The sequence below is a fragment of the Moraxella sp. FZFQ2102 genome, assembly GCF_024137865.1.
In the GTDB taxonomy this organism is placed as follows: Bacteria; Pseudomonadota; Gammaproteobacteria; order Pseudomonadales; family Moraxellaceae; genus Moraxella.
In genome coordinates, this window is record NZ_CP099960.1 from 1787815 (window position 1) to 1845485 (window position 57671).

The following is a 57671-nucleotide window of genomic DNA, read 5'->3' on the forward strand; positions in this document are numbered from 1 at the left end:
GTAGCTGAGCAAGTTTGGCTTGGCTGCGTTCAATATCTGCTTGTAAGCGCAAAAGTTCTTGCTTTTTATCAAAAATTCGCTGATCTAACAGCTCTTCTTCAAAGGCATTGGTCGCAGGTTTTATCGGGCTGACTAGGCTTGTCACTGACTGCTTGATCGTCTGCATGATCGGTGCAAACACAGGCGATAGCTCGCGACCGACCATATACAGATGACTGGTCAAATCCGTGCCAATCACTTGCTCAAGCTGATACCAAATATCAGGCTCAAAGTGTTCAAATATCGTCTTGGCACGCATCAGTACTTGATAATCACCCGAGATGGGCAGATTGCCAACAGGATTTTGGATCAGTTCAAGCAGATGGCTTGGGTCATCGACCGTCACGGTGCAATCAGGTGGCGTGATGACTTGTCCGCCTTGTGGCTCAAAAATCGACTGCATCACAGGTTCAAAGCGCACACGATCATCACCAAGCAGCACATCCAGCGCGATCTTTGGGCGATGTATGACAATTCGCAAGCTTTTGCCCGACAGCTCGGTCAGCGCATCTTGGGTGAATGTGTCGGTGGCGATGGCGGTGTTCAGCACTTTTTCTGCCATCGCAAGGCTTAGGACGCCAAGCATACTCATGGAATGCACCGATCAGCGCGCTTTAAAGCCGCGATGCACCGCGACGATGCCGCCTGTTAGGTTGTGATAATCACAATTGACAAAGCCTGCGTTTTCCATCATGCCCTTAAGTGTCGCCTGATCTGGGTGCATACGGATTGATTCGGCTAGGTACTGATAGCTTTCGGCATCACCTGCGACGATTTTACCCATGATTGGCAGGGCGGTGAATGAGTACAAATCATAAGCTTTTGATAGTGGTTCAAAGACAGGCTTGCTAAATTCAAGCACCAACAAGCGACCACCCGGTTTTAGCACGCGGTGCATGGCGGCAAGGGCTTTGTCTTTGTCGGTGACATTGCGAAGACCAAAGCTGATGGTGACTAGGTCAAACGAATTATCGGCAAATGGCTCAAGCGTCTCAGCATTAGCAAGCACAAAATCGACATTATTACAGCCAGCATTAATCAAGCGTGTGCGACCGACTTCCAACATCGCTTCATTGATGTCTGATAGCACCACGCGACCTGAGCGACCGACTTCACGGCTAAATACCTTGGCAAGATCACCTGTACCGCCTGCGATGTCAAGCACGCGCTGACCGCTGCGCACTCCTGTTAGGCTGATGGCATAACGCTTCCATAGGCGATGAATACCGAAGCTCATCAAATCATTCATCACATCATATTTGCGTGCCACAGAAGTGAACACTTCGGCGACTTTGGCTTGCTTTTCAGATTTACGCACGGTCTGATAGCCAAAATGCGTAGTCTCTTCGCCAACCGTTTCGCTGCCTTGTGGTCGCTGCAGCTCGCTCTGTCCTTGCGGCGTGCCTGTTGGCAGGATATTTGGATTGGCAAATTGTGTGTCGTTATGATTTTGATTGCTCATGATAAGCCCTAAATTTTTGATAAATTTCAACCCTTAATGATACACTATTTTGCAGGTTAATTGGGAAAAATTAGGCAGGTTTTCAAAAATTTGTCTGTGGATGTGGCGCAAGTTTGCTGGTTTGGGTGTGATTATGATGAATTTGGCTTAAAATTTATCAATTGGCATATGCATTGTGATATTAAATTATCATTTAAAATCAAATAGCTATCAATATTTTTCAAAGATTTTAAGGGTTAAAATAAATCATATTAAAGCAATTTACTCAACCCTTAAAATCACCCAATCTGACTTAGTCAAAAATCGGCTTTCCTGCATGGATTTTTTCAATGATTTCAAGCTCTGTTGCAACAAAAGGCGTGGTAAATCGCTCAATCTTATCAATGGCATGAATCGCATCCAAGCCTTCACTAATAAAGTCATACAGCGGTTGATAACCATTGGCATAGGCGGTGGATTTGGCAAGTTTAAAGGCGTTTCTGAGCAGGAATGAATCAAATTCTTGATACGACACTTGGCAAACTTGCTCAATCTCACGAATCTGAGCGATGCGTGCGTCTTTGGCATTCGCCGCTTGATACAGCGCGCTCATGGTCGCATCATTGATGGGCTTGTCGCGAAAGTCTGCTAGATAACGCTGCGCCAATTGTAAATCAAGCTCAATGGCGGTGATGGTCGCCGATACGCCAAGCAGACCTGCGGTGAGTGTCTTAGTGGGGACGAGTTTTTCAAGCTTGCCTGAGCCATTAAGCGCGTTTTGTCCTGCGGTGAGTAGCTGTGCGGCAAGCACTTCGAAAGTCGCCGCACTGTAGATGCGATCGATCAGATAGGTGGCAAGTGGTGCGGTTTTCTTGTGAGTAAATAGCTCAGCGTTGGCGAGATGAATGCGCGCGCGTTGCCATGCTTGAATCTGTGCTAGGGCGTCGGCAAGTGCTGCATCGGTGTGGTGTGGCAAGGTGTGATAGCGCATGAGTGCGGCGACCATATCGGCGATTAATGACATCGGTACTCTCGATAAAATAGGAGCGGTTATCATAGCAAGTTGGGATAAAATAGGCAATGCATGGTGCGGTTACATTCTGATGACACAGCGTAACTGCCGAGATATTTTCCAAAACATCTTCTTACAATTTGGCAAATATGATAAAATTGTCATCATATTGTCATAATAGGATTCTATAATATGACAAGATTGGGGTGTGTTGTCATATTGCGCCTATAACTTTTCAGCCACTGCTAGGATGCACAGCGCACCCAAGTGGCTTTCTTTATGAATAATTTGGCTTAATTTATGGTAAATTCAGCAAAACAAACAACACCAATGGCAGGTAATTTGCTATTTGGTCTGATGATGGCAGCGGTCAGTATTTATTTTATTTGGTGGGGTCTTGACTACACCATGCATCAGCAGGTCGCGCTATTTATGGTGGCGAGCTTTTTTGGTATCTTTATGGCGTTCAACATCGGTGGTAACGATGTCGCCAACTCATTTGGTACTTCGGTTGGTGCAGGTACTTTGACCGTCACTCAAGCGTTGGCAGTTGCGGCGATTTTTGAAGTATCGGGCGCGGTCTTGGCAGGTGCAGCGGTGACTGATACCATCCGTAGCGGTATCGTAGATATCAATAAGCTGGGTGTATCGCCTGATCAGTTCATCTATTTGATGCTATCAGCATTGATCGCGGCGGCGTTTTGGCTGCTATTTGCCACCAAAAAAGGCTTGCCAGTCTCAACCACGCACGCCATCATCGGCGGTATTGTCGGTAGCTCGATCGTACTTGGTATCAATATGGGTGGCAGCGAGCTTGCGTTTTCTACTGTAAAATGGTCAAAAATCGGTGAAATCGCCATTTCGTGGGTTGCCTCACCGCTATTGGGTGGTTTGTTGTCATATTTTCTATACAGTATTATTAAGAAAAATATCTTGGCATACAACGAAGTGGCGGAAGCACGCGTCCGTGTGATTAAGACCAATAAAAAGACACTCAAGCGTGAGCAAAAAGAATACTTCGACAACCTAAGCGAAGAAGATAAGCTGCCATACACCAATGCGCTACTGCGCGACCAAGAAGTCTATAAAGATAGCGACTGCACGCGCGAAGATCTAGAGACGGATTATTATCGTTCGCTATTTGATCTTGAGCGTGAACGCGACAGCATTGACACTCTAAAAGCGCTGAAAACTTGGGTGCCGTTGATCGCGGCATTGGGCGCGGTGATCATGACGGCGATGGTTGTGTTCAAGGGTCTGTCAAACACGGGCTTAAACCTAAGTATGCTACAAGCATCATTGGTGATGGGTATGCTGGGTGCGATCGTATGGTTGGCGGCATTCATCTACACCAAGACCATTCGTGGTAAGCACAAAGAAGACCTTGGTAAGGCGACATTCATTCTGTTCAGTTGGATGCAAGTATTTACCGCGTGTGCGTTCGCGTTCAGTCATGGTTCGAACGACATTGCTAACGCTGTCGGTCCGTTCGTGGCTATCCTTGATGTGATCAAAAATAACGCCATCGAAGCCAAAGCGATGGTACCAGGTCCTGTGATGGTGACTTTCGGTATTGCGCTGATCGTCGGCTTGTGGTTCATCGGTAAAGAAGTTATCCAAACTGTCGGTACAAACCTAACCGAAATGCATCCAGCTTCAGGCTTTGCGGCGGAACTTGCAGCAGCGGCAGTTGTTATGGGTGCATCAAGCCTAGGTATCCCAGTATCAAGTACGCACATCCTAGTCGGTGCGGTATTGGGTATTGGTCTTGTGAATAAGAATACCAACTGGAAACTGATGCGTCCGATTGGTCTGGCTTGGGTGATCACGCTGCCTGCATCAGCTCTGATCAGTGCGATCGCGTTCGTTGTACTTAATGCAGTGCTGTAATTCGATTGATATTGATTAATAAAATCCCTTGAATGCTAAGTTCAAGGGATTTTTTTTATTGGAAATAGTATTTAAAAAAAGTGGTTTAATAATCAACAACTTATCACCCAAATCCTACCACTGATGTTTAAATTTATTCAGTTCTCGGCGTTGTTTTTTATCAGGCTTGGTGTCGGGGCGTGCAAGGTTCATCAGCTTTCGTTGTTCGGCGAAAAACTCGCGCTGCACTTGGCTTTCTTCGGTTTCGCGGTACAAGGTCGCTGCCATCGTCGCATTACCACGATTGTCTGATAGAGCGGTGATGATGATGGTTTTTTCTTCTAGGCGCGTGGCATGACCTTGGCGGACGGTGAGTGTATCGCCGACTTGCAGCTCTTTACTGACCTTGATTTTGGCACCGTTCATGTGTACTTTGCCAGACTCAATGGCTTCTTTGGCTAGGCTGCGAGTACGGAAAAACCGTGCCGCCCATAGCCATTTATCGGCGCGTACTTTGGTGAGTTCAGATGGGTTCATTGTTTGCCTTTTTTGCGGTTTGTACTGTCATCAACTATCGTCAAAAACTCGCTGGAGTGTGGATGTTTATTCCTTGGCTATGGACTGATTGTCGTTTGCCTGTTTGATTTTATCTTGTAGGCGATTGATATAATCGGTGGTAGCTTGGTTTTTTATCCGAAAGATTTGTGATTCTTGGTTATAATTGCACGCATCTTCCCAAGTTACAAAAAAGATTTTATCACCAAATTTATTGGGCTGTTTAAAATAAAATTCAACGATATAATTTTTGTTATCTATTAAATATCGGAATTTGTATTCAACTTTTTTGATATCACAAAAGCGAATTTCTTCATAGTCATTATCAATAATGATGATAAAGCCATCAGGCGTTTCCCAAACTTCATCAGCATGATGATTGTTCATTTTAAAATGCCAATGTAAATTACCAATGATGGCAATGATAACAACAATAACAAAGCCAATATCGCCATTATACCAACCAATCACCAAGAAAATACAAAAAATAATTGGCATCAGATAGATGGATAAGGATTTTGATAACGCAGTGGAGTCAACGGCGATATTTTTGGCACCACGCTGTCTTAACAGTTGGCGGTCTAGCATAAGTGTTTGACCGCCAATTTATCTGTGATGATAGTCATCATGTCACTTCAAAAACAGCTGATAACCCACATTATCGGTCAGGCTTTCGCATTCATAGCCGATTTCGGTGAGTGCATCTAGGATTTGGCGGCTGCTGCCTTTGGATGCTTGCAGTCCCACCAAAATTCGACCTTCCGCTGCACCGTGATTGCGGTAGTGGAATAGGGTGATGTTAAAATCTTGACCGAGTTTTTCAAGGAAGTTCAGCAGTGCACCAGGGCGCTCTGGGAAAATCACGCGGAACAGCTGCTCATCATCTAGGCGCGCGTGTCCACCGATCAGATAGCGGATGTGCGTCTTGGCGGCTTCATCATCGGTCAAGTCGCGTGCGGTATAGCCGCCATTGCTCAACAGCTGCATGATGGTGGCACGCTCTTTTTGACCTTCTTTTAGACCGATACCAACAAAGACATGGGCGATATCTGGATTGGTGGCATCGACGCGGTAGTTAAATTCGGTGATGTTGCGCCCTTGTAGTACGCGGCAGAAGTCCAAAAATGCACCTGTTTGTTCAGGCAGTCGCACCGCAAAAATCGCTTCTTTTTGCTCACCGATCTCGGTACGCTCAGCAATGTAGCGCAAGCGGTCAAAGTTCATGTTCGCGCCTGATAAGATGGCGACGCAGTTTTTACCCGTGATGCCGTGAGCTGCGATGAATTTTTTCATGCCAGCGACTGACAGCGCGCCTGCGGTTTCGACGATGGAGCGATTTTCTTCAAAGATATCTTTGATCGCCGCGCAGATTTCATCGTTGCTACAGGTGATGACTTCAGGCTCGATCACTGTGCCTGAATTGTCCGATTTCATCAGCTTAGCGACTTCAAATGGCTTTTCGCCGATTTGTGCGACCGCCACACCGTCGGCAAATAGCGAGACTTGCGGCAGACGGATGCGTTCGTTATTTTCTAGGGCGACTTTTAGGCAGGCTGCGCCTTCAGGCTCGACCGCCACCACTTTGATGTGCGGTGCAACTTCACCCAAAAAAGCTGCAATGCCAGCGACCAAGCCACCACCACCACACGCAGCAAATACATAATCAATCTCGCGCCACTGTTGAGTCAGCTCAAGTCCGATCGTGCCTTGACCTGCGATGACCAGTTCATCATCATAAGGGGCGATGTAGGTCATGCCATCTTGTTCGCTTTTGGCGATGGCGAAGCGATTGGCTTCATCGAAGCTGTCGCCGTGCAGATGTACCGTGCCGCCTAGCGATTTCACCGCTTGTACTTTGATGTCGGGCGTGGTAGTCGGCATGACGATTAGGTTATTGATACCTAAGCGCGCGGCAGAGTAGGCGACGCCCTGTGCGTGGTTGCCTGCTGATGCGCAGATGACACCGCGTGATTTTTCATCATCGGTCAATTGGCTGATTTTATTATAAGCACCGCGCAGCTTAAAGCTAAAGACAGGCTGCAGATCTTCGCGCTTGATGCGGATGTTGTTATTAAAGCGGTTTGATAATTTCACCGCAGGCTCAAGCGGTGTGCGCACGGCAACATCATAGACGGTGGCTTGTAATATGGCACGAACATAAGGGGTGAGCATGGAAAAATCCTTGATTAATTCTGTTGTTCTTTTTGATATTTTTTCATCAAGCCTTGATCAAGGCTTAATAGTTCAAGTTGGTAATTTAAAGCGGTGGCAAGCACAATCGCGTCAGGCAGTTTGATTTTATGGCGTTTGCGCAGTGCAATCACGGTATTTTCGGTTTGTTGATTGATAGGCAGGGCACTCATGTGGTCTAGTAGACGCTTAAGGTTTTGGCCGTCATGTTCTGATAAATTGCCAAAACCTAAGACTTCCATGCGATTGATGGGACTGATAGCGCAAGCGGACAACTCAATGCGCTGCTGTCTGATGGTATTAAGCACACCAGCATGATTATTATAAAGCTCGATGATAAAGCAAGTGTCAAGCAGGTATTTAATCCCATTCATCACGCAATGCCTTTTGAATTGCTACGCCATCGCCAAGATGCGTGCGATTGGGCAGTGTATTGATAAAATCGGTCAATAGCATCTCATCTTTCGGCTCGGCAAAAGACTGCAGGGCTTTTTCATAAGCACTGATGGTGATGAAATCATGCACGCTTTGCCCGTTTTTTTGGGCAACTTGTTCGATGATTTGCATGGTCTGTGGGGGTAGGTCTAATACAATCATGATTTGATACCAAACAAAATTGGGTATGACAAACGAATTTATCATACCCAATTATCCAATCAATGAGCAGATAAATCAAGCATCCAACTGCGCCATCACATCATCGCTGAAATTGACATTGGTATAAACTTCTTGGACATCGTCCAGATCTTCTAGCATATCGATCATTTTTAGCACTTTTTGCGCATCGTCGATGTTGTCAATGTCAGCCGTGGTTGATGGTGACATGGTCACTTCCATGTTGTCAGGCTTAAGCTCGGCAGACAGTAGAGCATCGACGACCGCGCCGAATGCTGCTGGACTTGTGATGACAAGTAGGCTCTCGCCGTCATTTTCGATGTCGTCAGCGCCTGCATCTAGGGCGACTTCCATCACGCTGTCTTCGAGCGATAGGTCGTTGAACATGATTTCACCGCGCTTGGTGAACAGATAAGCAACTGAGCCTGATGTGCCCAGATTGCCGCCATGCTTACTGAATGCGTGGCGCACTTCACCGACGGTACGATTGACATTGTCAGTCATGGTCTCAACGATGACCGCCACGCCGCCCACGCCATAGCCTTCATAGGTGATTTCTTGGACATTGTCGCCTTCACCACCGCCTTGACCGCGTTCGATGGCTCGCTTGATGACATCTTTGGTCATGTTCGCTGCGTTGGCTTTTTCTAGTACGGCGCGCAGGCGTGGGTTGTTGGCTGGATCAGGATCGCCGCCTTTTGATGCTGAGACGATTTCACGGATGATTTTGGTGAAAATTTTGCCTTTTGCGGCATCTTGTTTGGCTTTACGATGTTTGATGTTCGCCCATTTACTATGACCTGCCATAATGCACCTTTTTAACTAAAAATTTCCAAATCTAGGAAAGAAAATTAACAAAAATAACTTGATATTATACGCAAGTTCGGCTGATTTTTCTACTGGTTTTATGGGTCTTTGTTGGTATTTGTAGTATCAACTTTTGCGATCACAGACATTCCTGGGCGTAAGCGATGCAGTGCGTCTTGGTTGGGATTGATGCGAATGCGTACTGAGATGCGCTGCACGACTTTGGTAAAATTGCCTGTGGCATTGTCGGTCTTGATGACACTAAACTCAGAACCTGTTGCAGGCGAGATGCTGTCCACCACGCCTGTAAAAGTTGCGCCGCCCAAAGCATCGACGCTGAAAGTTGCAGGCTGACCGATGGCAATGTCTTTCATTTGTGTTTCTTTAAAGTTGGCAATCACCCAAGTGTCACTGGGCACGATATAAAGCAGCTGCGTACCTGTGCTGACATATTGTCCATTATGTACATTCACCTGTCCAAGCTGTCCTGAGATCGGTGCGGTAATGATGCTGTATTGCTCAAAAGTCTTGGCTTGCTTAGCGGCGGCGGCTGCGCTATCGACTTGTGCTTGTAAGCCTGTGCGCGCCACTTCAGCGGTCTTGAGTGCTTGCTCGGCTGCTTCGATGCCTGCTTGCGCTTGGCTGATGGCAGCTTGCGTATTATTGACATTGGCGCGTGCATTATCGATCTCAGCTTGCGAGACTGCACCAATGCTGACAAGGCTTTGGAGTCGATCAAGCTGTGATGTCGCCAAAGAATGCTGCGTCTGTGCTTGGGTCAGCTGGGCTTGAGCGACTTTGATATCGGCTTTACGCTGTGCGATCAGTTGGGTTTGGTTGTCCAAATTGGTCTTGGCAGCGGTGATGTTTGACTGAGCTTGGATAACTTGCTGCTCATAATTAGCAGTATTAATGCGCATCAAGGTCTGACCTTGGGTTACGGTATCAAAATCCTTAACCAAAACTTCATCAACATAGCCACTGATCTGTGATGATAGCACTGTAGAATTGCCGCGGATATAGGCATTATCCGTTTGTTCACTGCGGCTAACAAAAGGTGGAATTTGCCATACCCACAAGATCACCGCGACACCAATGGCGAATACGAGCAGCATGATGGCAATGGTGGATTTTTTTGCAGGGATCAGCTTGGGTGTCTCAGCGGTAGGCTTTGGGACATTGTTTGATGCTTGGGTGTTGTCGGTTTGGCTATCTGCCTGCGGTGTTTGTGATTGTTGATCCATAAGAGTATCCTAGTATTTTTTTATTTTTTGCCAATTGGTAAGGGATTTTTTTGTAAATATTTCTTAACAATGAACATTTGTATTATGCCCCAAAGTATGCCAAAAATTGCCAAATATAAATTCACTCGAATGACATCAGCAAAAGCAAGCGTGGTTGCTTCACGATTGATGGTTTGATTGAGTGTTGTGAGTGCCGATTGTGCATTTTGGACGGGGTCGCTCAGTACTGGGCGTGTGCTTGCTTGATACTGCGCCAAGCGATAACTGCTTGCGCTATCAGTTGATGGCATATCAGCAAGCAATACTTGGCGATGGGTGTTAAATTGCTGCTTTTCATAGGTGGAATAAAATGCCGTACCCAGCAGACCGCCGAAGTTTTGGCTAGCGGTAAATAATAGAATGAACATAGCGATGTGATTGGGGCTTTTGAGCATGGCTTTGACAAAACCAACCAGCAGCAGCGGACCAATGAACATACCGCCAGCGCAGCCGATGAGAAATTGACTGACATAGAAATTCTCAGGACGCACATCACTGGTCAAGTCAGCATCCAAGAAACTGGCAAGCGCAATCAGCACGCCTGCGCACAGCAGCTGTGGAAATACCATCTTGGGCGAAAAAGTCGCTGCACTGACCATGCCACCAATAAAAGTTCCTGCCGCGATGACGCCATATAAGCCAATGAATTGATCGCTACTCATGCCCATGCTGCGCAAAAAATTGACCGTCGCCCAAGACTGCTCTGCCATCAAAAATCGCAACAATACCGATGCTAACAAAAACCGCAATAAACCGATGGTGGTTAGCCATTTGGTATCAACCAATGGCAGTTTGCGGTGATGCTCGATGACAAATGCCAACATCAGCGTACCCATGCCAATGATCAGCCAATAGGCAATCTTTGGATCGTCCGTCCACCAGACGATCGGACCTTGTACCAGTACTGCTGCCAATGCGCCAAAGCCTGTGGTCAGTAGGATAAACGCAATGATATCACCTGTGTTGAATACTTGGATGCGTACGCCGCGCGGTAGTTTGAGCATCATGACCAGTGCAAAAGCACACAAGGTTAAGCCAAATTCAAAGCTGTACAATCGTGACCAACTCTCAGCTGAGAACAAGTAGGGCGAGATCACCCAAGCCAAAGGCACGCCCAGCTGACCAGCTGCCATGGCAAAATACAGCCCGTGTAGTTTGAGTTTTTTATCAAAGGCTTGCATGATATAAAATAAGCCCAAAGTGGACATCGTACCACCTGCAAAACCACTCAAGCCACGCACCAAAATAGCGAGTTCATAGCGGTGTGTGAGCAGATGCAGCCCTGTGATGACCAAAAAAGCAAATAATGACACCTCTGTAAACCAGCGAATGCCTTGCTGCTGACGCGCCTTATAAGTCAAAATACTGGCACTCATGCTGCCGATGACATAGGCAGCGGCAAACCACGCTGACTGCGTTGGCGTCAAGCCATATTCACCTTGGATATAGGGCAGGTTCGCTGTTGTGAAGCCATTACCCATGCCGCCTGCGATAGCGATTAGCATCCCAATCACAAAATACAATAAGGCAATCGGGCGCGAATGTTTGATATTAGCAGGTGAGCCAGGTAATGAAGGGCGCTCATCTGCCGTCCAGTTCGGCGGTTTTTCAAGGTATCTTGGTGTGTGCATTGTGCTTATTATGATTATTAAATTGTTATGATTATTAAGAAAAAACAGCAGAAATATACGCCTGTGCACCGAGTTGGTCAATGAAATTTTGCGAACTTATCAGTGTATTTTGATGTCAGTTGGGTACTTGGTGGTCTATTTGATCTTTTTAAAATACAAAAAATCAGTCATGTTCATCATCGTTGATTTTCGCTGAATAAATTTATCAAAAGCCAATCAATTTAAATTTAGCCTTGCCAAATACCATTCCACAAAGCTGCGCACCGCAGGTGTAGAGCCGCGATTTTTATAATAAATCATCGAGATTGGCTTGACATCCATTTCCCAGTCTTGGAGCACTTGCACCAAACCATGTTGGCGACCGTTTTCAAGTGCCATTTTGCCAATACCGATACCACGCACGATCATGCGATCAACCATGGTAAAATCATTGCAGCCGATATAAGGATTTGGCGAGATTTTCAGTTCTTTATTGCCTTGACAAAACCGCCACGGCAGGCTCATGGTCTGTGCGATGACTTGGTGGTGATATAGATCGTTCGGCGTATTTGGCACGCCGTTTTTGTCCAGATATTCTTGGGTGGCAAAGATGCCAAAATGCATCTGTATCCACGGTTTTGCCACGACATTTTCGTTCTCGATCGAGCCGACACGCAGGGCGATGTCGATGCCATCTTGGATCATATTGATCTTGTGTTGTGACAGATTGATGTCGATGGACACTTCAGGGAATTGCTCCAGATACTCTTCTAAATGCGGCAACAAATACCGATGTGCGACATCGACAGGCGCTGACACGCGCAGCAGCCCTGTGGGTTTTTCGAGCCCATGATGAATGCTTTGGATCGCTGAATCGGCTTCTTTGAGCATATTTTGGGCATGAACAAAAAAATGCTCGCCCAAATCGTTTAGGCTGACACCTTTTTTGCCACGGTTCAAAAGCTGCGTGCCAAGCGAACTTTCTAGCTGAGTCAAGCGACGCGACAGCCGTGAGACAGGCACACCTGTCAGATCCGATGCTGAGCTTAGGCTGCCTGCTTGTACGACCGATACAAACAAGCGAATGTCATCAAGGCTGATGTGGTTCATAAACGCGCCCATGTCAGAGAAGTTGGGATAAATAGATAATTTAAAAATAAAATATCAATATGCGAAAATTTTATAATTAACTTTCTATAATTGCAAATTAATTTTGTAAAAGTGTACCTTGTTAAGTGACTAAAATCAATTAAAATAAAGCAAGGGAAAAATTTGATACGGCGCAAAATTGACAACAATTGACAATGCCACAATGACCAACCAAGGTACAAACCTTAAGCTCACAGCTTGTATAAAATAATAATGGAGCATGTATTATGTATCATTCATTCGAAAAATTTTCATATAATCTAAAAGATTTGCTCTTGCTATTTACGCGTGTCATCATCGGTTATATGTATCTTTTGCATGGTACGACCAAACTATTTGCCATGCCTGCTGCGATGGCGGGCGATAAAGGTGCAGTTGAGCTGTTTTCGATGATGGGCGTTGGTGGTGTGCTTGAGCTTGTTGGTGGTGCGCTACTGATTATCGGTTTGTTCACGCGATTCAATGCCTTTATCCAAGCAGGAATGATGGCAGTGGCATACTTCTTTTATCACGCATTTCCTGCAGGGATTGACTTGCTGCTGTTGCCAAGTGCCAACCGCGGCGAAAATGCAGTGGTGTATTGTATGATTTTCCTACTATTTTGGGCATTGGGTGCAGGTAAGTATTCTTTGGATGCCAAATTTTCAAAATACTGATTATCACCGCTAATGTGATCATAGTTTAGTTTCACTTGGGCTAAAAAAGCACGAATACTGATTTCGTGCTTTTTTGTTATTATCACTATTTGATGCTTAGTTGGCTGAAATATACTTAAATGTGCAAAGTTGCTTTTGTGCAAGCTGCATTGTGTAAGCTGGTTCGGCTGTGATGGCTTGGTGGATTGCTAATTGTGATTAAGCGGTTAATTTGTTTGGCTTTGTTTGATTTGGGTGTTATAAATTCCACTTCAGCAACCAATTCAGCAACCAATCACTCATAAAATACTCAAAGATCGTTGCAAATTTGCAAAATTATTTTGCTAAAATCAATCTTGTTCAAAAATTTAAAAAATAGCATAATAGCAACCAAGCGGTAAATGACACATTTGCCAAATCTTTCAAAAACTCAAAAACAGTGCCAATGGCACGATGAAAAATAAGGAAAAACCTCATGAAAAAAGTCGCAGTATTTGTCGGAAGTGCAAGCAAAACTTCATTCAACCACCTAGCGGTGAAATACCTTCAAAAAGTCGCACCAGCGTCACTAGAGCTAAATGTCGTGGACATCTCTGATCTGCCACTGTACGATCGCGACCTAGATGAACAAGACATCCCACAATACACTCGCGTGCGTGAAGCGATCAAAGCAGCAGATGCGATCTTGTGGGTGAGCCCAGAACACAACGGCGGCCCATCAGCAATGATCAAAAACGCCATCGATGTCGGCTCTCGCCCAATGGGTCAAAGCGTCTGGAACGGCAAGCCACTTGGTCTATTGAGTGTCAATGCTAACGGCAGTCCACGCGTCACTGATCAATTGCGTACCATCAGCACAAGCCCAGCGTTGAATATGCCAACGCTACCATTCGGTGCTTATTTCGGCGGTATCTTTGCAGGTGCGTTCAATGAGCATGGTGAGTTGGTTTCAGAACAAGCCAAAGCGGTATTGGATGGTTTCATTAATGCTTATGCAGAATTTGTTGAAAAATACTAATTCAACCACGGTATAAACTCTCCTACCATACCAAAAAGCCAGTCGATTGCGATTGGCTTTTTTGTGATATTTGACAATGCTTTATTTTATGATAATTAGCATGACTGTAACAGATCATGCACAGATATTTTAAATTGTGCAAAAGTAAGCTAAAATATCTACCTATTTTCGTAGCGAATCATCACCATGCCATCTAACCATCTGCCGCACAAATCGGTCTCGTTAAAAGAGCGCATTCATATCATCATCGAAGGCACGGACACGCCTGCCGGCAAGCTGTTCGATGTGCTGATCATGGTGGCGATCATCACCAGTGTCTTGGTGGTGATGCTTGATAGTGTGCTGGATTTACGCTTAGCATATGGTCGCTATTTCTCAGCGGCAGAATGGATTTTTACCATTTTATTCACCATCGAGTACATTTTGCGTTTGTATTCTGCGCCCAATCGTCGCGCTTATGCATTCAGCTTTTTTGGTGTGGTGGATTTACTTGCGCTGTTGCCGACTTATTTGAGCTTGTTTTTTGTGGGAATGCATTATCTGCTCGTGGTGCGGATTTTGCGGATTTTGCGGATTTTTCGCGTCTTTAAGCTCAAATCCTATATGCAGCAGGCGGGTTTTTTGGCGGCGGCGTTTAAGACCAGTCAGCATAAGATTACGGTATTTTTCTTATCTTTGCTGCTACTTGTCACCATCTTTGGCGCGGTGCTGTATGTGGTCGAAGGACCTGAAAATGGCTTTACCAGTATTCCGCGCTCAATCTATTGGGCGGTTGTGACTTTGACAACCGTCGGTTATGGGGATATTTCACCCAAGACGCCGATCGGTCAAGCCATTGCAAGTATGGTAATGATCACAGGTTATGCCATCATCGCCGTGCCGACTGGGGTGTTCACCGCCGAGCTTACGCGTACCATGCGACCACAGCTACAGCCTGTGGCGTGTCCAAACTGCGGTAAATTCGGCCATGCGACCAATGCCAAATACTGTGATCGCTGTGGTCATGATTTGCATTTATAAGCGATTAAATAGCAATGATTGAAATGTCGCTTTACGCTTTTGTGCCAATCTCTCTATTTGTCATTTGATTCAACCACTCAATATTTTGGGTGGTTTTTTGTGTGGATTTTTGGTTTAATAGGGTGAATTTTTTTGGAAAAATTGGCACGATAATGAACATCTCTCGATTGTGGCAGCGCGCACCCATCACTTTGCTGTTAATCCTAAGCTTTGTGGGTATGATGGCGTATCAGTGGCTTGTGGGCGTGCAGATTGATGATCCGAGTACGCGCGATTTGGTGCGCTTTGGGGCGAATTTTTTGCCGTATTCAATGACGCTTGAGCCGTGGCGACTCATCACCAGTGGCTTTGTGCATATTGGCGTGCTGCATTTGCTGTTTAATAGCTTTGCGATGTATTATTTTGGGCAGGCAGGCGAGCTTGTGCTGTCACCTGTGCGCTTTTTGGTGATGTTTTTGTTGTCAGTGATTGGCAGTGGACTGCTGAGTAATTACATGACTTGGCAGGATATTTTGGCAGGTGGTATGCCGATTGTTACTGCGGGCGCATCGGGTGGTCTGATGGGCATCGGTGCGTTTTTGTTAATACTTGCGGTGACGCGCGCGCCTGTCGGCATGGTGTTTAATACCAAAAGCCTTGCAATGGTGATGGGATTGAATCTGTTGATGGGCTTTGCCATCGATGGGATTAATAACGCAGGGCATATCGGTGGGATGATCACAGGTGCGATATTGGGCTTGGGGCTTGTGATCGAAAAACGCCAAGCCGTGCGCCTACAAAGCGGCCGCAGCTATGGCTTTAGCTATTATTGGGCGGTGGTGGCGTTGCTTGCGTTTGCATTTACTACAGCCTGGTGGGTACTGCAGGGCGAAGTGCTAGCGGTGGTTTGATGGTGTTTTTATACAGCTTGGATATGATAAAAAGGGCGTTATCAAATACGCTCTTTTTAATGCAGCAAATTCAAATCGAAATCATCCGTGGATGTATGCAATGCGCCCGTACGCGTTCAAATCTCACACTTGCCCACCAAAGTTTACCCAAATATTTCCCATCGTTTGTGATTTGGCAAGCCAATCTTGCCTGTAATAATATCGGTTGGTGTTTTGGTAAATACTCTGTTATGATGGCGGCGTTCATCGTGATTGCATGAAAATTGGCTGATTTGATCTCGTAGTAATAGCACTGTACCAATTTTTACACATAATAATTAATCGCAAGTATCTGGCAAACAATCACGCAGAATGTCTTTATTTTCACCATCACACTGATCAAAAGGGGTTTGGTATGATTACCGAGCATCTGGTCGATATATCGCGGCTACAATTCGCTGCGACCGCCTTATTTCACTTTTTATTTGTACCGCTGACGCTTGGCATGACATGGATGCTGGTGATCATGGAAGCGGTGTATCTCACCACAGGTAAGGAAATTTGGAAAGACATGACCCGATTTTGGGGTAAGCTTTTCGGGATTAACTTTGTGCTTGGGGTGACCACAGGCATCACCATGGAATTTCAATTCGGCACGAACTGGGCATATTATTCGCACTATGTTGGCGATGTGTTCGGTGCACCGCTTGCCATCGAAGGCTTGATGGCGTTTTTCTTAGAATCCACCATGGTGGGGCTGTTTTTCTTCGGCTGGGATCGGATGTCACGATTGCAGCATTTTACCACCACGCTATTGATGGCGCTGGGTACTAGCTTGTCTGCCTTGTGGATTTTGGTCGCGAACGGCTGGATGCAAAACCCTGTCGGCGCTGAGTTCAACTACGACACTATGCGTATGGAGATGACAAGCTTTGCACAGATTTTCCTAAATCCAGATGCGCAGAATAAGTTTGTGCATACTGTCTCGGCAGGCTATGTGACAGGCGCACTGTTTGTACTTGGCGTGTCGGCGTGGTATTTGCTTAAAGGGCGTGATATTGAGTTTGCCAAGCGCAGTTTTCATGTGGCATCGGCTTTTGGTTTTGCGGCGATTTGTTCGGTGATCGTGCTTGGCGACGAGTCAGGTTATTCGATCGGTCACGCGCAGCAAACCAAGATTGCAGCAATCGAAGCGATGTGGGAGACTGAGCCTGCGCCAGCGAATTTTAATATCATCGCAGGGATCAATGAAGCTGAGCAAAAGAACGATTGGGCGGTGCATATTCCGTATTTGATGGGTATCATCGGCACGCGTTCGTTTGATCAGCAGATTCTTGGTATTCATGATATTAAGAAAATCAATGAAGAAAAAATCAAAAATGGCATCACTGCCGTACATCTGCTTGACACCATGCGCGCCCAAAAAGAGCAAGGCATCACCATTGATCCTGCGATGATTGCACAGTTTGATGCACACAAAGAGGATTTGGGCTTTGGTCTATTGCTCAAAAAATACACCAATGATGTGACCAAAGCCACACCACAGATGATCGCACAAGCGGTCGATGATAGTGTGCCTGCGGTTACGCCGATGTTTTGGACATTTCGCGTGATGGTGGCGATGGGCTTTTTAATGCTAATTTTATTCAGCTTGTGCCTATTTTTCACGCTCAAGGGTAATTTTATGCAGAAAAAATGGCTCTTAAAATTCGCCGTATTGATGATTCCTGCACCGTGGATTGCCATCGAAGCAGGTTGGTTCGTCGCTGAATACGGTCGTCAGCCGTGGACGGTGTATGGCGTATTGCCGACGCATTTGTCAGTATCAAATATCCATGTCAATGATGTGCTGTTGTCTTTGGCGGGTTTTGTGGTGTTTTATGTGATTTTGGCGATTGTTGAGATGTATTTGATGATCAAATATGTCAAGCTTGGGCCGGCATCGCTTGGCACGGGCAAATATTATGGCGAAAAAACATCGCCACACATCATCAATCCATCAGAGCAACAAGGGGTGTAATATGCTTACGCTATTAGATTATGAAACGCTCAAAGTCATCTGGTGGCTGATTGTCGGCGTGCTGCTCATCGGCTTTGCTATCATGGATGGGCATGATATGGGCGTGCTGACGCTACTGCCTTTTGTGGGTAAAGATGATGACGAACGCCGCGTGATTGTCAATACAGTCGGGCCGCATTGGGAAGGCAATCAGGTGTGGTTCATCACCGCAGGCGGCGCGATTTTTGCGGCATTACCATTGGTCTATGCTACTGCGTTCAGTGGATTTTATTGGGCGCTGATTGCGGCATTGTGGGCGTTGTTTTTCCGTCCTGTGGGCTTTAAATACCGCAGCATGATTAAAAATGACACATGGCGCAATACTTGGGATTGGCTGCTGTTGGTCGGTTCATTTGTGCCGACGCTGATTTTTGGTGTGGCATTTGGCAATCTTTTGCTTGGTGTGCCGTTTTCGCTAGATAGCCATTTGGTATCGACTTATACAGGTTCGTTCTTTGAGTTGTTATCGCCATTTGCGCTGCTGTGCGGTCTTGTCAGTGTGGCGATGCTTGTCATGCAAGGCGGTGTGTATCTGGCGCATCGCACTGTTGATGAAATTCAAACACGCTCAAAAAACGCCGCCAAATTCGCCGCCATTCTCACGGTGGTGCTGTTCGTCGCGACAGGCTTTTGGGTGGTGAATCTAGATGGTTATGTCATCACAAGCAATATTGACACCAACGCCACCATCGATCCGATTGCCAAGGCAGTCGCTGTCCAATCAGGTGCGTGGCTCAATAATTTCTACGCGCATTCTGCCTTGTGGCTATTGCCTGCCTTGGGTGTGGTGATGCCGCTTGTGACCATTGCGCTACTGAAAATGGCGCGTACCTTGCTTGCCTTTATCACATCAAGTCTTGCACTGCTTGGCATCATCGGGACGGCAGGCGTGGCGCTGTTTCCATTTTATATGCCGTCATCGATCGATCCAAAATCAAGCCTGACGGTGTGGGATGCGACATCAAGCCATTTAACCTTGACGATCATGCTGTTTGTGGTGATTGTGCTGTTGCCTGTGGTGGTGACTTATACCAGCTGGGGTTATGCGATCATGCGTGGTAAAGTGACCAAGGCATATATTAAGCAAAACGAAAAAACTTTGTACTAAGATTAAAAAAAGGAGTTAAACAATGTGGTATTTTGCTTGGATTTTGGGCTTGGGATTTGCAGTATTGCTTGCGATTTTAAGTGCAGTGTGGGTAGAGTTTGAAGCATCGCGCAATGCATCCTTTGGTGATGAGCAGGATAAGTAATAGTTGATAAATCTTGGTGATTTTTAATCAACCCCACCCGGGCTCTCCCCTTAATTAAGGGGAGAGTGTTTGTTATCTTGCAAACTTCAGCTTAAAAAGATACGACACCTCCCCCTTATCAAGAGGGAGCCTGGGAGGGGGTCTAGGGCAGAATGTTAAATGTACACCGCCAAACCTCTCCCAATAATTACAGAAAATTTTCGCAAATTTTACCATCTTTTTTGGTGCATTGACACTGAATAAAACTTGCCTTGATAAACCACCAAAATCACTGCCAAGCCTTATAAATATTGATGATAAAGTCCAAAATTTCCCCCAAATTTTGCCAAAACAATGCTAAAATATCACCATCTTTATCAATCATTTATCCATCGATCATGACCATGCGCCGCACTGTTTTTCACCATACCGCTATCAGCCTTATCGCAGCGACACTTGCTATCAGTACGCCTAGTGTGGCAAGCTTGGGCAGTGCTGGGGCATTTGGTGCATTAAGTGGATTGTTCGGCGCGCAAAAAGAAATTTTGCCCGTGCATGAAGCTTTTACTGTCATGCCGACGGTAGATGGTGATCGGCTGACGGTACAGATTAAGGTCACAGATGGCTACTATACCTATCAAGATAAGCTTAAATTAAAACTGCTTGATGGCGTGGTTGCGGACGCGTGGCAATTTGACAAAACGCCAAGCTGGGTCGATGATCCGCAGTTTGGGCGTGTGGCGGTGTTTGACACTGATGTCACTGCAACCACCGTGCTAAAAAGTGCCGCCGCACTTGATCAGACTGAGATCAGCATTGGTTGGCAGGGCTGTGCCAAAGCAGGACTGTGCTATCCACCTGAGTGGACGAAGACAAGCATCAGTCTGGCTGCCGACCCATCCGTGGTGCTGCCTAGCGCCACAGATGAAGGACAAGGTGGTGATCAAAATGGCAATACAGATAATAACCAAAACAGCAGTTCAGCGGATAATCAAACCAGTCAAGCACTTGATACTCAGGCGGCAATTGATACCGCACAAACAGCGTCAGCCGCGCCACTTGCCATTACGGACGGCTTCACCCTAGATCACAGCTACACGCCTGCCGATACGGGTGCGAGCAGTGGACTTGTGCTGATTGGGCTGCTGTTCCTGGCAGGCTTATTATTGGCTTTCACGCCATGTATCTATCCGATGATCCCGATCGTCGCTAATATCGTCGCTAAGCAAAACAACATCACACAAGGCAACGCCAAGCACAGCACCAAACGCGGCTTTATGCTTGCATCTGCCTATGGTGTGGGCGTGGCGACAGCTTACGGCGTGCTAGGTCTTATCATTGCATGGTTTGGTCAAGCTTTGGGCATCACCGCATGGTTCCAAAAAACTTGGGTGCTCGCCATCGTCGCAGGGCTGTTTGTGCTCTATGCGATGATGATGTTTGGCTGGGTGCAGATTCGTTTGCCATCAGCATTGGTCAATCTGTTACAACAAAACGCCACACGAGCGGATGATAAGCTTGGGAGCATCACAGGCAGCTATCTGGCAGGGATGCTCTCAGCACTCGTGGTGTCGCCTTGTGTGTCTGCACCGATGGCAGGGGCTTTGACAGCTGTGGCAGGTAGCGGTAGTGCGGTGTTTGGCTTTTTGGCGATGTTTGCTCTGGGACTGGGTTTGTCAGTGCCATTGATGGTGGTCGGTGCGATGCAGGGTAAATATATGCCCAAAGCAGGTGCATGGATGGATCGAGTGAAGCAGTTCGGTGGCTTGATGCTACTTGGTGTGGCACTACTTATGATTGAGCGAATCTTGCTAACTTCGTTGATGCTGGTGCTGTGGGCGGTGTGGTTTTTGGTATTGTGCCTTTGGTTTTGGCGATTATCAAAAATGGGCTTTCGTGTGCTATCGGTGCTGTCTGCGATTTGGGCAGGCTGTCTGATGGCAGGGGCATCAATGGGAGCGACCGACGCTTGGCGTCCACTCAGTCTTGGCCAAAATACCGCCACAGGCTACACCCAAACATATCCTGATATGCATATCACCACTTTATACGAGCTGGATCAGATTCTCGCCACTCGCCAAAAGGTGCTTGTCGATCTCACTGCCGATTGGTGTATTGAGTGCCGTATCATGGAGCGAGAGCTGTTTACCCATCGTCCTGCTTTACTGTCTGATTATCAAGTTGTCAAGCTTGACATCACTGAGACGACCGATGAGAGTCGTGCGGTGTTGGCTCGTTATCAGTTATTTGGGCCACCAGCTTTGTTGATTTATCACCAAGGTAAGCTTGAGCAAGTGCTGTTAGGGCAAGTTGAGCGTACGGATTTTGAAGCGGCTTTGGCTAAGTGAATAAAATAAAAATCGCAGAATTTTTTGTTCTGCGATTTTTTGTTATTGCTGATTTGCTTTTAGTAACTGAATAACTTCTTTTAAGGCGGCAATCTCTGCATCTTTTTGGGCGACTAATTCTTTTTGGTGTGTCAGTAGTAGATTTAGTTTTTCGATTTCGATTGCAACATCGGTATTGCAGGTGTAATAGCTTGAGTTGATAATACTTGAATTATCCGCCTTATTTTCATTAGCAATAAACACGACGCCTTTATCGCCTGCGGTGATTAATTCGACAATATCCAAGTTAAAAATCTGAGCAATTTTCTGCAATTTATCAAATTGTAGTTTGGTTACGCCACGCTCAATCTTAGCATATCCACTGACGGACATATTCAATTCTTCCGCCATATCTTCTTGTGAAAGGTGTTTGGATTCTCTAATAAGGCGAATACTGTCATGAATGGACATGGAATCTCACTTTTAAGGTGGCTATAAGTAAAAACACGGATAATATAAGCCGAGTTTGAATATTGTGGGTTTTGATGATTTTAGTATAATTTGGTATTAAATACAAGTTTTCAATAAAACTTACAATATTGAAATTTTCTAGTAATATTTGATTGAGATATAGCGAGCAAAATATGTCAGAAGTAGAAAGCAGCAAGGGTTTTTTGCACCATTTGATATTAAATAAGGGTGCGGGTGTATTGCAAAGCGCGCCAGCGATAGTGGCTTTTGTTTCTGAATTTAATGGATCAAATTCCAGTGTGTTTAATTTCTTATTTGTTGCGGTTGTGCTATCGATCATTTTAAATATTTGTGATGCGGAATATCTAAAATTTCACGGTTATTCAGATAAGAATTTTGTGTGGAAAAGATTTGTTACACCGCTTTATATTCAAAGTCGTGAGCAATTATTAGGTAGGGATAAGCAAGCTAAGTCACTTATCTTTGAGATGGTTTTTGGACTTGTGGTAATTTGTGGAATTATCTTATTCTTTAATTCGACCAGTATTGAGAATAGAAGCTGTGAAGTGGTTAATCAAATATTAGAGCATGATTATAATTCTGAAGCGGAGTGTGACAGGGTTGAACTGGAAGAAATCGTTGAAGATTATTATTTGGGCACAGCATATCTAGATAATGATGAAAGTGTGGATATTGCGGTTGTGGAATATCACAATGGGGATATCCGTGTTGAGTTTGCGGAATAATCCATTTGTAGCAAATTAAGCCTAGAACTCCACCCCTTGAAAATCCCCATCACCATCCCGATGGGGATTATTTTTATCTTTACAATATTTCCCCAAAAATTTAAATAAAATAAATAAAATCAATGATTTATAAAATTATTACACCATAACAAAACGCAGTTCTTGAAAATTATCCACAGGCTATCCATATAATAATCAACCAAACATTGATAAGGATAATAACATGAACTTTGATAAATATACACGCACCTTACAAGACATCATCCGTAAAGCCAATGAGCTTGCCATCAGTCGCAAGCATACCGCCATCAGCCCTGCACATTTATTGTCAGTATTGACGCAGAACGAAACTGCGATATCGATACTGACAGCGAGTGGGGCGGCTGTGCAGACCTTACAAGAGCAAAGTGAGACTTTGCTGTCGCATTTGGCAGTGGCAACGACACCACCTGCTCAGATAGGATTGGCGCCTGATACCGCCCGAGTGCTACAAGCGACTGAGCAGTTTGCCAATAAAGCTGGTGATGAGTATGTGGCGGTCGAGTGGTTGCTGCTTGCATTATTTGAAGAAAAAAGCACGCACAAAGCACTGGCATCAGCAGGCATTACCGCCGAGACTTTACAAAACATCATTACAAAAATCCGTGGAGATCAAACCGTGAATAATCAAAACAGCGAACAAAACCGACAAGCTCTAGATAAATATACCATCAATCTAACCGACCGTGCCCTACAAGGCAAGCTTGACCCTGTCATCGGTCGTGATGATGAAATCCGCCGTACGGTGCAGGTGCTATCTCGCCGCACCAAAAATAATCCTGTGCTCATCGGTGAAGCAGGCGTGGGCAAGACCGCCATCGTCGAAGGACTTGCTCAGCGTATCGTCAATGGTGAAGTGCCTGAGAGCCTGCGTAATAAGACCGTGTTATCACTGGATATGGGCTCACTGATCGCAGGGGCGAAATATCATGGCGAATTTGAAGAACGCCTAAAAGCCGTGCTGAATGAGCTTGCCAAACAAGACGGCAATGTCATCTTGTTCATCGATGAGCTGCATACCATGGTCGGTGCTGGCAAAACCAGTGGCGCGATGGATGCAGGCAATATGCTAAAACCTGCTTTGGCTCGTGGTGAGTTACGCTGTGTGGGTGCGACGACTTTGGATGAATACCGCCAATACATCGAAAAAGACCCAGCGCTTGAGCGTCGATTCCAAAAAGTGCTCGTCGATGAGCCGAGTGTCGAAGATACCATCGCCATTTTGCGTGGACTCAAAGAGCGTTATGAGCTACATCACGGCGTAAAAATCATGGACTCTGCCATCATCGCAGCTGCCAAGATGAGTCATCGCTACATCACCGATCGTCAGCTGCCTGATAAGGCGATTGATTTGATTGATGAAGCGGCAAGCCGTATCAAGATGGAGCTGGATTCCAAGCCTGAAAGCCTAGATAAGCTGGATCGTCGTATCATCGCACTCAAGATGCAGCTAGAAGCGGTCAAAAATGAAGATGATGCCGGTGCAAAAGCACAGGTGAAATCATTGACTGCCCAAATCGATGATGCCCAAAAAGAATACAGCGAGCTTGAAGAAGTCTGGAAAGCTGAAAAAGCAGGTGTCGAAAACAGCAAACAGCTACAAGCCAAGCTGGATAATGCGCGTATCGCACTGGATAAGGCACTGCGTGAAGGTGACTATGCACGAGCATCACAGCTACAATATGGTGAGATTATTGAGCTTGAAAAAGTGCTTGAAGCTCAGGGCGATGATGGCGAAGATACCGCACCAAAGCTTTTGCGTAACAAGGTGACTGATAACGAAATCGCAGAAGTGGTATCGGCAGCGACAGGTATTCCAGTCGCCAAGATGCTCCAAGGCGAGCGTAATAAATTGCTTGCGATGGAAGACATCTTGCATGAGCGAGTCATCAGCCAAAACGAAGCGGTCACCGCCGTGGCAAACGCCGTCCGCCGTAGCCGTTCGGGGCTATCTGACCCGAATAAACCAAGCGGTTCATTCTTGTTCCTAGGTCCGACAGGTGTGGGTAAGACCGAGCTGACCAAGGCACTGGCGAATTTCTTGTTTGACTCTGAAGATGCACTAGTGCGGATTGATATGAGCGAATTTATGGAAAAACACAGTGTCAGCCGTCTGGTCGGTGCACCCCCTGGCTATGTTGGCTATGAAGAAGGTGGTGTGTTGACCGAAGCAGTTCGCCGTAAGCCATATAGCGTAGTGCTGTTTGACGAAGTCGAAAAGGCGCATCCTGATGTGTTCAATATCCTATTGCAGGTGCTGGATGATGGCCGATTGACCGATAGTCAAGGTCGAGTGGTGAATTTCAAAAACACCGTCATCATCATGACCAGTAACCTAGGTAGCCATGCAATCCAAGAGATGGCAGGCGATGATTATGACACCATCAAATCGGCGGTGATGGCATCGGTGAATGGTCATTTTAGACCAGAGTTTATCAACCGTATCGATGAGATTGTCGTGTTCCATAGCCTAGGGCAAGCACAGATGGCAGGCATTGCTGAGATTCAGCTGGATCGCTTGCGTGCTCGCCTAAAAGAGCGTGAACTGGGGCTTGTGATGAGTGATGATGCGATGACACATTTGGTTGAGATTGGCTATGATCCTGTATTTGGCGCGCGACCACTCAAGCGAGCCATTCAGCAAGAAATCGAAAACCCATTGGCACAGCTGCTACTGTCTGGCGAGTTTGTCGCAGGTGATGTCATCAGCGTTGAGTGGGTGGATGATAAATTTGCGTTTAACAAATTGCGTTATAGCTAATCTGCTCAAACCAATATTACTGTATTGAGCAAATCTGATCAAATGCAGTAATCAAATAAACCAAAACCGCTTATCTCATATGATGGGGTGGGCGGTTTATACTTTTGGATGGATGTTCGTGTTTGCTTTTTTGTTAGTTGTGCTACAATACTTTGGGCAAAAATGAGAGATAAAATGATGAGAACACCATGGGGTAATTTTCCAGATACCATCATAGATAGAAAGTTGGGAGATGCCACATCACACCCTTTGTACGAAAACGCCAAAAGTGGTGATATTCCATCGGCATTTGAATTAGCAAAAGACTTAATCAGTGATGATGCGGTGCAACGACTAAAAGCACTCATTGGAGACAAAGAAGTGGTATTTGCGCCTATCCATGCCGAAGAGATGTCGGGTAGAAATATGATACCCATGGCAACAGCAATGGTTTTGGCACGCAAATTAAAGCAGTCGGTTGATTTAAATATTGTCCAAGCAACCAAGGTCTCTCGCACAGGTGGTGATGGTTGGCATCGCTTGGCAAACTTGCCTGATTTTGATGGTAGAACGGATGCGCAATATGTTATAATGGTAGATGATACCCAAACACAAGGCGGTACTTTTGCAGCTTTTAAAGGGCATATTGAATCTTTTAACAGTTTGGTCATTGGCAGTTATGCACTGACGGGCAAACAGTATTCAGCACAATTACGACTTGATAATGAAATGTTGGCATTACTAAGAGAGAAGTATGGAACGATTGAGCAATGGTGGCAAGAAACCTTTGGCTATGATTTCTCAAAGCTTACCCAATCCGAAGCGAGATTCATCATCAAATCTGGTAAGACGCCTAACGAAGTCAGAGATAGAATCCTTGCGTCAAAGCAAAGTTGATGCTTATCATCAAATGATGAAGTTGCCGTTGTGATTTCTCAAAATTTACCGAGTCCGAAGCCAGATACCTTGCCAAGCAAATACATCGGCACGGTCTTGACGCAGTCCGAGATACACTCATTAAGACAAGATCTCAATGATGCTTATGAATATGCCATCAAGCACATCAAGCCAAGAAAGCTTACATTGCCAAAACCGTAGCAATCTTGATTTTTGCTTATCAAAATAAGCCGCCAAAAAAATTTGGTGGCTTATTTTTTTATGCCAAAACTTGCCAAAATTCATCGCTTTTTTGGCAATTTTTGTGAATTTTTGGTATGATGACACTTTTATTATTTTCCCAAAAATTCCAATCAAAAGGCAAGCCATGACCACGACCAATCCTTTGACCGCCACCCAAAACAACTTGGTACTTTATGATACCCTAAGCGCTACCAAACGTCCATTTACACCCATTCAAGCGGGCAAAATCGGCATCTATGTCTGCGGTATGACGGTCTATGATTATTGCCATATGGGTCATGCACGAGTCATGGTGGGCTTTGATGTGATTGTGCGATGGCTTAGAGCGATTGGTTATGAGGTGAATTTTGTCCGCAATATCACGGATATCGATGATAAGATCATCAATCGTGCTAATGAAAATGGCGAGAGCATTGGCGAGCTGACCGCACGATTTATCAAAGCCATGCACGAAGATGAGTCGGCACTTGGTTGTGCATCACCTGACCAAGAACCTAAAGCTACCGACCATATCGATGATATGCAGGCGATTATCAATACATTGATGTCCAAAAACCTTGCCTATCAAGGCAGTGGCGGTGATGTGTATTATGCAGTGGATAAGTTTAGCGGTTATGGTAAGCTTTCTAAGCGTAAACTCGATGAGATGCAAGCAGGGGCATCAGAGCGTGTCGGTGCGGTGGATGATAAGCACAATCCGTTTGACTTTGTGCTGTGGAAATCTGCCAAGCCATCTGAACCACATTGGCAATCGCCTTGGGGTGTGGGTCGCCCAGGGTGGCACATTGAGTGCAGTGCGATGAGTACCTGCTGTCTTGGTGAGACCTTTGACATTCATGGCGGTGGTCATGATTTGCAGTTCCCACACCACGAAAACGAAATCGCCCAATCTGAAGGCGCTAGTGGCAAAACCTATGCCAACAACTGGATGCACATGGGCTTTATCAATATCGATGGCGAGAAGATGAGTAAGTCTTTGGGGAATTTCTTTACCATTCGTGATGTCATTGCCAAATTCCATGCCGAGACCGTGCGATTTTTCCTATTATCCAGTCATTATCGTAGCCCAGTCAATTTCTCAGATACAGCGCTCAAAGAAAGCCACACGGCACTCACTCGCCTATACCAAGCGCTCAAATCTGCCGAAAGCTATGGCGATGTCCAGATCAGCGATACAGCATGGGCAAGCGAGTCAGGGCAGGCATTTGCAGCAGCGATGAATGATGATTTTAATACAGCAAAAGCGGTGAGCGTGTTGTTTGATGTCGCAGGTAAATTAAACCGTGCCATCAAAGCTGATGATGCCGATGATGCGATGAATCAAGCAGTTGTTCTAAAGACATTGGCAAGTGTGCTTAATATCATTCAGACCAATCCAACGCAGTTTTTACAAAGTAAAATCGGCGCTGAAGATGGACTTAGTGATGATGCCATCAATGCCAAAATCACCGAGCGCGCCGATGCCAAAGCCAATAAAGACTTCGCCAAAGCCGATGCTATCCGTGAAGAGCTCAAAGCACTGGGCATTGAGCTTGAAGACAGCCGAGCAGGCACGACTTGGCGTCGGGTGTGATGGCAGTTGGATGAATTATGATTGTAAATCAGCAATGACAGCAGAATTTAGATAGTGTGCAATAGAACAAAAAAGCTTTTGATAAAACAAAAGCTTTTTTGTTTGCCAGTTAATTGGCGGTATATCGATTTGATTGCATAAACTAAAAAGACGACCATCAGGCCGTCTTTTTGTTTTCGCGACAGTTAAAGCCAAGCGATTATTCCAAGCTTTCTAGGCGGATACGCACCACAGGCTCGACCACCGCACCCAAGGCTTCGATTTGCTCGATGGCGGTATTCATTTGTTTTTCGACCACAGGCAGGGTGAGAATGATGATTGGCACCAAACCTGATTTGTGTGCATCACGCTGTAGGATAGCATCGATATTGATGCCATTATCGCTCAAGATACGCGTGGTGTCAGCCAGTACGCCGACCTCATCTTTGACTGTCAGGCGTAGATAGTAGCCAGAAGTCATCTCATCGCTTGGTAGGATGCGGGTGTCTGACAGTTGGTCAGATTTGAACGCTAGATGCGGTACAGCAAAGTGATTGTGTGAGCTCATCGCACGAACCAAGTCCATCACATCCGCCATCACTGCCGATGCAGTCGCACCTGCACCTGCGCCATCGCCATAGTATAGCGACTGTCCAAGTGGGTGTGCATCAACCATCACGGCATTTTTGACACCATTGACATTAGCAAGTAGTGCTTGATTTGGAATTAGTGTCGGATGCACACGCAGCTCGACGCCATTGTCACGACGGATAGCAAAACCTAAGTGCTTGATGGTATAGCCAAGCTCTTTGGCATAGACGACATCTTGTAGGCTGATTTTGGTGATGCCTTCGCAATATACTTTATCAAACTGCACAGGAATACCAAAGGCGATCGATGCCAGTAGTGACAGCTTGTGTGCTGCATCGATACCTTCGACATCAAATGTCGGATCTGCTTCAGCATAGCCGAGCGCTTGTGCTTCTGCTAGGACATCGCCAAATTTGCGGTTCTTAAGCTGCATTTCTGACATGATAAAGTTGCCAGTACCATTAATGATACCAGCTAGCCAGTCGATTTTGTTGGCAGCAAGTGCTTCACGCACGATTTTGATGATTGGGATACCGCCTGCGACCGCAGCTTCATAGCGGACTTGCACGCCATTTTCTTCGGCAAGCTTAAAGATTTCGTTACCATGTTTGGCAAGCAGTGCTTTATTGGCGGTGACGACGTGTTTTTTGTGGCGGATGGCGTGGGTGATGACATCATAAGCCACATCAGTACCACCAATCACTTCGATGACGATATCAACATCATCAGCAGCAGCAATCGCCATCAAATCGGCAGTTTGGTTGATGCTAGGGTCGATATCATCACGCTGACGGCGAGTGCCTGCATGGGTGATTTTGAGCTGATGACCAGTACGGCGTGACAGCTCGTTGGCGTTGTCCTTGAGTAGATTTAGCACACCTGTGCCAACAGTGCCTAAGCCAAGTACGGCAAGATTGATCGTGTTATTCACAAATAGCCCCGTGGGATATATCTTTGAAATAAAGTAAAATCGCTACAAATGTAGCCAAAAATCGAAAAAATAGCGGCTTAACTTAACAAGCCTAATAAACTGCCTAAATTACCACATCTTATGGTTTCGTGCTACTAATTTTTTATGAAATTTGGTGTGAATCGCTTAAGCCTTTTGGAATAAGCGTTTTGATTGCCGAATTTGTAATAGTACAAATAAAGGCTTTGTTTGACATCTCACCAAACAAAGCCCTAAATCAAGCCCAGTGTTAGTGATGAGCTTTGGCTGATTTAAGCGGATAATCAGGCATTGGCTTATTGATTATCAATTGCTAATTTAATAAGCTCATCAGCAGGTACATAGCCGCCGATTTGCATACCTGACGCGGTAAAAATCGCTGGCGTGCCACTGACGCCAAGTGTATGCCCCAATGCCATGTGCTGCTCGACAGGATTGTCGCAGTCAGGTGCGTTGATGGCTTTGCCTTGTTTGGCTTGAGCCAGTGCATCTTTACGGTCGCTACTACACCAGATGGCCTTGGCAAGTGGGATATCTTTTTGGGCACGTGGCCAAGCCAAGTAGCGAACTTCGACACCGCCTGCGGTGATGGCATCGATCTCGCTGTGCAGCTTTTGGCAGTAATGACAGGTTGGATCGGTGAAGACATAGATGTGGGCTTTTTTATCGCCTTGAGCGGTGAAGATGATTTGCTCAGATTCTGGGACTTTGGCAAGTGCGTCTTTGGCAATAGCGGATAATAGGTCAGCACCAATATCCACAGGCTCGCCATCACCCAGTTTGGCAATCTGCCCTTGAATCAGATAGGTGCCTGATTTGTCAGTGAACATCGATGGGGCGTTATCAAAGCTAACCCAGTACATATCGGGCATCTGTGTGGCGATGGCATTGGTGACTTTGATGGTGACGCCAGATTTATCCAGATTATCTTGCAGGGCCTTAACGACAGCGGTGTCGGTCTTGTCGCTTGCAGGTGTCGCTGTCGCCGTCGGTGTGGTTGTTTCACTTTTGGTTTGTGCTTTATCGCCACAGGCGGTAAGCAGTAGGACGCCTGATATGATGGCGGTTAGTAGGGTGGTTTTGGTGGTCATAATTATCTCAAAAATATAATTGCAAATTTGGGGATGGTCAACATCCGCCACGTGTCTCCAGTGTAACGGTTCTGCCTGCTTGGTAAAAGTTGGCGACTTCACCATCACAAGGATGGTCTTCAAATATAACTTTCTGTTTAAGCTGTTCAAATTGAGTTTTGCTCATTGGTTTAAAGGTTGCATACATACGGTTTAAGTCATCGCAATCTACACAACTTGTGGGGATTACAGTAATGCTTTCTAATGGATATCCATATAGAGTGGCATTCTTAAGTGGATAAGTTACGATAAGTGTAATATGCCCATACTCGTCAGATGTGCGTTCAATCTTAGCAGGCAAGATGTCATTGCGATAAGGTACTTTTATCGTTGAAAATTTGCCAGTTAATGCCATTTTGGTCAAAGGCTGCTTTGGTGGATTGGTTTTATTTTCAAGGCTTTTATAAAAGGATTTTGAAAAGGTGCTCCACATAATCTCATTAAGCATTGCACCATCATCACCACTTTTACCTGCTTCTAAATAGCGAAATGCAGGCGTCCAATCAGCAGCAAATACAGCACCGCTAAATAATAGGCTAGATGCTAGCAGCAATTTTTCATCATCAATTCCAATCAAAATCATTGTTCACTTATCTTAATCGAAATTCACCCAACATTCAAATTTAAAACAAAAATAACTGTAAATTCATCTCAAATTATCATAACGCCCCTTGCCAACACCCCGTAATTTTTGGTACAATACGGCGTTATTTCATCAACCTAATTATCTGATTTTTGGATAATTTGGCACACTACAAAGGAAATAACCTATGCTACGCATTGCCTACGATGCCTTGACATTTGATGATGTCTTGCTCCTACCTGCCTACTCTGAAGTCCTACCAAAAGAAACCAACCTAAGTACTCGCCTAACCACTGACATCAACCTAAATCTGCCAATCATCTCAGCGGCGATGGATACCGTCACCGAATCTAAGATGGCGATTGCAATGGCTCAGCTTGGCGGTCTGGGTATCATTCATAAAAACATGGACATCGCTCATCAAGCACGCCGTGTCCGCCATGTCAAAAAATTTGAAGCAGGTACCGTTGCTGACCCAATCACTGTCAATCCTGATGCCACTGTGGGCGATTTGCTACGCATCACTCGTGAGCACAAAATCAGCGGTGTACCTGTCGTAGAAGCAGGTAGCAATAAGGTCGTTGGTATCGTTACCCACCGTGATTTACGCTTTGAGACCAATCTGAATCAGCCTGTGTCAAATGTCATGACACCAAAAGATAAGCTAGTGACTGTCAAAGAAGGCGAGTCTCAAGAGCGTATCAAAGAGCTACTTCATAAGCACCGTATCGAAAAAGTCGTGGTGATTGATGATGATTTTCGTCTAAAAGGTCTCATCACCGTCAATGATTTCACCAAAGCTGAAAACAACCCAAATGCCGCCAAAGACAGCCGTGGTCGTCTGCGTGTCGGTGCTGCTGTCGGTACAGGTGCAGATACCGAAGCTCGTGTTGAAGCCTTGATTGATGCCAATGTCGATGTCATCATCGTCGATACAGCACATGGCCACTCAAAAGGTGTCATCGACCGTGTGGCATGGATCAAGAAAAACTATCCAAACATCCAAGTCATCGGTGGTAATATCGCAACAGGCGATGCAGCACTTGCCTTGATGGATGCAGGTGCAAACGCTGTCAAAGTCGGTATCGGCCCTGGCTCTATCTGTACCACGCGTATCATCGCAGGTATTGGTGTACCGCAAATCAGTGCGATTGACAATGTCGCCACTGCACTCAAAGACCGCATCCCATTGATCGCCGATGGCGGTATCCGCTTCTCAGGCGATATGGCAAAAGCCATCGCAGCAGGTGCGTCGTGCATCATGGTGGGTAGTCTATTGGCAGGTACCGAAGAAGCGCCAGGTGAAGTTGAGCTATTCCAAGGTCGTTACTACAAGGCGTATCGTGGTATGGGCTCGCTAGGTGCGATGAGTGGTCAAAACGGCTCATCAGATCGCTATTTCCAAGATGCCAAAGACGGTGTTGAAAAACTTGTCCCGGAAGGTATCGAAGGCCGTGTACCGTACAAAGGCCCAGTCGCAGGTATCATCAATCAGCTGGCAGGTGGCTTAAAATCATCGATGGGCTACACAGGCTGCCGTACCATCGAAGAGATGCGTGCTAATACCACCTTTGTCAAAGTGACATCAGCAGGTATGAAAGAATCGCATGTCCATGATGTCCAAATCACTAAAGAAGCACCGAACTATCGTCAAAACTGAGTGTGAGTGACGATAAAAAACAGCGATAATCATCAGGTTATCGCTGTTTTATTTGCTGATTGTATATCATACAAAAAAGCGAGAACATCATTCTCGCTTTTTATTTTAAGCTTATAAATCAGCTATTGGCAGTTTGCATCACAGATTCCAAACCCTTTGGCTTGACTTCGCTTAGGTGTTTTTTGATGGTGTCAATTGGCAAACCTTGCTTATCTAGGCGTTTTGGAATGATTTGGCTGCCTTTTTGACCTTTCATTTCAAACATCATAAACAAAAATTCATCCGTCTCATCCCAGCTGGTTACTGTATCCCAACCAATCACCGCCGATTGGGTTGGTGCGGTTTTCATCTGCATACCACGCATCTGTGGTGAGTTCATGATGGTTTGCGGTGCAGGGATTGCCATAACCAAACCATGCGACTGCACGCCAAGCTGAATGCCACTCATCTGCTCAGGCATCTCGGTGCTGGCGACTTGTTTTTGGTATTCTCTTTGCATATACCATTTTAGACCCAATGTGCGCGCCAGTAGATACAGGCCTACAAGCACAAGCATCAACCAAAAAATGATGGTCGAATAGCCACTGACAAACACAAGACCAGCAATTGCAGCAGCCACAGCAATCGCCATCACAATCCACTCTTTTGGCTTGATGGACTTGATAGAATAATGGCTTGAGCTTTTGTCAAACAGGGCAAGCTGTGCCGCACGAAACTCCGCTTCGGTCATGTTTAGGGCAACAGGCTTTAGGGTATAAGGGTACAACGCTTTTGACATAATTTTCATTTCCATAAAAAGACTGTGCTTATATTACCATTTTATACAAAAAAATAAACCAAAACTTGGAATTTGCAAAAATTTTTTGGGCAAATTGGCATGAAATGATGAAATTGGCTGAAATTTTGGGGAAAATTTGCTATCATTGGCAAGTATTTATGTGTCATACATAAATTTTTAAACTTAGTAAAAACAGTATAAACTTTACAAAAACATTTTGGGCTGTTAGCTTTGTCAATCACCCAAAATGCTTTGATAGGATTTTTGATATGCTAGACCCAAAATTTTTGCGTGGTAATTTAGACGAACTTAAGGCAAAATTGGCAACTCGTGGCTATGAGCTCGACATCGCTTTTTGGCAGTCAGTGGAAGAGCAGCGAAAATCCATTCAAGTAAAAACCGAAGAGCTACAAGCCCAAAAGAACGCAGGTGCCAAAAAAGTCGGTGAGCTCAAGCGTAATGGAGAAGATGCCACTGAGCTGATGAATCAGATGCAAGCAGTCTCTGAAGCGATGAAAACTGCCGAAAACGAACTGCGTGATTTACAAGCAACCATTACCAATGCAAGCCTACAAATCCCAAATATCCCTGCCGATGGCGTGCCTGTGGGCAATGATGAAAATGACAATGTCGAAGTGCGTCGCTGGGGCGTGCCAAGAGCCTTTGATTTTGAGATCAAAGATCATACTGATGTCGCCGAACAGCTTGGTATGCTAGATTTTGAGATGGCTGCCAAATTGACAGGCGCTCGTTTTAGCGTACTAAAAGGGGCGGTTGCTCGCCTAAATCGTGCCTTGATTCAGTTTATGCTAGATACACACACCACGAAGTATGGCTACACTGAGATGTATGTACCATACATGGTCAATGCCGACAGCTTACAGGGTACAGGTCAGCTACCGAAGTTTGAAGAAGACCTATTTAAACTGCGTGGCGATAAAGAATATTATCTGATCCCGACATCAGAAGTGCCATTGACCAACAGCGTGCGTGACACCATCTTGTCACCAAGCGATTTGCCGATTAAGCTGACCGCACATACGCCATGTTTTCGCTCTGAAGCAGGCTCGGCAGGCCGTGATACTCGTGGTCTGATCCGTCAGCATCAATTCGAAAAAGTCGAGATGGTACAAATCGTCAAAGCGGATACATCGATGCAAGCACTTGAGGACATGACTGCGCAAGCTGAATACATCCTGCAATCACTTGAGCTGCCGTACCGTGTGGTGCAGCTATGTACAGGCGATATGGGCTTTAGTGCGGTCAAGACCTATGACATCGAAGTGTGGCTACCGTCGCAGGATACCTACCGTGAAATCTCAAGCTGCTCAAACTGCGGTGATTTTCAGGCACGCCGTATGGCAGCACGCCTAAAAGACGGCAAGCAAACTGAGCTGGTGCATACGCTAAATGGCTCAGGCTTGGCAGTCGGTCGCACGCTGCTTGCCATTCTTGAAAACCATCAAAACGCTGATGGCTCAGTGACTATCCCTGCTGTGCTACAGCCTTATATGGGCGGTGCGACTGTCATATCTTGCTGAAAACAAAGGCTTACTATCTAACTCTGATAAGTAAATGGTATCGCTGAATTAAAAAGATAAATGCAAAGACTGTTTAAGACTGTACTGTTTGTAAGTGGTTTGGTTGTGATTTTTTATGTTGTCATGACACTAACAGAAAAGCAACGATTCTTAAATCATCTATACAGCAGTACACCCGTCCCTTATAAAGATTGTGTAGTGAATTATGTAGATACACATTGGGATGGGGCTTGGGCAGACTTTAAAAGAGAGGGCAGAGTGCCAAGAGGCAGAACGGATATTGTTATCTTTATGGTGCATAAATACACCCCTTTATGCAGTGGTAGTCAGCGGTGATTTTAAAAATTATCAAGCTGACAAATATTTTTTTAAATTACTTGATGTTTGTTTTTAACCTAATTTTTTAACCAAGAGTGAGTTTATGACTTCTTTATCAGTTCAAGCCCAATCATTAAATCAACGACCAAATGCCAATGCCATCCGTGTTCTTGCGATGGATGCGGTTCAACAAGCCAACTCAGGCCATCCAGGTGCGCCGATGGGCATGGCTGACATCGCCGAAGTGCTGTGGCGTGAGTTTCTAAGCCACAACCCAAACAATGCCAATTGGGCAAACCGTGACCGCTTTGTATTGTCAAATGGTCATGGCTCGATGCTGATTTATGCTTTGCTACATCTATCAGGGTACAACCTAAGCTTGGATGACATCAAAAATTTCCGTAAGCTACACTCAAAAACCGCAGGCCATCCTGAGCATGGCTATGCTGATGGCATCGAGACCACCACAGGCCCATTGGGTCAGGGTATCGCTAATGCGGTTGGTTTTGCACTTGCCGAGAAGACTTTGGCAGCGCAATTTAACAAAGCGGATAACGCCATCATCGACCACTATACCTATGCATTCTTGGGTGATGGCTGTCTGATGGAAGGCGTGAGCCACGAAGCGTGCTCGTTGGCAGGGACTTTGGGTCTGGGCAAGCTGATTGCTTATTATGATGACAATGGCATCTCGATTGATGGTGAAGTCGAAGGCTGGTTCAGTGATGACACCGCCAAGCGTTTTGAAGCATATGGCTGGCAGGTGCTTCATGTGGATGGTCATGACCAAGATGCCATTCGTGCAGCCACCATCGAAGCTAAAGCCGAAACCACCAAGCCAAGCCTAATCATCTGTAAGACCATCATCGGTCTAGGCTCACCAAATAAGCAAGGCAAAGAAGACTGCCACGGTGCGCCGCTTGGTGCTGATGAGATTGCATTGGCTCGTGAAGCGATGGGCTGGGCGGATAGTACGCCATTTGCCATCCCTGATGAGATTTATCAAGCGTGGGATGCTCGTGAGGCAGGTGATGCGCGTGAAGCGGCGTGGAATGAACAATTTTCCAAGTATCAAGCAGCTTATCCAACCGAAGCAGCCGAACTTAGCCGTCGTTTGAGTGGTGAGTTGCCTGCTGATTTTGAAACTGTGGCGAATGACTACATCAAAGCCTGTAATGACAAAGGCGAAAGCATCGCGACTCGTAAAGCCAGCCAAAACGCCATCGCAGCACTAGCGCCAAATCTACCTGAAATCCTAGGTGGCTCAGCTGACCTAGCAGGCTCGAACTTGACACTATGGTCGGGTGCAAAAGGCGTCCAAGATTATGCTGATGGTAACTATGTCCACTATGGCGTGCGTGAATTTGGTATGACTGCGATCGCTAATGGCGTAGCGCTTCATGGCGGATTTATCCCTTATACAGCGACCTTCTTGATGTTTATGGAATATGCACGCAATGCGGTGCGTATGTCAGCACTGATGAAGCAGCGTGTCATCAATGTCTATACGCATGATTCTATCGGTCTGGGTGAAGATGGCCCGACGCATCAGCCAGTTGAGCAAGTGGCCAGCCTACGCAATACGCCAAATCACTTTACTTGGCGTCCATGCGACACGGTCGAAACAGCAGTCGCTTGGAAAAAAGCACTACAAACCACCAATGCACCATCATCATTGATCTTATCTCGTCAAAACTTGGCATTCCAAGCACGTACAGATGAGCAAATCGCAAGCATCGAAAAAGGCGGCTATGTCTTGGCAAGTGAACAAGGTGATCTTCAAGCCATCATCATCGCCACAGGCTCAGAAGTCGAGCTTGCGATGAATGCACACAAGCAGCTAACCGAAGCAGGCGTGGGCGTGCGTGTGGTATCGATGCCATGTGCTGAGATTTTTGTGAAGCAATCAAGCGACTATATCGAATCAGTACTCCCATCGGCGGTGCGTGCTCGTGTCGCAGTCGAAGCAGGTATCGTTGATTATTGGTATAAGTTTGTGGGCTTGGACGGCAAAATCATCGGTATGACCACCTTTGGTGAGTCAGCACCTGCCAAAGATCTGTTCCAGCACTTTGGTATCACCACTGAAGCTGTCGTGGATGCGGTAAAAGCTTTGGTATAAGTGCCATTGCTTAATTTTAAAACAATCCGTCGTTGGCTCGCCTTGATGCATTGCTTATACAATCTTTGGCTTGCCGCCTAGACTTGTTTTAAACTTAAAGCACTGGCTTTAGCTGCCAAAAAATCGGGTATATTTGAGAATATGCCCGATTTTTTTATTTACCAAAGATATTTGAAAATTTATCATTAAAATCAAATGGTTGCGGTGCGTTGTACGCGCCATTAAGATACCCAAATTATTCCCCCCAAAATTTTTTAATTTTATCATCAAATGAAGTATTTGTGCGTTATAGCCAGTGCTTTAATTGTAGATAAAATTGCGTATATCGTAAAGCCTGCTTGATGTTTTATTTTCCAAACTGGGTCTAAATATGCTATCCTAAGCAATTTATGGTCTGCTGATTGTCAAAACAATCTGTCGTTGGCTCCCCTTGATGCATTGCTTATACGATCTTCGGCTCGCTGCCTAGGCTTGTTTTACAATCACTTGACCATTTATACATTTTATTTTAATTAAATGATTTAAATAATGAAACAATCCACTGCGCTCGCCATCCTAAAAACTGGTCAAAATGTCTTTTTAACTGGTCAAGCAGGGGCGGGCAAAACCTATGTCCTAAATCAATACATCGACTATCTGCGCGTGCGTGGCGTGCCTGTTGCCATCACGGCAAGTACGGGCATTGCCGCCACCCACATGAATGGCATGACAATCCATTCGTGGTCGGGTATTGGCATTGCTGATAGTTTTGAAAAAGTAAATTTGCAGCGTCTGGCAGGGCGTGAGGATTATCTTGATCGTATTCGCAATACTAAGGTATTGATTGTTGATGAAATTTCGATGTTGCATCTTAAGCAGGTGGATGCCATCGATGCAGTGATGCGCCATTTTCGCAAAAGTGAGCTGCCGTTTGGCGGGGTGCAGGTGATTTTTTCGGGTGATTTTTTTCAGCTACCCCCTGTGGGTGAAAAAGGCGAAACTTCCAAAGAAAAATATGCTTTTATGTCAAAGGCTTGGCTTGAATGTAATTTTCAAATCTGCTATCTGACCGAACAGCATCGCCAGGCAGGACAAGGTGAGCGAGAAAAGTACGGCTTATCACTCAATGATATCCTAAACCAAATCCGCTCGCAGACCGTCACTCAGCAGGCGGTCGATGTGCTAAGTGGCACGCAGATGCATACGGTTGCGATGAACCGCACGCGCCTATACACGCACAATACCGATGTTGATAAGATCAATCAAAAAGAGCTCGATCAGCTTGATGCCACGCCGCAATCCTTCGTCGCGGTGAGTACTGGCGAGAAAGCACTGCGCGAAACCTTGCTCAAAAGCGTGCGCGCGCCTGAGACACTGACGCTGAAAATTGGCGCAAAGGTGATGTTTGTCAAAAATATGCCGCTGCTTGGTGTGTATAATGGCACGATGGGCGAGATCAAGGCATTTATGGGTGTATCAGGCAAGCAATACAAAGACGCCAAAGCGGTGATCGATGAAGTGGCGTATCCGATCGTACAGCTCAATAACGGCGGTGAAGTCTTGGCTGAACCTGAAGAATGGACGACCGAAGGGCGTGATGGCGAAGTGCTGGCGAGCGTGACGCAAGTGCCTTTGTGCCTTGCGTGGGCGATTACCGTGCATAAGTCGCAAGGCATGACGCTTGATGCCGCTGAGATTGACCTATCCAAGACCTTTGAGATGGGGCAGGGCTATGTGGCGTTGTCACGGCTGCGCTCCTTAGATGGTCTAAAATTATTAGGGCTGAAGATTAATAGCCTATTACTGGATGAATGGGTGCAGTTCATTGATCGGCGATTGATCGAGTTGTCACAAGAGCACGCGCAGGCGTTTGGTGTATTGGATGATGACGCGCTAGAGCAGATTTACACTGCCTTTATCGATGCTTGTGGGGGTATTACCGACCCTGCCAAGATCGCCTTGAACGAAAAGCATCTGGCAGCCAAAAAACAAGCCGCCGCCCAGCGCAAAGCCAAAGCCACGCAGCACAAAAAAGACGCTGTGCAGTCTAATGGACTGACCGCCACCGTGAACGCCACTTATGGGCTGATACAGACAGGCATGACGCTTGAGAATATCGCAGCTGAGCGCAGTCTTGCGCTATCGACGGTGATTGGGCATTTGGATGATGTAATCAAGGCGGGTAAAGAGATTGACCGAGCTAAATATCAGCCTGATGCCGATGTCTTGGCTGATATTCAAGCGGTGTATGAACGGCTCGATGCCCAAGGGGAGTTTGTCGATGGGGTGAAGTTGCGCCCGATTGTCGAAGAATTAGACAGTAAATATAATTATAACCAAGTGCGTTTGGCGTTGATTTTTATTGATACCAAAGCCGATCAAGGTGCGGATAAGGCGGGTGATGATGCGTGATAAACCTACTCTTCGCCTTGCTATCAATGGCTTTGGGCGTATCGGTCGTAATGTGCTGCGTGCTTTTGTCGCGCGGTATCGCTTACTGTATCGGATTGAGCTTGTGGCGATTAATGATGTCGCCGATTGGCAGGTGCTGCTGCATTTATTGCAATTTGACAGCACGCACGGACGCTTTAGCCAGTTATCCCAAGATGGCACAACGACAGCGCAAATCATCGATGATACCGATGATGGTACAAGAAAGCTGTGCATTTGTCATGAGAATCAAGCCTTTGATATTTTGTTATTAAACCAAAGAAATCCTGAATATTTACCGTGGCAAGAGCTTGGTATCGATGTGGTGCTTGAGTGCAGCGGGCATTTTCGCTCTTATACCGATGCGTCGCGCCACAGGCGAGCGGGGGCGGCGCAGGTGATCGTTGGTGCTGCGCCATTTGATGAGATTGACGCCAGTATCGTGATTGGGGTGAATAATGATGAGCTGAACCGAGATTTGCCGATCATCTCAAGCGTCTCTTGTACCACGCAGGCATTGGTGCCGCTGTTGTCGGTGCTGGATAATGAATTTGGCATACGCTCAGTGATGATGACAGAGATCCATGCGGTGACAGCCGACCAAAGCGTGCTCGATCAAGCGCATCGCGATTTGCGCCGTGCGCGTGCCAGTGGGCATAATATCATACCGACGACATCAAGTAGCATCAACGCCACTGAGCGCGTGCTACCTGCCATGCAAGGCAAAATCAATGGGCATTCGATTCGTGTGCCGACCATTAATGTCGCTGCCATCGATGTGACGGTGACATTCACTCAGCCTGTACCGATTGAGCAAATCCGCCGCAGTCTGCAAGCCCAAAGCACAGGGCGGCTACAAGGCATCATGGGCTATACTGATGCACCGCTTGTGTCGAGTGATTTTATTGGCGACAGTCATTCTTTGGTGATTGATGGCGCGCAGCTGATGGCAGCAGGCGAGCTTGTGAAGATTTTCGCGTGGTATGATAATGAGTGGGGTTATGCCAATCGACTGCTGGATATGTGTGATATTTTGGCAAATCGCTAAATTTTCAATCCAATGAAAACTGTACTTGGGCAATCTGTCCACGATCATCGCCGTGCTGTGATTTTTCTTGCCAATGTAGCGAGTTTTGGCTCATTAAAAGTAGGTTTGATACGCGCGTGCCGTAGTGATTACTTGCAATAAAAGTCGATGATAGCATCTTCTCCCATGTGTCATCGATGCCTGTATTAGGAAGTTTGTCGTCAGGCAATTGCCTGTCATCTTCTAACAATTGCCATGCGATGGGCGATAGGGCGTCTGATAAATCATTAAGCTTCTCATATTGTGTGCTTTGGGCGATGGGCAGTAGCTCTTGGACGAATCGCTGTCGCAGATGTGCGCATTTGTGCCAATGTTCGCTCTTAAGGTTATTGCTGACGACATGGACGCCGTGGGCAAGTAGTTCAATGCCATCACCGCGGTTGCTGATATACACTGCTTGCTGTCTGTCACCGATGATTAGATTAAACCCTGCAAACTGCTTAAAGCTTGGACTAAGACTTCTGCCAAATGCCATAGGGCTGACATCACTTTGTAAATATTGCGCCACTAGATGACCGCGACTGGTCGCATAAGTGGTTTTATCCAAGCCATTGCGATGATTGGTCAGCACCGCCCAGCGACCTGCGCGCGTCACACCCATCCAAGTGCCATGCGCTTGTTCATCCTGCCCTGCAAAAATCCCCGATTGCCACTCGTGCAAGGATAATGATTTGCGCGCATAAAATTCATCACGATTAGAAATCAGACATAAGGGCAAATCAGGCAACACTTGCCACGCCAAAGCTACGATACACATGGGTAAAAATTATTGATAAAGATGGGTTTGAGTATAGCAGGTTTTGATAAAAAGCAAAACACGCACAAAGAAAAACGCACCTAAGCGATACTTAGGTGCATTTTAGAATATTGGCATCCCATAGGGGATTCGAACCCCTGTTACCGCCGTGAAAGGGCGGTGTCCTAGGCCTCTAGACGAATGGGACACTAGGTTGTAAAGTCAATCTGAATCAGTTTGCTTTACCAACTTTCAGCGCTTTCACCGTTGTTCCGAAAGTGGGCACATTATAGCACAGTTTTGATGGTGGTCAAGCATTTTTTCTAAAAATTTCGCAAAAATTTAGAATATTTTCATAAGTCATTGATTTATAAATATTTTATTATGTAATTTATCCACTTTACCGAGTGAAGATTTCTCGTCGCCAAATTTATTTACTCAATTTACAGCCAATAAAAAAACCGTTCATCCTTTGGCTGGGTGAAGCCTAAGCCTAAAATGAACGGTTTGTAGTCGTGTAATGCTAATTAGTCTTTAAAATTATTAAATTGAAGCGGTACGCCAAACGATTTTTCTTTCAAAAATGCCATCGCTGCTTGCAGATTGTCCTTTTTCTTGTCACTGACACGCACTTTGTCGCCTTGGATGCTGGCTGCGACTTTCAGGTCAGATTCTTTGAGTGCTTTGGCGATTTTCTTGGCGCTGTCGGCATCCAAGCCATCTTTTAGATTGATGACTTGCTTGGTATGCTTACCTGATTGGGCTTTGTCTTGTGGGTCAAGTGATTGCAGATCCACGCCGCGTTTGATCAGCTGCTTTTCAAAGATGGCATAGACATTGTCCGCTTGCAGTTCGTTGTCCGTGCTGATGGTCACGGTTTTGGCTTTTTCGCTTAACTCGATGCTGATGTCGCTGCCTTTAAAGTCAAAGCGAGTGGCGATTTCTTTGTCAGCATTGCCGATGGCGTTGCGGACTTCTTGAACATTTAACTCAGAAACGATATCAAAAGATGGCATAATTTACTCCAAATTTTTCATAAAAACTTTTAAAATCAACACTCTACACCATTATCATCAGTATCATCAGTCGATGTATCATCAAAAGCGACTGGCGATAGTAGCGGTGTGTGATTGACGATATGGCAAAACAGTTCGGCAGTTTTTTGGGTGTCGTATAAGGCAGAATGGGCGTGTGAATTATCAAATTCAATCCCTGCCATGATGCAAGTGCGAGCCAGCACCGTATGTCCATAGGCAAGAGCGGCAAAGCTTGCGGTATCTAGCACGCTAAAGGCATGAAAAGGCGAGTGATTTTTGCTATTGGTGCGAGCAATCGCCGCATTCAAAAATCCCAAATCAAAATGTGCATTATGCCCAACAAGGATGCACTGACGACAGCCATGTTCTTTTTTGAGTGCTTTTAGTTGCTTAAAAATACGACGCAAGGCGACTTTCTCGTCTTCGCTGATGGCTTTGCGAAATGGGCTATCAGGATTGATGCCAGTAAATTTGAGCGCGGCAGGCTCAAGATTTGCCCCTACAAAAGGCTCAATATGTGCATTGAGTGCTTCGCCTTGGTAGAGTTTGCCATGCTCATCCATCAAAATCGGCACGCAAGCAATTTCAAGTAGTGCATCGGTGGCGGCATTAAACCCTGCGGTCTCAACATCGACCACCACAGGCAAAAATCCACGAAAACGATTGGCAATCGTTGGTGTTACAACTTCACTCATCAGCGCACCACTTGCCAGTCGATATCCGTACCTGCCAGTAGTGGCGTCAAGGTCTTGTCACCCAAATAGTCATAATGCGATGGGACGGTTTGGGCTTGCTTGATGAGCGTGATGGTGCTGGTGTTGACAGGCAGGCCATAAAAATTGGCACCAAATACCGATGCGAAGTTTTCAAGCTTATCCAGTGCATTCATCTGCTCAAAGGCGGCGGCATACAGCGGTAGGGCGTGTACCGCACTATAACAGCCTGCACAACCACAGGCAGACTCTTTGGTGTGCGTCGCGTGTGGTGCAGAATCGGTGCCCAAGAAAAACTTCGGATTGCCGCTGGTGGCAACTTCAAGCAGACGCTGTTGGTGGCTTTGGCGTTTTAGGATTGGCAAGCAGTAATAATGCGGCTTGACCCCACCGACCAGTAGATGATTGCGGTTAAATAGTAGATGCTGTGGCGTGATGGTAGCGGCGACATTGTCAGCTTGAGCAAGTACAAAGTCAGCAGCATCAGCGGTGGTGATATGCTCACAGACGACTTTTAGCGTTGGGAAATGCGTGATGATATCGCTTAGCACATCGTCTAAGAATCGTTTTTCGCGATCAAAAATATCAATCTCACTGTGCGTCACTTCGCCATGCACCAGCAATGGCAGACCAATCTCTTGCATGGTCTCAAAGATGCTGTAACGACCTTTGATATCGGTCACGCCATCAGCTGAATTGGTGGTTGCACCTGCTGGGTATAGCTTGACCGCTGACACGACGCCTGATGCGACTGCTGCACGGATGTCATCACTGGTGGTGTGATCGGTCAGGTACAATACCATGCGTGGGTCAAAGGCATCTTTACGAGCTTGAGCCAAATCGCTTGCCATCAGTGCATCCAAGATACGCTCACGATAAGCGATGGCTTGTTCTGTGGTTTTGACAGGTGGTACCAAATTTGGCATACAAATCACACGGTTAAAGCTACCTGCGGCGTGTGGCACAGTCGTCGCTAGGGCATCACCATCACGCAGATGGATGTGCCAGTCATCAGGCTGAATGAGAGTAAGAGTAGTGGTCATAAAAGGCTCGCTTGGCTGATAATCTATTGAGTAATGATTGATAAATTATACAATATTTCTCAATGAAATGGCTAAAAATCAATATCTTGTCATTATTCTAGTATGGGGCGATTTTGTCAAGGTGTTTGCAGGATAAATTTGCTGAACAAAGGCGCTTTTGGCATCAGTGATGCTTTACCAAAAAAATTCCCAACCGATAACGATTGGGAATTTGATAGGTTTACACTAAGCTGATTTGCCTTATTTACCTTATTTGCCTTTGTTTTCAAGCTGTGGTACGGCATTGCCACCGCCTAGACCAAGCAGACCTGATTGGACATACAGACCTAGCTTTTGGCGAGTGTCGGCGATGTCTAGGTTACGCATGGTTAGCTGACCGATACGATCTAGCGGTGTGAATGCTGCGTCTTCGACTTTTTCCATCGATAGGCGATCTGCTTCGTAGGTTAGGTTTGGCGATTCGGTATTTAGGATGCTGTAGTCATTGCCACGGCGTAGCTCAACAGTGACTGTACCTGTGATGGCTTTGGCAACCCAACGCTGAGCGGTCTCACGCAGCATCAGTGCTTGTGAGTCGAACCAACGACCTTGATATAGTAGGCGACCCAGACGCAGACCATTGATGCGGTATTGCTCAATGGTGTCTTCGTTGTGGATACCAGTCACCAGACGCTCATAAGTGATGTGAAGTAGCGCCATGCCTGGTGCTTCATAGATGCCACGAGATTTGGCCTCGATGATGCGGTTTTCGATTTGGTCAGTCATGCCTAGACCGTGGCGACCACCGATTTCGTTGGCTTTTAAAATTAAATCAACTGGGCTGTCAAATTTCTCACCATTGATGGCGACAGGTACACCTTCTTCGAAAGTGACGCTGACGGTTTCGGCTTTGACTTCAACTGTCTCATCCCAGTAGCGTACGCCCATGATAGGCTCGACGATTTTATGGCTGGCATCTAGATATTCTAGGTCTTTGGCTTCATGCGTTGCACCAAGCATATTTGAGTCAGTTGAGTAGGCTTTTTCTTTGCTCATCTTATAATCAAAGCCATTATCAATCAAAAATTGGCTCATCTCAGCACGGCCGCCAAGCTCATCGATGAAAGTTTGGTCAAGCCATGGTTTATAAATTTTCAATTCAGGATTGGCAAGTAGGCCATAGCGATAAAAACGCTCAATATCATTGCCCTTATAAGTTGAGCCATCACCCCAGATATTGACATCATCTTCACGCATCGCTGACACCAGCATCGTGCCAGTCACCGCACGGCCGAGTGGTGTGGTGTTAAAGTATGGCATACCGCCTGTCGTCACATGAAACGCACCGCACTGAATGGCGGCGATACCTTCTTGGGCAAGCTGTAGGCGGCAGTCCACTAGGCGTGCTTTAACAGCACCGTATTGCTCAGCTTTGGCAGGGATGGCATTATAATCATCTTCATCGGGCTGACCAAGATTGGCGGTATAAGCATAAGGTTCAGCACCTTTTTGCTTCATCCAAAGCAGTGCTGCAGAAGTGTCCAAACCGCCAGAAAAAGCGATACCAACTTTTTTGCCGATAGGCAGATGCTGTAAAATGGTTGCATTACTCATTGCATAATCCTTGATTTATCACAAAAAGAAATAAGGTCATGTCTGATTATAACATTTTGGCAAGCGATGTGGGAATTTTTAGTGAGATTTTCTCAAAAAATGCTAAATTTTAACACAAGATTCAGAGAATTATCCCCAAAACCCCCAAAGCTTTGCTATACTATTCATTTTGGAAATGATGATATTTTTTGGTATGGTGTTGATAAGTGCCAAAGAATAAACCAAGAGCGATACGATGACGACACAACTTCATATTGATACCCAAACGCAGACCTTAAGCCTAATCAAAGACGGTCAGATGGTGCGAAGTTTTTTGGTTTCAACTGCCAAAAACGGCACAGGGCAAGCTGAAGGCAGTGGCTGTACACCGCTTGGTAAGCATCGGATTAGCGAAAAATTTGGTGATGGATTGCCAAATAATGCGGTGTTTGTCGCTCGTCGATTCACCGGTGAGCTGTATGATGACAAGCTTGCCTGTGAGTACCCTGAGCGTGATTGGATTTTGGGTCGGATATTATGGCTAGACGGCTGCGAAGAGGGTATCAATAAAGGCTGTGATGCCAATGGTAATCTTGTCGATACCAAATCACGCTATATCTATATTCATGGTACGCCTGATACGGAGCCGATGGGCGTGCCGATGTCGCACGGCTGTGTGCGTATGCGACTTGATGATTTAGAAAAACTGTATAATCAAGTTGATATTGGCTGTGAAGTTGTGATTAAATAGGTATAAGTTGATCAGTTTGCAAAGCAGTCGCTTTGATAGTGAAGGCTTTGATAAAATGGCTTTAAAACAAAAGGTGAGAGGATGAAAAAATTTGCACTGATTTTGGCAACGATGAGTATCTTAACCGCGTGCCAATCCACTAATGGCGTTAATCACAATGGTCTAAAAATCACCAAAAAAGATGGCGTAACCACCGCCGTGCCGACGACCGCGCCCAAGCATTCTAAGCCATCGGCAGATGCACTTGAATACGCACCACAAGTGGCACAAAATGCCACAGCGGGCAGCTTGATCATTTTATTTGAACCATCGGCAAAAGATGCGGTGCTTGAGCTTGTGAAACGCCGTGGCGATACGCTGCTATACGAGTACAAAAACATAAGCGGCATTGCCATTCAGCCAATGTATCACAGTATTGAGCCGACCATTTCATCGTATAAGAAGATTGATGGCGTATTAGGCGTCACAAAAAGCCAAGTGCATCAGATTGGTCTGCCAAATGTGCAATGAGTTTAGAGTGGTTAGAAATTGATTATTTTAAGTTAATTATTGCAAAGTAATTATCTTAAAATAATAAAAAAAGGTAATGTCATGAATCTTCAAAAAGTCGATCTGAATTTGCTGTTTTATTTGGATGTGCTATTGCGCGAGAAAAATGTCACGCGCGCAGCTGAACAGCTTGGCATCACTCAGCCTGCGATGAGTAATATTTTGCGCCGTCTGCGTTCGCTGTTCAATGATCCATTACTTGTGCGTTCGTCTGAAGGCATGACGCCGACCGAGCGTGCGTTTGAGCTACAGCCGCGCATCCGTGAAGTGCTGTCAGACATCACCACTTTGCTTGAGCCGCGCACTGAGTTTCGTCCGTATAGCACATCGCGCGTGTTTCGTATCATGACCAGTGACTATGCCGAAGCGACGCTTGTGCCTAGGCTGGTCAAGGCATTGCGTTCAGAAGCGCCGAATGTGATTTTGGACTTTTTGACGCCGTCGGATGTGTCGTATCGCGACATGGAGCAGGGGCGTGTGGATTTGGCGATCAACCGCTTTAATGAAATTCCGCAAAGCTTTCATCAGGTTTTGGTATGGCGTGATACATTCAGCTGTCTGTTGTCCGCCGAAAGTCCGTATGTCAGCCGCTTTAATCTGAAAAATTATCTCAAAGCGCAGCATGTGTGGGTATCAAAGACAGGCATGGGCGTGGGTTTTGGGGTCAATCCTGAGAAATCAGGCGGTCTTGGCTCGATCGACCAAGCTTTGCAGCGTCTTGGACAAAAGCGCCAAATCAGCGTCTTCACCCGCCATTATCAAATGCCTGCGATGCTTGCCGCTAATAAGGATCTGATTGCGACTTTGCCGACGCGCGTGGCTCGACTGCAGGCGGATAATAATCCACAGATCGTCGTTAAAGAGCCGCCGTTTTTTATCCCAGAGTTTGAGCTGACGATGGCGTGGTCGCCACTATTACAGCATCATCCTGCACATCGCTGGTTGCGGCAGCTGATTTTGCATGTCGCGCGTCAAGTCATCGCCGAAGAAGAGCAAGCGGTGAAAAGTGCAAATAAAAATTAAACCGAATAAAAAAAGATTGTGATTTGACCCACAATCTTTTTTTGTTTTACTGAGCTTTATTTTCCAAATGCGCGCGCTTATCTCGCTGATCAGGCAGGGTGCTGCCATCTTCATCGAAGCTTGATAGCGGACGAAAGGTGATGTTTTGTACGGGGAATTTTTCATGCTGTACCAATCGCCAATTGTGTGCGCCATCGTTACTGATTTGCACATAATATTTGGCAGGTGTTGGGTCAAGTGTCACTTTTCCAGTATAGACATTGTCTGTGCTGTGCGTGATGGTAAAATCGCGATCTTTATCATTATCTGTCGCATGAGAGATGCGCACGGCTAGGCTTTTTGGATAGGTCAGTGGCGTGCCATCGTGAAATTTACCCGATGATAAACTGTCGCTAGGATAATTCAGCTCAAAGCGCACTTGCGTATCATCACCATCTGATGACAGGCGCATGATGCCAGTGATGCCCAGATCATGGCTCATCTTATCGCGTGAAGCGTCTTGGTACAGGGTTTTGCCATCCATATACCAATCATCGCGTACGGTGCTGTCTTGAATTTTTATTGAATAAAAAATAAAGAATAAACACACAATCACCACCAGTGCAGGCAGACCGATGACGAAGACCAGTACCATGTAGTTTTTGTACCAGACATTGGCTGAATTGTTGGTTTCACGGGTAGGCATAAACTTTCCAAAGAACAAAAATCAAGCCCTATTGTAACACAACAGGGCTTGAATGGCAGGGCTGCAGCAAGTTATTTTTTATCTTTTGAAGTTTGGTAGATAAAGGTATCTTGTGCAGATGCGCTGTATTGGCCATCTTCGCTATATACGGTGATGGTGATCGGCGTGCTTTCTTGGCTTAGGCTGGCTGCAGGCGCGATGATGTTCACAGGCAGATCGTATGGCTCATTGGCGTTCAATGGCAATTTTTCAAAGCGTGACTGTAGTTTCATCTCGCCGGGATTTTCTAGGTGCACGCGATAGACATGGCGTTCGTCTGTTTTATTGACGATTTTTAGCACATAGCTATTTTTCACCATGCCATCACGATCGATGGTTGATAGCTGCTGACGGTTGTGACGGATTTCCATCTCAAGCGGTGCGCGACCTACAGCCACTAGGGTCGCTGCTGTGATACAGGCGCCAAGCACCGCGATATAAGCGAAGATACGCCAGCCGATGATTTTGGTTTTTTGTTTCTCGACCAATTGACGCTCGGTAGTATAGCGAATCAAGCCGCGCGGATAGCCGACCTTGTCCATGATCTCATTACACGCATCGATACACGCCGCGCATTGGATGCATTCAACTTGCAGGCCATCACGAATATCGATACCTGTCGGACAGACTTGCACACACATGGTGCAGTCCACGCAGTCGCCATAGCCTTCGTGTTCTGCGCCTTTTTTGCGCGCACCGCGTGGCTCGCCGCGTTCATAGTCATAAGAGACGATCAAGGTGTCTTTATCGAACATCACCGATTGGAAACGACCATAAGGGCAAATATACACGCACATATGCTCGCGCATATAGCCGCCGTTGATCTGCGTGACTAGGGTGATGAGAATGAAGAAAATCCAACTCATCTTACCCCATTCCATAAAGAACAGCGGATTGCCATTAAAAATCAGCGTATCGGTGCCAACGATGAACGCCATAAAGGTCAATGCTGTCACCGCAGAGATCATACCCCATATCGAGTGAATCAGCACAAGCTTCATTGCCTTAGATGCACTCATCGGCTCACGGTCGAACTTCATGCGCTTATTACGCTCGCCCAAGATCCACTTCTCAATATGCTGATACAGATGCACATAAATGGTCTGTGGGCAGGCATAACCGCACCACACGCGGCCAGCATAGACTGTCACCATAAATAGCAGCATCGCCGCGATGATAAAGACAAAGGCAAAGAAATAAAAATCTTGTGGCATGAAAGTTGCGCCAAAGATATAAAACTTCGGCTCAATCACATCAAACAAAATCGCCTGTCGCCCATTCCAGCGAATCCACGGCAAAATCAAAAAGCCAATCAAAATGGCATACATGCTCACTAGGCGAATGTTTTGATATTTACCTTTGACAAATCGCGGATGCACGCGCACCTTGGTCGCGTCCATGTCTTTGGATGTTGGAATGATTTTTTCGGGAGCGGGGCGGGGCTTTTTCTTTGGTTTTTCTTGTTCGGACATTGTCGTCACCTTGGCTGGCTATGGTTGATGCGTGCTAAAATGCGAAATTTTGGTTAATTTAACAAAAACAATGACGCATTCACATCATCCACATGGCTTAAGCGAAATTAATCGAAAATGGTAAAAACTTATGATGAATTTTCATAAGATTAACGGTGCTTATATTACCATTTTTTGTAGGGTTTTTGTATGGGAAATTGAAAATGTTGCTTATTTATTGTGAATTTTACCAAAATTAACCCACAAAAAAGGGACGAAATCTCGCCCCTTGTGCTGCATTTATCACTTATAGAATGATTAAAATTCAGTAATCGCAAGGATCTGCTTGAATAATGCTTTTTGTTCTTGGCTTGGCTTGGCAGATTGTAATGCCATTACTTGGGTCATGTCACCATCGACACGGATTTTGCCAAGCATAAAGGCTTCGATGGCAATATTGACATCGCCTGTTGAGATGATTTGAACCAAAGTTTCGCGATCGACAGTCACAGTGCTGTTGGCATTGTCCACCAAGCCTTGTGCGATTTTACCATTTTTTAGGTGTAGCTCGGCAGCATCATCGCCTGTGATGATGGCGTTTAATAGTACACTGTCAAGATTTGGCGCAAGGTTTAAATCGCCAGCTTGTGCGTTTAGTGCCGCGACTTCATCAAACCAAGCTTGTGAAAGAAATTTTGCCATTGTGATCCATCCTTATAAAAAAATCATTGGTTTATTATAAGGCAAAAAGCGTACAAATGCGTAAAACTTTGCTGTCTATTTGTGAAAAAACACCAAAAACCGTGTAAGAATAGACAAAGTTTGGCAAAACAATAAGTAAAACAGCAGCCAGTAACAATGATAACTGGTTGAAATTATTAGGAATTTCGATAAAATTGGCGAGAATTTCAGCGATTATTGCCAAAAAATTTCAATATTTTTACAAAATATACCCAAAAATTACATTTGTGTTGTATAATAAAAGGTGATAAACCGCTAATAATACCTTATTATTAGTATGGGTATGAGCAGAAGTTGGCAAACACTGCCAACAATAGTACGCAAAAGTTTGTCAAAATCGCATCATTAGTCGCAAATTTCGCCGTTTGTATCGCCGTTTGGCATCGGATTTGATGACCGTTGTCGGTGTTTTTGGGCATTCCTTAAAAAAATTGGGGAATTTTTTGTATTTTGCACGCTTGCAAGGATGATATTTGCCAAACTTTGCGTTACAATAGACACACAAATGAAAGCAAGTGAAGGTTTGGGTAAAATTTACCCACCAAAAGTCACTCAAGCTAAATAAATCGGGCTGCACAGGAAAATATCCAATGAGTCTATACAAATCAGCAGTGGCTCCGCTATCCGTTGATCATGAGTATGAAATCACCATCGTGCGATTTTTTACCATCATGGCGGTGGTTTGGGGCATCATTGGCATGGCTGTCGGTGTTTTTATTGCATCGCAGTTGGCATGGCCAGTTTTGAACTTTGACACATCATGGCTATCTTTTGGACGCTTAAGACCGCTACATACCAATGCGGTGATTTTTGCGTTTGGGGGATCGGCACTTTTTGCAACATCTTACTATATCGTCCAGCGTACTTGTAAAACTAGACTATTTGCCCCGTATTTGGCGTGGTTTACATTCTGGGGTTGGCAGGCGATTATTGTCGCTGCAGTGATTACTTTGCCGCTTGGTTATACATCAGCTAAAGAGTATGCTGAACTAGAATGGCCGATTGATATCGCCATTGCTTTGGTGTGGGTTGCTTATGCCATCGTATTCTTCGGTACGATTATCAAACGCCAAACTTCACACATCTATGTAGCAAACTGGTTCTTTGCTGCGTTCATTATTACCATTGCTTTACTGCATATCGTCAATAGCTTTTCGGTTCCAGTAGGTGCCTTGAAGTCGTACTCACTATTTGGTGGTGCTACTGACGCTATGGTCCAATGGTGGTATGGTCATAATGCTGTTGGTTTCTACCTAACTGCTGCATTCTTGGGTATGATGTACTACTTCATTCCTGTGCAAGTTGGTCGTCCAGTTTATTCATATCGTCTATCGATCGTTCACTTCTGGGCATTGATTGCTTCTTATATGTGGGCAGGTGGTCACCATCTACATTATTCAGCATTGCCTGACTGGACTCAGTCTTTGGGTATGGTGTTCTCATTGATCCTATTTGCTCCATCATGGGGTGGTATGATTAACGGTGTACTAACTCTATCAGGCAGCTGGGATAAATTGCGTACTGACCCTATCATCCGTTTCTTGATTGTTGCACTATCATTCTATGCGATGAGTACCTTCGAAGGTCCGATGCTATCGATTAAAGCGGTGAACGCTATCAGCCATAACACTGACTGGACAGTTGGTCATGTACACTCAGGTGCACTAGGCTGGGTAGGTATGGTAACAATCGGTTCGATCTATGTGCTATTGCCGCGTATTTATAACAAAGCAAAAATGTACTCAACTGACCTAATCACGCTACATTTCTGGCTTGCGACAACGGGTACAGTGCTATACATCGTTGCGCTATGGATCTCGGGTATTACCCAAGGTGTGATGTGGCGTGCGACCAACCCAGATGGTACTTTGGCATATGACTTCATCCAAACAGTTGTGGTATCACACTGGCCATATGTGGTGCGTGCTTTGGGTGGTGCTTTGTATGTTGCTGGTATGGCTGTGATGGCGTATAACTGCTATCGTACCATCAAGATGCCAAGCGTCGTTGAACCAGTGGCACAGCCAAAGTCAGCTGACGAAGCTACGACTGTACAAGCATAAGGGGTAAGCAATGTCTAAATTAACTCATGAAGTATTTGAGAAAAATACAGGTTTACTCGTTACCTTTATCGTGATCGCCATCAGCTTTGCGACCTTGGTTGAGATCGTTCCTTTGATTTTTGACCGCAATGCACCAGAAGATGGCGGCGTGAACAAACCATTGCCAAATATGCGCCCATGGACAGCACTAGAACTAGAAGGTCGTGACATCTATATCCGCGAAGGTTGCCATGTATGTCACACCCAAATGGTGCGTCCACTGCGTGCAGAAGTTGAGCGTTATGGACCATACAGCCGTGCAGCGGAATCAGCGTGGGATCACCCATTCCTATGGGGTTCTAAGCGTACTGGTCCTGACCTAGCTCGTGTGGGTGGTCGTTATTCTGACCAATGGCACATTGACCATTTGATCAATCCGCGTTCTGTCGTGCCAGAGTCTGTTATGCCATCTTATCCTTGGCTAGCCAAGAATGAAGTTGATGGTCAAAAGGTACAAGAAAAAATGCGTCTATTTAAAGAGCGTTTCGGCGTGCCTTATACAGATGCTGATATCGAAGCAGCACCAGACCAAGTACTGGGCGCAACAGAGCTTGACGCGGTGGTAGCATACCTACAGCAGCTAGGTATCGCCATGAAAGGTCAGCGCTAATGGATTTGGGCGTTTTGCATAGTATTGCGACGGTGAGTGCATTCATTGCATTCATCGGCATCGCGTGGTGGGCATATTCACCAAAAAATAAAAAACGCTTTGAAGAAGATGCACAACTTGCGTTAGATGATCTTGAAAGTTCATCATCACAACAACGCACTAAGGATACACAATGAGCTTTTTTTGGGGTTCTTGGATTACCATCCTATCGCTAGGCTGTTGGCTATTTATCTTCGGTGTTTTGGTCTGGACGCTAAAATCTAAACCAGCACTTGAAGAAGACGGCACAACAGGTCATGAATATGATGGTATTCGTGAATATGATAAGCCACTGCCAAAATGGTGGTTGGTAATTTTCTTTGGTACTTTGATCTGGGGCTTGGGCTATTTCGTACTATTCCCAGCGATCATGCCAAATGCTTGGAAAGGCGTGACCACTGTTGAAGTGGATGGTCAGCCAGTTTACTGGACTTCTGCCAATGAGCTAAACAGCCAGCTACAAGCAAACAACAAAGTCTTCATCGAAAACTTTGAACAAAACATCCTAGCCAATGCAGGCGCATCAGAAGCCACTGCGATTTTGGCAAAATTGAATGATCTGCAAGCTCAGCAAAAACCAGGTGAAGAAAATGCAGATCTACAAAAGCAAATCAATGACCAAATCACATTGCTTGCACCGTATGTAGAGAAGCTGGCTGCCGATCCAGAAGCTCAAAAAATCGGCAACCGTCTATTCCTACAAAACTGCGCACTGTGCCACGGCTCGAATGCTGAAGGCGCGGCAGGTTATCCAAACCTAACCGACAACGATTGGCTGCATGGTGGTAATACGGATCAAATCCTATTGACCATCCACAACGGTCGTAACTTGGCAGAAACTGCTGGTATGCCAAATCAGCAAAAAGTCATCGGTGAAGCAGGTGTAAAAGCGGTTGCTGAGTATGTACTGAGCATTTCTGGTAACCAAAATGGCTATGAGCTAGACGCTGCTAAAGTCACTCAAGGTAAAGCTATCTTTGAAACGACTTGTGCAGTCTGTCACGGCCCAGATGCTAAAGGTCAAATCGCTGTTGGTTCACCGAACCTAACTGATGACACTTGGCTATTTGGCGGTGATCGCGATACCATCCAAACTTCGATCCGTTACGGTCGTCGTGGTGTGATGCCAGAATGGCACAGCAAGCTTGGTAACGAGCGTGTGATGCTATTGGCTGCTTATGTGCGTTCATTGTCACAAGACCAAGCACAGTAATTGATGCAATCAATGCTGTACTGCCAAAAAAGAGCTGCGATAACTGCAGCTCTTTTTTATTTACAAAAAAATGATTCACCCTCTATATTTTTTGCGTAAATTTTAGTAAAATTCACATTTACCAGTAACCGATGCATTACTATGACGACTAAATTTATCTTTGTTACCGGCGGTGTCGTGTCATCACTTGGCAAAGGCATTGCTGCTGCTTCATTAGCTGCTGTTTTGGAAGCGCGTGGCCTGAAAGTCACCATGACCAAAATGGATCCTTATATTAATGTTGACCCAGGCACAATGAGCCCGTTCCAGCACGGTGAAGTCTTTGTCACCGAAGACGGCGCTGAGACCGACCTTGACCTAGGTTATTATGAGCGCTTCTTACGCCGCTCAAAAATGACTAAGGCAAATAACTTCACCAGCGGTCGCATTTATCAAACCGTCCTTGCCAAAGAACGCCGCGGCGATTATTTGGGCGGTACAGTGCAAGTCATTCCGCATATCACCGATGAAATCAAGCACAAAATCCGTGCCAGTGGTGAAGGCTATGACATCGCCATCATTGAGATCGGTGGCACAGTGGGCGATATCGAAAGCTTGCCATTCATGGAAGCCGTGCGCCAAATGCAAGTGGAATTGGGTCGCAATAATTCACTATTAATGCACCTAACGCTTGTACCGTACATCGCGTCAGCAGGCGAGTCTAAGACTAAGCCAACACAGCATTCTGTCAAAGAGTTGCGTTCTATTGGTCTTCAGCCTGATGTGCTGATTTGCCGTTCTGAACAGCCAATCTCAGAAGACAATCGCCAAAAAATCGCACTATTTACCAATGTTGAGACGCGTGGCGTGATCTTGTGCGAAGATGCCAAATCAATTTACCAAATCCCACGCCGTTTCTATGAGCAAGATTTGGATGATTTGATCTGTGAGCGTTTTGGTATCACAGCTCCTGAAGCAGATTTGTCTGATTGGGATCAAGTGGTGAGTGATTTGTTCAACTCGCAAGGCGAAATCGTCGTTGCGATGGTGGGTAAATATGTCGAACTGCCTGATGCTTATAAATCAGTCAATGAAGCCTTGCTGCACGCAGGCATTCATAATAAGACCAAAGTACGCATTCATTATGTCAGTGCTGAAACGCTAGAGACTGACACATCAGCCATGGCTGAGATCGAAAAAGCGGATGCAATCTTGGTACCAGGTGGCTTTGGTGAGCGTGGTACTTTGGGCAAGATGAAAGCCATCGAATACGCTCGTAAAAACGGTAAGCCATTTTTGGGCATCTGCCTAGGTATGCAGCTTGCGGTGATTGAATACGCGCGTAATGTCTTGGGTTTAGAAGCTAACTCAACCGAATTTGATCGCAAAACTGCCAATCCGATCATCGGTTTGATCACCGAATGGTTCGATGAAAAAGGCGAGCTACAAATCCGCTCAGATGATTCTGATCTTGGTGGCACGATGCGTCTGGGCGCGCAGGAAGCGGAATTGGTCGCAGGTTCAAAACTTGCCAAAATCTATGGCGCGATCAACATCACCGAACGCCATCGCCATCGCTATGAGATGAACAATCGCTATATCGAGCCACTAGAAGCGGCAGGTATGAAAATTTCAGGCTACTCAGCCAAGCAGCATTTGGTTGAAGCGGTCGAGATTGACAGCCACCCATGGTTCGTGGCGGTACAGTATCATCCAGAGTTCACAAGCTCACCGCGCGGCGGTCATCCATTGTTTAATAGCTTCATCAAAGCGGCAATTGATGTGAAATCTGCCTAAATACA

53 protein-coding genes and 1 tRNA gene (1 of these 54 running past the window's edge) are annotated in these 57671 nt (G+C 45.8%); 28 read left to right on the forward strand and 26 right to left on the reverse strand.

The genetic code is table 11. The annotated features are described in order from the left end of the window. From NGM44_RS08430 to NGM44_RS08440, 3 genes are all read right to left on the reverse strand, one after another. Positions 1-631, reverse strand: partial view of a hypothetical protein gene (locus tag NGM44_RS08430; RefSeq protein WP_253223230.1) — the 5' portion only. 17 nt of this gene lie to the left of the window's left edge; 631 of the gene's 648 nt are visible here — the first part of the coding sequence; its start codon is at positions 629-631; its stop codon lies beyond the left edge, outside the window. A 12-nt stretch (positions 632-643) separates the two neighbouring features. Next, the gene (gene ubiE, locus NGM44_RS08435; protein ID WP_253223231.1) at positions 644-1501 is read right to left on the reverse strand and encodes a bifunctional demethylmenaquinone methyltransferase/2-methoxy-6-polyprenyl-1,4-benzoquinol methylase UbiE; all 858 of its coding nucleotides are present in this window, start codon (positions 1499-1501) and stop codon (positions 644-646) included. Positions 1502-1793: 292 nt separating this feature from the next. Then, on the reverse strand, positions 1794-2504 hold the full coding sequence (locus NGM44_RS08440; protein ID WP_253223232.1) for a hypothetical protein: 711 nt from the start codon (positions 2502-2504) through the stop codon (positions 1794-1796). Positions 2505-2792: 288 nt separating this feature from the next. Here NGM44_RS08440 and NGM44_RS08445 point away from each other — a divergent pair, with 288 nt between their 5' ends. Next, the gene (locus NGM44_RS08445; protein ID WP_253223233.1) at positions 2793-4382 is read left to right on the forward strand and encodes an inorganic phosphate transporter; all 1590 of its coding nucleotides are present in this window, start codon (positions 2793-2795) and stop codon (positions 4380-4382) included. A gap of 114 nt (positions 4383-4496) precedes the next feature. Here the strand turns inward: NGM44_RS08445 and NGM44_RS08450 are convergent, their stop codons facing one another. The 9 genes from NGM44_RS08450 to NGM44_RS08490 all read right to left on the reverse strand — a co-directional run bounded on the left by NGM44_RS08450 (position 4497) and on the right by NGM44_RS08490 (position 12531). Next, positions 4497-4898 (reverse strand): RNA-binding S4 domain-containing protein, encoded by a 402-nt coding sequence (locus NGM44_RS08450; protein WP_253223234.1) that lies wholly within the window; start codon positions 4896-4898, stop codon positions 4497-4499. A gap of 66 nt (positions 4899-4964) precedes the next feature. Beyond that, a complete protein-coding gene (locus NGM44_RS08455) occupies positions 4965-5504 on the reverse strand; it encodes a hypothetical protein (protein WP_253223235.1) in 540 nt (179 codons plus the stop codon). 42 nt (positions 5505-5546) lie between these two features. Then, on the reverse strand, positions 5547-7088 hold the full coding sequence (gene ilvA / locus NGM44_RS08460) for a threonine ammonia-lyase, biosynthetic (RefSeq protein ID WP_253223236.1): 1542 nt from the start codon (positions 7086-7088) through the stop codon (positions 5547-5549). Positions 7089-7102: 14 nt separating this feature from the next. Beyond that, complete coding sequence (locus NGM44_RS08465; protein WP_253223237.1) at positions 7103-7480, reverse strand: PIN domain-containing protein; 378 nt, start codon at positions 7478-7480, stop codon at positions 7103-7105. Next, a complete protein-coding gene (locus NGM44_RS08470) occupies positions 7467-7703 on the reverse strand; it encodes a hypothetical protein (protein ID WP_253223238.1) in 237 nt (78 codons plus the stop codon). Before NGM44_RS08470 ends, NGM44_RS08465 begins: the two co-directional genes overlap by 14 nt. A gap of 75 nt (positions 7704-7778) precedes the next feature. After that, positions 7779-8528, reverse strand: coding sequence for a YebC/PmpR family DNA-binding transcriptional regulator (locus tag NGM44_RS08475; RefSeq protein ID WP_253223239.1), 750 nt, complete (start codon positions 8526-8528; stop codon positions 7779-7781). A 98-nt stretch (positions 8529-8626) separates the two neighbouring features. Then, on the reverse strand, positions 8627-9772 hold the full coding sequence (locus NGM44_RS08480; RefSeq protein ID WP_253223240.1) for an HlyD family secretion protein: 1146 nt from the start codon (positions 9770-9772) through the stop codon (positions 8627-8629). Positions 9773-9792: 20 nt separating this feature from the next. Beyond that, positions 9793-11442, reverse strand: coding sequence for an MFS transporter (locus tag NGM44_RS08485; protein WP_253223241.1), 1650 nt, complete (start codon positions 11440-11442; stop codon positions 9793-9795). A gap of 216 nt (positions 11443-11658) precedes the next feature. After that, the gene (locus NGM44_RS08490; protein WP_253223242.1) at positions 11659-12531 is read right to left on the reverse strand and encodes a LysR family transcriptional regulator; all 873 of its coding nucleotides are present in this window, start codon (positions 12529-12531) and stop codon (positions 11659-11661) included. A 266-nt stretch (positions 12532-12797) separates the two neighbouring features. On the opposite strand from NGM44_RS08490, the gene NGM44_RS08495 reads away from it, so the two are divergent. The 9 genes from NGM44_RS08495 to dsbD all read left to right on the forward strand — a co-directional run bounded on the left by NGM44_RS08495 (position 12798) and on the right by dsbD (position 21751). Further along, positions 12798-13226, forward strand: coding sequence for a DoxX family protein (locus tag NGM44_RS08495; RefSeq protein WP_253223243.1), 429 nt, complete (start codon positions 12798-12800; stop codon positions 13224-13226). 454 nt (positions 13227-13680) lie between these two features. Beyond that, complete coding sequence (locus NGM44_RS08500; protein WP_253223244.1) at positions 13681-14223, forward strand: NADPH-dependent FMN reductase; 543 nt, start codon at positions 13681-13683, stop codon at positions 14221-14223. A gap of 186 nt (positions 14224-14409) precedes the next feature. Then, positions 14410-15243 carry an ion transporter gene (locus tag NGM44_RS08505; RefSeq protein ID WP_253223245.1) on the forward strand — a complete coding sequence of 278 codons (834 nt, stop codon included), beginning with the start codon at positions 14410-14412 and terminating at the stop codon, positions 15241-15243. 152 nt (positions 15244-15395) lie between these two features. After that, positions 15396-16133 (forward strand): rhomboid family intramembrane serine protease, encoded by a 738-nt coding sequence (locus tag NGM44_RS08510; protein WP_253223246.1) that lies wholly within the window; start codon positions 15396-15398, stop codon positions 16131-16133. 59 nt (positions 16134-16192) lie between these two features. Continuing rightward, positions 16193-16393 (forward strand): hypothetical protein, encoded by a 201-nt coding sequence (locus NGM44_RS08515; protein ID WP_253223247.1) that lies wholly within the window; start codon positions 16193-16195, stop codon positions 16391-16393. A gap of 134 nt (positions 16394-16527) precedes the next feature. Further along, entirely contained in the window at positions 16528-18132 is a 1605-nt protein-coding gene (locus tag NGM44_RS08520; protein ID WP_253223248.1) for a cytochrome ubiquinol oxidase subunit I, read from the forward strand. Between the two features lies 1 nt (position 18133). Then, on the forward strand, positions 18134-19279 hold the full coding sequence (cydB, locus tag NGM44_RS08525) for a cytochrome d ubiquinol oxidase subunit II (RefSeq protein ID WP_253223249.1): 1146 nt from the start codon (positions 18134-18136) through the stop codon (positions 19277-19279). A 22-nt stretch (positions 19280-19301) separates the two neighbouring features. Then, on the forward strand, positions 19302-19424 hold the full coding sequence (cydX, locus tag NGM44_RS08530) for a cytochrome bd-I oxidase subunit CydX (protein WP_253223250.1): 123 nt from the start codon (positions 19302-19304) through the stop codon (positions 19422-19424). 377 nt (positions 19425-19801) lie between these two features. Continuing rightward, positions 19802-21751, forward strand: a complete 1950-nt coding sequence (dsbD, locus tag NGM44_RS08535) for a protein-disulfide reductase DsbD (protein ID WP_253223251.1) — start codon at positions 19802-19804, stop codon at positions 21749-21751. A gap of 42 nt (positions 21752-21793) precedes the next feature. On the opposite strand, the gene NGM44_RS08540 is transcribed toward dsbD, so the two are convergent. Beyond that, on the reverse strand, positions 21794-22201 hold the full coding sequence (locus NGM44_RS08540) for a helix-turn-helix domain-containing protein (protein WP_253223252.1): 408 nt from the start codon (positions 22199-22201) through the stop codon (positions 21794-21796). A gap of 173 nt (positions 22202-22374) precedes the next feature. On the opposite strand from NGM44_RS08540, the gene NGM44_RS08545 reads away from it, so the two are divergent. The 5 genes from NGM44_RS08545 (at position 22375) to cysS (ending at position 28439) form a co-directional block, all read left to right on the forward strand. Then, entirely contained in the window at positions 22375-22947 is a 573-nt protein-coding gene (locus NGM44_RS08545; RefSeq protein ID WP_253223253.1) for a hypothetical protein, read from the forward strand. A 223-nt stretch (positions 22948-23170) separates the two neighbouring features. Continuing rightward, on the forward strand, positions 23171-25747 hold the full coding sequence (clpB, locus tag NGM44_RS08550) for an ATP-dependent chaperone ClpB (protein WP_253223254.1): 2577 nt from the start codon (positions 23171-23173) through the stop codon (positions 25745-25747). A gap of 108 nt (positions 25748-25855) precedes the next feature. Beyond that, a complete protein-coding gene (locus NGM44_RS08555; protein ID WP_253223255.1) occupies positions 25856-26623 on the forward strand; it encodes a phosphoribosyltransferase in 768 nt (255 codons plus the stop codon). A 30-nt stretch (positions 26624-26653) separates the two neighbouring features. Then, positions 26654-26824 (forward strand): hypothetical protein, encoded by a 171-nt coding sequence (locus NGM44_RS08560; protein ID WP_253223256.1) that lies wholly within the window; start codon positions 26654-26656, stop codon positions 26822-26824. Between the two features lie 166 nt (positions 26825-26990). Then, the gene (cysS, locus tag NGM44_RS08565) at positions 26991-28439 is read left to right on the forward strand and encodes a cysteine--tRNA ligase (protein WP_253223257.1); all 1449 of its coding nucleotides are present in this window, start codon (positions 26991-26993) and stop codon (positions 28437-28439) included. Between the two features lie 199 nt (positions 28440-28638). Here cysS and NGM44_RS08570 read toward each other — a convergent pair whose 3' ends face one another. The 3 genes from NGM44_RS08570 to NGM44_RS08580 form a co-directional block, all read right to left on the reverse strand. Then, on the reverse strand, positions 28639-29940 hold the full coding sequence (locus tag NGM44_RS08570; RefSeq protein ID WP_253223258.1) for a homoserine dehydrogenase: 1302 nt from the start codon (positions 29938-29940) through the stop codon (positions 28639-28641). A gap of 314 nt (positions 29941-30254) precedes the next feature. Continuing rightward, on the reverse strand, positions 30255-31049 hold the full coding sequence (locus tag NGM44_RS08575) for a DsbC family protein (protein WP_253223259.1): 795 nt from the start codon (positions 31047-31049) through the stop codon (positions 30255-30257). Positions 31050-31086: 37 nt separating this feature from the next. Beyond that, on the reverse strand, positions 31087-31671 hold the full coding sequence (locus tag NGM44_RS08580; protein WP_253223260.1) for a hypothetical protein: 585 nt from the start codon (positions 31669-31671) through the stop codon (positions 31087-31089). Between the two features lie 187 nt (positions 31672-31858). Between NGM44_RS08580 and guaB the strand changes: the two genes are divergently transcribed. After that, on the forward strand, positions 31859-33331 hold the full coding sequence (gene guaB / locus NGM44_RS08585; protein ID WP_078318128.1) for an IMP dehydrogenase: 1473 nt from the start codon (positions 31859-31861) through the stop codon (positions 33329-33331). A gap of 118 nt (positions 33332-33449) precedes the next feature. On the opposite strand, the gene NGM44_RS08590 is transcribed toward guaB, so the two are convergent. Continuing rightward, positions 33450-34109 (reverse strand): YcxB family protein, encoded by a 660-nt coding sequence (locus tag NGM44_RS08590; RefSeq protein ID WP_078253414.1) that lies wholly within the window; start codon positions 34107-34109, stop codon positions 33450-33452. Between the two features lie 269 nt (positions 34110-34378). On the opposite strand from NGM44_RS08590, the gene serS reads away from it, so the two are divergent. The 4 genes from serS to NGM44_RS08610 all read left to right on the forward strand — a co-directional run bounded on the left by serS (position 34379) and on the right by NGM44_RS08610 (position 41547). Continuing rightward, positions 34379-35650: a serine--tRNA ligase gene (gene serS / locus NGM44_RS08595; RefSeq protein ID WP_253223261.1), complete on the forward strand. Its 1272-nt coding sequence runs from the start codon at positions 34379-34381 to the stop codon at positions 35648-35650. A gap of 421 nt (positions 35651-36071) precedes the next feature. After that, on the forward strand, positions 36072-38090 hold the full coding sequence (tkt, locus tag NGM44_RS08600; RefSeq protein ID WP_253223262.1) for a transketolase: 2019 nt from the start codon (positions 36072-36074) through the stop codon (positions 38088-38090). Positions 38091-38618: 528 nt separating this feature from the next. Next, on the forward strand, positions 38619-40481 hold the full coding sequence (locus NGM44_RS08605; RefSeq protein WP_253223263.1) for a helix-turn-helix domain-containing protein: 1863 nt from the start codon (positions 38619-38621) through the stop codon (positions 40479-40481). Continuing rightward, positions 40471-41547 (forward strand): type I glyceraldehyde-3-phosphate dehydrogenase, encoded by a 1077-nt coding sequence (locus NGM44_RS08610; RefSeq protein WP_253223264.1) that lies wholly within the window; start codon positions 40471-40473, stop codon positions 41545-41547. The genes NGM44_RS08605 and NGM44_RS08610 overlap by 11 nt, the downstream gene beginning before the upstream one ends. Positions 41548-41551: 4 nt before the next feature. Here NGM44_RS08610 and NGM44_RS08615 read toward each other — a convergent pair whose 3' ends face one another. The 6 genes from NGM44_RS08615 to argG form a co-directional block, all read right to left on the reverse strand. After that, positions 41552-42343, reverse strand: a complete 792-nt coding sequence (locus tag NGM44_RS08615) for an NRDE family protein (RefSeq protein WP_253223265.1) — start codon at positions 42341-42343, stop codon at positions 41552-41554. Between the two features lie 111 nt (positions 42344-42454). Further along, a tRNA-Glu gene (locus tag NGM44_RS08620) sits at positions 42455-42530 on the reverse strand. A 319-nt stretch (positions 42531-42849) separates the two neighbouring features. Beyond that, on the reverse strand, positions 42850-43338 hold the full coding sequence (locus NGM44_RS08625) for a YajQ family cyclic di-GMP-binding protein (RefSeq protein ID WP_253223266.1): 489 nt from the start codon (positions 43336-43338) through the stop codon (positions 42850-42852). A gap of 35 nt (positions 43339-43373) precedes the next feature. Continuing rightward, a complete protein-coding gene (gene rnt, locus NGM44_RS08630; protein WP_253223267.1) occupies positions 43374-44054 on the reverse strand; it encodes a ribonuclease T in 681 nt (226 codons plus the stop codon). Continuing rightward, the gene (gene pyrC / locus NGM44_RS08635; RefSeq protein WP_253223268.1) at positions 44054-45115 is read right to left on the reverse strand and encodes a dihydroorotase; all 1062 of its coding nucleotides are present in this window, start codon (positions 45113-45115) and stop codon (positions 44054-44056) included. The genes rnt and pyrC overlap by 1 nt, the downstream gene beginning before the upstream one ends. A 249-nt stretch (positions 45116-45364) precedes the next feature. Then, the gene (gene argG, locus NGM44_RS08640) at positions 45365-46708 is read right to left on the reverse strand and encodes an argininosuccinate synthase (RefSeq protein WP_253223269.1); all 1344 of its coding nucleotides are present in this window, start codon (positions 46706-46708) and stop codon (positions 45365-45367) included. A 235-nt stretch (positions 46709-46943) separates the two neighbouring features. On the opposite strand from argG, the gene NGM44_RS08645 reads away from it, so the two are divergent. The 3 genes from NGM44_RS08645 to NGM44_RS08655 all read left to right on the forward strand — a co-directional run bounded on the left by NGM44_RS08645 (position 46944) and on the right by NGM44_RS08655 (position 49010). Further along, the gene (locus tag NGM44_RS08645) at positions 46944-47438 is read left to right on the forward strand and encodes a L,D-transpeptidase (protein WP_253223270.1); all 495 of its coding nucleotides are present in this window, start codon (positions 46944-46946) and stop codon (positions 47436-47438) included. 81 nt (positions 47439-47519) lie between these two features. After that, positions 47520-47948, forward strand: a complete 429-nt coding sequence (locus NGM44_RS08650; RefSeq protein WP_253223271.1) for a hypothetical protein — start codon at positions 47520-47522, stop codon at positions 47946-47948. An 81-nt stretch (positions 47949-48029) separates the two neighbouring features. Next, entirely contained in the window at positions 48030-49010 is a 981-nt protein-coding gene (locus NGM44_RS08655; RefSeq protein ID WP_253223272.1) for a LysR family transcriptional regulator, read from the forward strand. A 46-nt stretch (positions 49011-49056) separates the two neighbouring features. On the opposite strand, the gene NGM44_RS08660 is transcribed toward NGM44_RS08655, so the two are convergent. The 3 genes from NGM44_RS08660 to NGM44_RS08670 form a co-directional block, all read right to left on the reverse strand. Continuing rightward, positions 49057-49695 carry a FixH family protein gene (locus tag NGM44_RS08660; RefSeq protein WP_253223273.1) on the reverse strand — a complete coding sequence of 213 codons (639 nt, stop codon included), beginning with the start codon at positions 49693-49695 and terminating at the stop codon, positions 49057-49059. Positions 49696-49766: 71 nt separating this feature from the next. Beyond that, a complete protein-coding gene (ccoG, locus tag NGM44_RS08665) occupies positions 49767-51206 on the reverse strand; it encodes a cytochrome c oxidase accessory protein CcoG (protein ID WP_253223274.1) in 1440 nt (479 codons plus the stop codon). A 297-nt stretch (positions 51207-51503) separates the two neighbouring features. Further along, a complete protein-coding gene (locus NGM44_RS08670; RefSeq protein WP_253223275.1) occupies positions 51504-51887 on the reverse strand; it encodes an SCP2 sterol-binding domain-containing protein in 384 nt (127 codons plus the stop codon). A gap of 629 nt (positions 51888-52516) precedes the next feature. Here NGM44_RS08670 and ccoN point away from each other — a divergent pair. The 5 genes from ccoN (at position 52517) to NGM44_RS08695 (ending at position 57666) form a co-directional block, all read left to right on the forward strand. Then, entirely contained in the window at positions 52517-53989 is a 1473-nt protein-coding gene (gene ccoN / locus NGM44_RS08675) for a cytochrome-c oxidase, cbb3-type subunit I (RefSeq protein WP_253223276.1), read from the forward strand. A 10-nt stretch (positions 53990-53999) separates the two neighbouring features. Further along, positions 54000-54638, forward strand: a complete 639-nt coding sequence (gene ccoO, locus NGM44_RS08680; protein ID WP_253223277.1) for a cytochrome-c oxidase, cbb3-type subunit II — start codon at positions 54000-54002, stop codon at positions 54636-54638. Beyond that, positions 54638-54814 (forward strand): CcoQ/FixQ family Cbb3-type cytochrome c oxidase assembly chaperone, encoded by a 177-nt coding sequence (locus NGM44_RS08685; protein ID WP_253223278.1) that lies wholly within the window; start codon positions 54638-54640, stop codon positions 54812-54814. The genes ccoO and NGM44_RS08685 overlap by 1 nt, the downstream gene beginning before the upstream one ends. Next, on the forward strand, positions 54811-55890 hold the full coding sequence (gene ccoP / locus NGM44_RS08690) for a cytochrome-c oxidase, cbb3-type subunit III (protein ID WP_253223279.1): 1080 nt from the start codon (positions 54811-54813) through the stop codon (positions 55888-55890). The genes NGM44_RS08685 and ccoP overlap by 4 nt, the downstream gene beginning before the upstream one ends. A gap of 141 nt (positions 55891-56031) precedes the next feature. Next, a complete protein-coding gene (locus tag NGM44_RS08695) occupies positions 56032-57666 on the forward strand; it encodes a CTP synthase (RefSeq protein WP_253223280.1) in 1635 nt (544 codons plus the stop codon). The last annotated feature ends 5 nt before the right edge of the window (positions 57667-57671 follow it).

What these genes read in the sequence shown, in the direction of transcription:
- NGM44_RS08490 (WP_253223242.1), bottom strand. Translation starts at nt 12,531, where the DNA reads ATGAACCACATCAGCCTTGATGACATTCGCTTGTTTGTATCGGTCGTA.
- NGM44_RS08500 (WP_253223244.1), top strand. Translation starts at nt 13,681, where the DNA reads ATGAAAAAAGTCGCAGTATTTGTCGGAAGTGCAAGCAAAACTTCATTC.
- dsbD (WP_253223251.1), top strand. Translation starts at nt 19,802, where the DNA reads ATGACCATGCGCCGCACTGTTTTTCACCATACCGCTATCAGCCTTATC.
- NGM44_RS08655 (WP_253223272.1), top strand. Translation starts at nt 48,030, where the DNA reads ATGAATCTTCAAAAAGTCGATCTGAATTTGCTGTTTTATTTGGATGTG.
- NGM44_RS08685 (WP_253223278.1), top strand. Translation starts at nt 54,638, where the DNA reads ATGGATTTGGGCGTTTTGCATAGTATTGCGACGGTGAGTGCATTCATT.
- NGM44_RS08495 (WP_253223243.1), top strand. Translation starts at nt 12,798, where the DNA reads ATGTATCATTCATTCGAAAAATTTTCATATAATCTAAAAGATTTGCTC.
- NGM44_RS08590 (WP_078253414.1), bottom strand. Translation starts at nt 34,109, where the DNA reads ATGTCAAAAGCGTTGTACCCTTATACCCTAAAGCCTGTTGCCCTAAAC.
- serS (WP_253223261.1), top strand. Translation starts at nt 34,379, where the DNA reads ATGCTAGACCCAAAATTTTTGCGTGGTAATTTAGACGAACTTAAGGCA.
- NGM44_RS08695 (WP_253223280.1), top strand. Translation starts at nt 56,032, where the DNA reads ATGACGACTAAATTTATCTTTGTTACCGGCGGTGTCGTGTCATCACTT.
- NGM44_RS08660 (WP_253223273.1), bottom strand. Translation starts at nt 49,695, where the DNA reads ATGCCTACCCGTGAAACCAACAATTCAGCCAATGTCTGGTACAAAAAC.
- NGM44_RS08470 (WP_253223238.1), bottom strand. Translation starts at nt 7,703, where the DNA reads ATGATTGTATTAGACCTACCCCCACAGACCATGCAAATCATCGAACAA.
- NGM44_RS08480 (WP_253223240.1), bottom strand. Translation starts at nt 9,772, where the DNA reads ATGGATCAACAATCACAAACACCGCAGGCAGATAGCCAAACCGACAAC.
- NGM44_RS08605 (WP_253223263.1), top strand. Translation starts at nt 38,619, where the DNA reads ATGAAACAATCCACTGCGCTCGCCATCCTAAAAACTGGTCAAAATGTC.
- pyrC (WP_253223268.1), bottom strand. Translation starts at nt 45,115, where the DNA reads ATGACCACTACTCTTACTCTCATTCAGCCTGATGACTGGCACATCCAT.
- NGM44_RS08545 (WP_253223253.1), top strand. Translation starts at nt 22,375, where the DNA reads ATGTCAGAAGTAGAAAGCAGCAAGGGTTTTTTGCACCATTTGATATTA.
- NGM44_RS08445 (WP_253223233.1), top strand. Translation starts at nt 2,793, where the DNA reads ATGGTAAATTCAGCAAAACAAACAACACCAATGGCAGGTAATTTGCTA.
- cysS (WP_253223257.1), top strand. Translation starts at nt 26,991, where the DNA reads ATGACCACGACCAATCCTTTGACCGCCACCCAAAACAACTTGGTACTT.
- NGM44_RS08475 (WP_253223239.1), bottom strand. Translation starts at nt 8,528, where the DNA reads ATGGCAGGTCATAGTAAATGGGCGAACATCAAACATCGTAAAGCCAAA.
- cydB (WP_253223249.1), top strand. Translation starts at nt 18,134, where the DNA reads ATGCTTACGCTATTAGATTATGAAACGCTCAAAGTCATCTGGTGGCTG.
- ubiE (WP_253223231.1), bottom strand. Translation starts at nt 1,501, where the DNA reads ATGAGCAATCAAAATCATAACGACACACAATTTGCCAATCCAAATATC.
- NGM44_RS08645 (WP_253223270.1), top strand. Translation starts at nt 46,944, where the DNA reads ATGACGACACAACTTCATATTGATACCCAAACGCAGACCTTAAGCCTA.
- NGM44_RS08520 (WP_253223248.1), top strand. Translation starts at nt 16,528, where the DNA reads ATGATTACCGAGCATCTGGTCGATATATCGCGGCTACAATTCGCTGCG.
- NGM44_RS08580 (WP_253223260.1), bottom strand. Translation starts at nt 31,671, where the DNA reads ATGATTTTGATTGGAATTGATGATGAAAAATTGCTGCTAGCATCTAGC.
- NGM44_RS08505 (WP_253223245.1), top strand. Translation starts at nt 14,410, where the DNA reads ATGCCATCTAACCATCTGCCGCACAAATCGGTCTCGTTAAAAGAGCGC.
- clpB (WP_253223254.1), top strand. Translation starts at nt 23,171, where the DNA reads ATGAACTTTGATAAATATACACGCACCTTACAAGACATCATCCGTAAA.
- NGM44_RS08485 (WP_253223241.1), bottom strand. Translation starts at nt 11,442, where the DNA reads ATGCACACACCAAGATACCTTGAAAAACCGCCGAACTGGACGGCAGAT.
- ilvA (WP_253223236.1), bottom strand. Translation starts at nt 7,088, where the DNA reads ATGCTCACCCCTTATGTTCGTGCCATATTACAAGCCACCGTCTATGAT.
- NGM44_RS08615 (WP_253223265.1), bottom strand. Translation starts at nt 42,343, where the DNA reads ATGTGTATCGTAGCTTTGGCGTGGCAAGTGTTGCCTGATTTGCCCTTA.
- argG (WP_253223269.1), bottom strand. Translation starts at nt 46,708, where the DNA reads ATGAGTAATGCAACCATTTTACAGCATCTGCCTATCGGCAAAAAAGTT.
- ccoN (WP_253223276.1), top strand. Translation starts at nt 52,517, where the DNA reads ATGAGTCTATACAAATCAGCAGTGGCTCCGCTATCCGTTGATCATGAG.
- cydX (WP_253223250.1), top strand. Translation starts at nt 19,302, where the DNA reads ATGTGGTATTTTGCTTGGATTTTGGGCTTGGGATTTGCAGTATTGCTT.
- NGM44_RS08575 (WP_253223259.1), bottom strand. Translation starts at nt 31,049, where the DNA reads ATGACCACCAAAACCACCCTACTAACCGCCATCATATCAGGCGTCCTA.
- rnt (WP_253223267.1), bottom strand. Translation starts at nt 44,054, where the DNA reads ATGAGTGAAGTTGTAACACCAACGATTGCCAATCGTTTTCGTGGATTT.
- NGM44_RS08450 (WP_253223234.1), bottom strand. Translation starts at nt 4,898, where the DNA reads ATGAACCCATCTGAACTCACCAAAGTACGCGCCGATAAATGGCTATGG.
- NGM44_RS08670 (WP_253223275.1), bottom strand. Translation starts at nt 51,887, where the DNA reads ATGGCAAAATTTCTTTCACAAGCTTGGTTTGATGAAGTCGCGGCACTA.
- NGM44_RS08440 (WP_253223232.1), bottom strand. Translation starts at nt 2,504, where the DNA reads ATGTCATTAATCGCCGATATGGTCGCCGCACTCATGCGCTATCACACC.
- NGM44_RS08625 (WP_253223266.1), bottom strand. Translation starts at nt 43,338, where the DNA reads ATGCCATCTTTTGATATCGTTTCTGAGTTAAATGTTCAAGAAGTCCGC.
- NGM44_RS08510 (WP_253223246.1), top strand. Translation starts at nt 15,396, where the DNA reads ATGAACATCTCTCGATTGTGGCAGCGCGCACCCATCACTTTGCTGTTA.
- NGM44_RS08650 (WP_253223271.1), top strand. Translation starts at nt 47,520, where the DNA reads ATGAAAAAATTTGCACTGATTTTGGCAACGATGAGTATCTTAACCGCG.
- NGM44_RS08555 (WP_253223255.1), top strand. Translation starts at nt 25,856, where the DNA reads ATGGATGTTCGTGTTTGCTTTTTTGTTAGTTGTGCTACAATACTTTGG.
- tkt (WP_253223262.1), top strand. Translation starts at nt 36,072, where the DNA reads ATGACTTCTTTATCAGTTCAAGCCCAATCATTAAATCAACGACCAAAT.
- NGM44_RS08540 (WP_253223252.1), bottom strand. Translation starts at nt 22,201, where the DNA reads ATGTCCATTCATGACAGTATTCGCCTTATTAGAGAATCCAAACACCTT.
- NGM44_RS08455 (WP_253223235.1), bottom strand. Translation starts at nt 5,504, where the DNA reads ATGCTAGACCGCCAACTGTTAAGACAGCGTGGTGCCAAAAATATCGCC.
- guaB (WP_078318128.1), top strand. Translation starts at nt 31,859, where the DNA reads ATGCTACGCATTGCCTACGATGCCTTGACATTTGATGATGTCTTGCTC.
- ccoO (WP_253223277.1), top strand. Translation starts at nt 54,000, where the DNA reads ATGTCTAAATTAACTCATGAAGTATTTGAGAAAAATACAGGTTTACTC.
- NGM44_RS08610 (WP_253223264.1), top strand. Translation starts at nt 40,471, where the DNA reads ATGATGCGTGATAAACCTACTCTTCGCCTTGCTATCAATGGCTTTGGG.
- NGM44_RS08515 (WP_253223247.1), top strand. Translation starts at nt 16,193, where the DNA reads ATGCAGCAAATTCAAATCGAAATCATCCGTGGATGTATGCAATGCGCC.
- ccoG (WP_253223274.1), bottom strand. Translation starts at nt 51,206, where the DNA reads ATGTCCGAACAAGAAAAACCAAAGAAAAAGCCCCGCCCCGCTCCCGAA.
- NGM44_RS08465 (WP_253223237.1), bottom strand. Translation starts at nt 7,480, where the DNA reads ATGAATGGGATTAAATACCTGCTTGACACTTGCTTTATCATCGAGCTT.
- ccoP (WP_253223279.1), top strand. Translation starts at nt 54,811, where the DNA reads ATGAGCTTTTTTTGGGGTTCTTGGATTACCATCCTATCGCTAGGCTGT.